The 57671-nt window shown below is 35.7% G+C and carries 56 protein-coding genes and 1 pseudogene (1 of these 57 running past the window's edge); 21 read left to right on the top strand and 36 right to left on the bottom strand.

The window, feature by feature from the left end:
• Both IPH52_05650 and IPH52_05645 read right to left on the bottom strand, forming a co-directional pair.
• On the bottom strand, window positions 1–227 hold the start of the coding sequence (locus IPH52_05650) for an HDOD domain-containing protein (GenBank protein ID MBK7054526.1). It extends 625 nt beyond the left edge of the window; 227 of the gene's 852 nt are visible here — the first part of the coding sequence; the start codon lies at window positions 225–227; its stop codon lies off the left edge, out of view.
• Between the two features lie 7 nt (window positions 228–234).
• Window positions 235–741: a chemotaxis protein CheD gene (locus IPH52_05645; GenBank protein MBK7054525.1), complete on the bottom strand. Its 507-nt coding sequence runs from the start codon at window positions 739–741 to the stop codon at window positions 235–237.
• Window positions 742–1248: 507 nt separating this feature from the next.
• Here IPH52_05645 and IPH52_05640 point away from each other — a divergent pair.
• Window positions 1249–2445: a TraB/GumN family protein gene (locus IPH52_05640; GenBank protein ID MBK7054524.1), complete on the top strand. Its 1197-nt coding sequence runs from the start codon at window positions 1249–1251 to the stop codon at window positions 2443–2445.
• Window positions 2446–2504: 59 nt separating this feature from the next.
• Here IPH52_05640 and IPH52_05635 read toward each other — a convergent pair whose 3' ends face one another.
• The 4 genes from IPH52_05635 to IPH52_05620 form a co-directional block, all read right to left on the bottom strand.
• A complete protein-coding gene (locus IPH52_05635; GenBank protein ID MBK7054523.1) occupies window positions 2505–2609 on the bottom strand; it encodes a hypothetical protein in 105 nt (34 codons plus the stop codon).
• 102 nt (window positions 2610–2711) lie between these two features.
• Window positions 2712–2990 carry a nucleotidyltransferase domain-containing protein gene (locus tag IPH52_05630; protein MBK7054522.1) on the bottom strand — a complete coding sequence of 93 codons (279 nt, stop codon included), beginning with the start codon at window positions 2988–2990 and terminating at the stop codon, window positions 2712–2714.
• Between the two features lie 9 nt (window positions 2991–2999).
• The gene (locus IPH52_05625) at window positions 3000–3203 is read right to left on the bottom strand and encodes a hypothetical protein (protein ID MBK7054521.1); all 204 of its coding nucleotides are present in this window, start codon (window positions 3201–3203) and stop codon (window positions 3000–3002) included.
• A 1-nt stretch (window position 3204) separates the two neighbouring features.
• A complete protein-coding gene (locus tag IPH52_05620; protein ID MBK7054520.1) occupies window positions 3205–3639 on the bottom strand; it encodes a hypothetical protein in 435 nt (144 codons plus the stop codon).
• 135 nt (window positions 3640–3774) lie between these two features.
• Between IPH52_05620 and IPH52_05615 the strand changes: the two genes are divergently transcribed.
• Window positions 3775–3987 carry a hypothetical protein gene (locus IPH52_05615; GenBank protein MBK7054519.1) on the top strand — a complete coding sequence of 71 codons (213 nt, stop codon included), beginning with the start codon at window positions 3775–3777 and terminating at the stop codon, window positions 3985–3987.
• Between the two features lie 295 nt (window positions 3988–4282).
• On the opposite strand, the gene IPH52_05610 is transcribed toward IPH52_05615, so the two are convergent.
• The 3 genes from IPH52_05610 to IPH52_05600 form a co-directional block, all read right to left on the bottom strand.
• Entirely contained in the window at window positions 4283–5695 is a 1413-nt protein-coding gene (locus tag IPH52_05610) for a UTP--glucose-1-phosphate uridylyltransferase (GenBank protein MBK7054518.1), read from the bottom strand.
• Entirely contained in the window at window positions 5683–5838 is a 156-nt protein-coding gene (locus IPH52_05605) for a hypothetical protein (GenBank protein MBK7054517.1), read from the bottom strand. The genes IPH52_05610 and IPH52_05605 overlap by 13 nt, the downstream gene beginning before the upstream one ends.
• Window positions 5839–6063: 225 nt before the next feature.
• Window positions 6064–7269, bottom strand: coding sequence for a PilZ domain-containing protein (locus IPH52_05600; GenBank protein ID MBK7054516.1), 1206 nt, complete (start codon window positions 7267–7269; stop codon window positions 6064–6066).
• Between the two features lie 134 nt (window positions 7270–7403).
• Here IPH52_05600 and IPH52_05595 point away from each other — a divergent pair, with 134 nt between their 5' ends.
• Window positions 7404–9134 (top strand): patatin-like phospholipase family protein, encoded by a 1731-nt coding sequence (locus IPH52_05595; GenBank protein ID MBK7054515.1) that lies wholly within the window; start codon window positions 7404–7406, stop codon window positions 9132–9134.
• Window positions 9135–9309: 175 nt separating this feature from the next.
• On the opposite strand, the gene IPH52_05590 is transcribed toward IPH52_05595, so the two are convergent.
• Together IPH52_05590 and IPH52_05585 are read right to left on the bottom strand one after the other, a co-directional pair.
• Entirely contained in the window at window positions 9310–11031 is a 1722-nt protein-coding gene (locus IPH52_05590; protein MBK7054514.1) for an AAA family ATPase, read from the bottom strand.
• Window position 11032: 1 nt separating this feature from the next.
• A complete protein-coding gene (locus tag IPH52_05585; protein ID MBK7054513.1) occupies window positions 11033–14515 on the bottom strand; it encodes a UvrD-helicase domain-containing protein in 3483 nt (1160 codons plus the stop codon).
• A gap of 82 nt (window positions 14516–14597) precedes the next feature.
• Here IPH52_05585 and IPH52_05580 point away from each other — a divergent pair, with 82 nt between their 5' ends.
• The 7 genes from IPH52_05580 to IPH52_05550 all read left to right on the top strand — a co-directional run bounded on the left by IPH52_05580 (window position 14598) and on the right by IPH52_05550 (window position 19981).
• The gene (locus IPH52_05580) at window positions 14598–15851 is read left to right on the top strand and encodes an NAD(P)-binding protein (GenBank protein MBK7054512.1); all 1254 of its coding nucleotides are present in this window, start codon (window positions 14598–14600) and stop codon (window positions 15849–15851) included.
• Window positions 15851–16624, top strand: a complete 774-nt coding sequence (locus tag IPH52_05575; GenBank protein ID MBK7054511.1) for a DUF1365 domain-containing protein — start codon at window positions 15851–15853, stop codon at window positions 16622–16624. The genes IPH52_05580 and IPH52_05575 overlap by 1 nt, the downstream gene beginning before the upstream one ends.
• Window positions 16530–17888 carry a class I SAM-dependent methyltransferase gene (locus IPH52_05570; GenBank protein MBK7054510.1) on the top strand — a complete coding sequence of 453 codons (1359 nt, stop codon included), beginning with the start codon at window positions 16530–16532 and terminating at the stop codon, window positions 17886–17888. The genes IPH52_05575 and IPH52_05570 overlap by 95 nt, the downstream gene beginning before the upstream one ends.
• A 9-nt stretch (window positions 17889–17897) precedes the next feature.
• A complete protein-coding gene (locus IPH52_05565; protein ID MBK7054509.1) occupies window positions 17898–18227 on the top strand; it encodes a DUF1475 family protein in 330 nt (109 codons plus the stop codon).
• Window positions 18224–18697: a DUF2062 domain-containing protein gene (locus IPH52_05560; protein ID MBK7054508.1), complete on the top strand. Its 474-nt coding sequence runs from the start codon at window positions 18224–18226 to the stop codon at window positions 18695–18697. The genes IPH52_05565 and IPH52_05560 overlap by 4 nt, the downstream gene beginning before the upstream one ends.
• 2 nt (window positions 18698–18699) lie before the next feature.
• Complete coding sequence (locus tag IPH52_05555; GenBank protein MBK7054507.1) at window positions 18700–19485, top strand: DUF1295 domain-containing protein; 786 nt, start codon at window positions 18700–18702, stop codon at window positions 19483–19485.
• A 190-nt stretch (window positions 19486–19675) separates the two neighbouring features.
• Window positions 19676–19981, top strand: coding sequence for a hypothetical protein (locus tag IPH52_05550; GenBank protein ID MBK7054506.1), 306 nt, complete (start codon window positions 19676–19678; stop codon window positions 19979–19981).
• An 18-nt stretch (window positions 19982–19999) separates the two neighbouring features.
• On the opposite strand, the gene IPH52_05545 is transcribed toward IPH52_05550, so the two are convergent.
• Entirely contained in the window at window positions 20000–20611 is a 612-nt protein-coding gene (locus IPH52_05545) for a PilZ domain-containing protein (GenBank protein MBK7054505.1), read from the bottom strand.
• Window positions 20612–20883: 272 nt separating this feature from the next.
• On the opposite strand from IPH52_05545, the gene IPH52_05540 reads away from it, so the two are divergent.
• The 9 genes from IPH52_05540 to IPH52_05500 all read left to right on the top strand — a co-directional run bounded on the left by IPH52_05540 (window position 20884) and on the right by IPH52_05500 (window position 30287).
• Entirely contained in the window at window positions 20884–21423 is a 540-nt protein-coding gene (locus IPH52_05540) for a ferritin family protein (protein ID MBK7054504.1), read from the top strand.
• 50 nt (window positions 21424–21473) lie between these two features.
• A complete protein-coding gene (locus IPH52_05535) occupies window positions 21474–22607 on the top strand; it encodes an aminotransferase class V-fold PLP-dependent enzyme (protein MBK7054503.1) in 1134 nt (377 codons plus the stop codon).
• Complete coding sequence (locus tag IPH52_05530; protein MBK7054502.1) at window positions 22604–24052, top strand: amino acid permease; 1449 nt, start codon at window positions 22604–22606, stop codon at window positions 24050–24052. Before IPH52_05535 ends, IPH52_05530 begins: the two co-directional genes overlap by 4 nt.
• Entirely contained in the window at window positions 24049–25725 is a 1677-nt protein-coding gene (locus tag IPH52_05525; GenBank protein ID MBK7054501.1) for a peptidase M14, read from the top strand. Before IPH52_05530 ends, IPH52_05525 begins: the two co-directional genes overlap by 4 nt.
• Window positions 25722–26984, top strand: a complete 1263-nt coding sequence (locus IPH52_05520) for a hypothetical protein (GenBank protein ID MBK7054500.1) — start codon at window positions 25722–25724, stop codon at window positions 26982–26984. Before IPH52_05525 ends, IPH52_05520 begins: the two co-directional genes overlap by 4 nt.
• Before the next feature lie 78 nt (window positions 26985–27062).
• Window positions 27063–27758 carry a hypothetical protein gene (locus IPH52_05515; protein MBK7054499.1) on the top strand — a complete coding sequence of 232 codons (696 nt, stop codon included), beginning with the start codon at window positions 27063–27065 and terminating at the stop codon, window positions 27756–27758.
• Window positions 27759–27872: 114 nt separating this feature from the next.
• Window positions 27873–28847 (top strand): class I SAM-dependent methyltransferase, encoded by a 975-nt coding sequence (locus IPH52_05510; GenBank protein MBK7054498.1) that lies wholly within the window; start codon window positions 27873–27875, stop codon window positions 28845–28847.
• Window positions 28844–29389 carry a hypothetical protein gene (locus tag IPH52_05505; GenBank protein MBK7054497.1) on the top strand — a complete coding sequence of 182 codons (546 nt, stop codon included), beginning with the start codon at window positions 28844–28846 and terminating at the stop codon, window positions 29387–29389. The genes IPH52_05510 and IPH52_05505 overlap by 4 nt, the downstream gene beginning before the upstream one ends.
• Before the next feature lie 190 nt (window positions 29390–29579).
• Window positions 29580–30287 carry a TPM domain-containing protein gene (locus IPH52_05500; GenBank protein MBK7054496.1) on the top strand — a complete coding sequence of 236 codons (708 nt, stop codon included), beginning with the start codon at window positions 29580–29582 and terminating at the stop codon, window positions 30285–30287.
• A 357-nt stretch (window positions 30288–30644) separates the two neighbouring features.
• Here IPH52_05500 and IPH52_05495 read toward each other — a convergent pair whose 3' ends face one another.
• The 12 genes from IPH52_05495 to IPH52_05440 form a co-directional block, all read right to left on the bottom strand.
• On the bottom strand, window positions 30645–31475 hold the full coding sequence (locus IPH52_05495) for a 1,4-dihydroxy-6-naphthoate synthase (protein MBK7054495.1): 831 nt from the start codon (window positions 31473–31475) through the stop codon (window positions 30645–30647).
• Entirely contained in the window at window positions 31472–33595 is a 2124-nt protein-coding gene (locus IPH52_05490; protein ID MBK7054494.1) for an adenylate/guanylate cyclase domain-containing protein, read from the bottom strand. Before IPH52_05490 ends, IPH52_05495 begins: the two co-directional genes overlap by 4 nt.
• A gap of 182 nt (window positions 33596–33777) precedes the next feature.
• Entirely contained in the window at window positions 33778–35367 is a 1590-nt protein-coding gene (locus IPH52_05485; protein ID MBK7054493.1) for a hypothetical protein, read from the bottom strand.
• 13 nt (window positions 35368–35380) lie between these two features.
• Window positions 35381–36334: a hypothetical protein gene (locus tag IPH52_05480; GenBank protein ID MBK7054492.1), complete on the bottom strand. Its 954-nt coding sequence runs from the start codon at window positions 36332–36334 to the stop codon at window positions 35381–35383.
• A gap of 350 nt (window positions 36335–36684) precedes the next feature.
• Window positions 36685–37278 carry a YceI family protein gene (locus IPH52_05475; protein ID MBK7054491.1) on the bottom strand — a complete coding sequence of 198 codons (594 nt, stop codon included), beginning with the start codon at window positions 37276–37278 and terminating at the stop codon, window positions 36685–36687.
• Between the two features lie 28 nt (window positions 37279–37306).
• Complete coding sequence (locus IPH52_05470; GenBank protein MBK7054490.1) at window positions 37307–37924, bottom strand: YceI family protein; 618 nt, start codon at window positions 37922–37924, stop codon at window positions 37307–37309.
• Window positions 37925–37956: 32 nt separating this feature from the next.
• A complete protein-coding gene (locus IPH52_05465; GenBank protein ID MBK7054489.1) occupies window positions 37957–38370 on the bottom strand; it encodes a hypothetical protein in 414 nt (137 codons plus the stop codon).
• A gap of 178 nt (window positions 38371–38548) precedes the next feature.
• Complete coding sequence (locus tag IPH52_05460; GenBank protein ID MBK7054488.1) at window positions 38549–39112, bottom strand: YceI family protein; 564 nt, start codon at window positions 39110–39112, stop codon at window positions 38549–38551.
• A gap of 137 nt (window positions 39113–39249) precedes the next feature.
• Window positions 39250–40125: a hypothetical protein gene (locus IPH52_05455; GenBank protein ID MBK7054487.1), complete on the bottom strand. Its 876-nt coding sequence runs from the start codon at window positions 40123–40125 to the stop codon at window positions 39250–39252.
• 62 nt (window positions 40126–40187) lie between these two features.
• Window positions 40188–41642, bottom strand: coding sequence for a hypothetical protein (locus IPH52_05450; GenBank protein MBK7054486.1), 1455 nt, complete (start codon window positions 41640–41642; stop codon window positions 40188–40190).
• A 99-nt stretch (window positions 41643–41741) separates the two neighbouring features.
• The gene (locus IPH52_05445) at window positions 41742–42230 is read right to left on the bottom strand and encodes a hypothetical protein (protein MBK7054485.1); all 489 of its coding nucleotides are present in this window, start codon (window positions 42228–42230) and stop codon (window positions 41742–41744) included.
• Window positions 42231–42430: 200 nt separating this feature from the next.
• Window positions 42431–43966, bottom strand: a complete 1536-nt coding sequence (locus IPH52_05440) for a peptidase M30 (protein ID MBK7054484.1) — start codon at window positions 43964–43966, stop codon at window positions 42431–42433.
• Between the two features lie 101 nt (window positions 43967–44067).
• Here IPH52_05440 and IPH52_05435 point away from each other — a divergent pair, with 101 nt between their 5' ends.
• Window positions 44068–44724, top strand: coding sequence for a hypothetical protein (locus IPH52_05435; GenBank protein MBK7054483.1), 657 nt, complete (start codon window positions 44068–44070; stop codon window positions 44722–44724).
• 5 nt (window positions 44725–44729) lie between these two features.
• Here the strand turns inward: IPH52_05435 and IPH52_05430 are convergent, their stop codons facing one another.
• From IPH52_05430 to IPH52_05385, 10 genes are all read right to left on the bottom strand, one after another.
• On the bottom strand, window positions 44730–45437 hold the full coding sequence (locus IPH52_05430; protein MBK7054482.1) for a hypothetical protein: 708 nt from the start codon (window positions 45435–45437) through the stop codon (window positions 44730–44732).
• 31 nt (window positions 45438–45468) lie between these two features.
• A complete protein-coding gene (locus tag IPH52_05425; protein ID MBK7054481.1) occupies window positions 45469–46197 on the bottom strand; it encodes an SOS response-associated peptidase in 729 nt (242 codons plus the stop codon).
• Window positions 46197–46889 (bottom strand): SDR family oxidoreductase, encoded by a 693-nt coding sequence (locus IPH52_05420; protein ID MBK7054480.1) that lies wholly within the window; start codon window positions 46887–46889, stop codon window positions 46197–46199. The genes IPH52_05425 and IPH52_05420 overlap by 1 nt, the downstream gene beginning before the upstream one ends.
• 10 nt (window positions 46890–46899) lie before the next feature.
• Window positions 46900–48099, bottom strand: coding sequence for a hypothetical protein (locus IPH52_05415; protein MBK7054479.1), 1200 nt, complete (start codon window positions 48097–48099; stop codon window positions 46900–46902).
• A 4-nt stretch (window positions 48100–48103) separates the two neighbouring features.
• The gene (locus tag IPH52_05410; GenBank protein ID MBK7054478.1) at window positions 48104–49648 is read right to left on the bottom strand and encodes a hypothetical protein; all 1545 of its coding nucleotides are present in this window, start codon (window positions 49646–49648) and stop codon (window positions 48104–48106) included.
• Between the two features lie 24 nt (window positions 49649–49672).
• Window positions 49673–50242, bottom strand: a complete 570-nt coding sequence (locus IPH52_05405; GenBank protein MBK7054477.1) for a Uma2 family endonuclease — start codon at window positions 50240–50242, stop codon at window positions 49673–49675.
• 198 nt (window positions 50243–50440) lie between these two features.
• Window positions 50441–50836, bottom strand: a complete 396-nt coding sequence (locus IPH52_05400; protein ID MBK7054476.1) for a hypothetical protein — start codon at window positions 50834–50836, stop codon at window positions 50441–50443.
• A gap of 404 nt (window positions 50837–51240) precedes the next feature.
• The gene (locus tag IPH52_05395; protein ID MBK7054475.1) at window positions 51241–51723 is read right to left on the bottom strand and encodes a hypothetical protein; all 483 of its coding nucleotides are present in this window, start codon (window positions 51721–51723) and stop codon (window positions 51241–51243) included.
• A 246-nt stretch (window positions 51724–51969) separates the two neighbouring features.
• Window positions 51970–52875: an SDR family NAD(P)-dependent oxidoreductase gene (locus tag IPH52_05390; protein MBK7054474.1), complete on the bottom strand. Its 906-nt coding sequence runs from the start codon at window positions 52873–52875 to the stop codon at window positions 51970–51972.
• A gap of 355 nt (window positions 52876–53230) precedes the next feature.
• Window positions 53231–54601 (bottom strand): PAS domain-containing protein, encoded by a 1371-nt coding sequence (locus tag IPH52_05385; protein MBK7054473.1) that lies wholly within the window; start codon window positions 54599–54601, stop codon window positions 53231–53233.
• A 1896-nt stretch (window positions 54602–56497) separates the two neighbouring features.
• Between IPH52_05385 and IPH52_05380 the strand changes: the two genes are divergently transcribed.
• On the top strand, window positions 56498–56806 hold the full coding sequence (locus IPH52_05380) for a hypothetical protein (protein ID MBK7054472.1): 309 nt from the start codon (window positions 56498–56500) through the stop codon (window positions 56804–56806).
• Window positions 56807–56954: 148 nt separating this feature from the next.
• On the opposite strand, the gene IPH52_05375 is transcribed toward IPH52_05380, so the two are convergent.
• Window positions 56955–57227 (bottom strand): TIGR04454 family lipoprotein, encoded by a 273-nt coding sequence (locus IPH52_05375; protein ID MBK7054471.1) that lies wholly within the window; start codon window positions 57225–57227, stop codon window positions 56955–56957.
• A gap of 135 nt (window positions 57228–57362) precedes the next feature.
• A pseudogene (locus IPH52_05370) lies at window positions 57363–57671 on the bottom strand (ATP-binding protein).

Genomic DNA, 57671 nt, shown 5'->3' with positions numbered 1-57671 from the left:
ATGAGAGATTCTTGGACTGTTCGAATTGGTTTACTAGCTCGGTAGTAGGCTGAGTTCGAGAGTTTTATAATAGACGCTGTGATGGCAGGGTCTTTCGAAATTTCAGTTGCAAGGTCATGAATGGAGACTGCAGGATCTTGTATAAGTGTCATCACTTTAATTACAACATTGGACATAGGTGGTAATTTGTGGATATCCTTTAATATTATGTCGATTTGATCTTTCATATTACAATTATCTTACCTTATAAAGATATTTTTCAATGCCTGACTTTTTAAGTAGTATACGACCATCATCTAAATACAAACTAATAGTCCTGCCTTCGTGCCCACCAATGTCTTCTGCGATGATTGGGATTTTTCTTTCTGCGAAAAACTCTCTAACAATTGTTATATTGCTTTCGCCTATGTTGTTTAGAAATGCTGAGGTGATATTTTTAAACATAGAAGCTGCTCCAAAAATACGAGCAAAATATGTTCCAGGCTTACAACCTTCGTCTTCCATCATCTTTATTAACTTGGGAAGAGCGGTTTCTCCGTATTTACCTGGATTCTTGAGTTTATCACGCCCTAATGTGTCTTTAGCTAGCATGATATGGGAAATAGCACCGATTTTCAAATCTGGTTGATACAAAACCACGCCAATGCAAGAGCCAAGCGTCGTTCTTAAAATATTTGGAGATTTGGCAGCGACAATTTCTGCAATCCCCACATTGATTATTTTAGATTCTCTACTCAACATCGTTTTAATGATTAAATAAACGGAAGCATATTTACTTGTCAAGTGAGTAATTCGATTTTACAGCAAAATACTTACTGAGGATATAAAGATTACCGCCGATGGACACAGATGGACACCGATAGGAAAGATTTCTTATGGATAAAAGTAGGAAAGTGGATGGAGTCGATAAGATAGAGATATACCAAGTTGCAGTTCATGTTGCGGTTCAAGTAGCAGTTCAACTATAGTCTTGCATTTTTTAAGACTATGTTTGAACTGCAAGATGGACTGCAATAGGAACTGCTAGAATGTGTAGGGATAACCATTTTTATTTAGAAATTAGCCTAGATACTTGCTTTACGCGAAACAAGCCTAAAAGACAATAGAAAGACATTAAAAGATTACCACCGATTTCACTGAGAACACCGATAAGAATTGGAAATGCAATAACTCCATCGGTGTTAATCAGTGTCCATCGGTGGTTAAAATCCTTGTTTATAACATTGGGATTAAAGCCGTAAGAGGAGCATTTTTTTGAATACAGTCATTGAGCAAGAATCACAAAGCAAAGAGCCAATTAGAAGAATTAAAATCAACAATTCCGAAATCACAATATTAGGAACTGCGCATATAAGTCATAAGAGCGTAGAAGCTGTGCGTGAAATCATAGGAACTGAAAAACCAGATACAGTTTGTGTAGAACTCTGTAAGTCAAGAATGACTTCGATACAAGATGCAGAGCATTGGAAAAAGTTGGACATATTCAAAGTATTTAAAGAAAGAAAAATGTATTTGCTACTTGCGAGCTTGATTCTTTCTTCTTTCCAAAAGAAATTAGGAAAAGGAGAAATCAAACCAGGCGACGAACTAAAAGCCGCCATCGACGAAGGAAATAAAATCGGTGCAAAGGTTGTTCCAGTAGATAGAGAAATTCAAATTACTCTCAAACGCTCTTGGGGTAATGTTGGTTTTTTTTCTAAGATGTATTTATTATCTGCTCTCATTACTTCTCTACTTGTAAAAGAAGAAGTAAGTCCAGAAAAAATCGAAGAACTAAAAAGTGATGACGCACTCAAAGATTTATTTTCCCAATTACCACCTAGATACAACTCCATCAAAGAAGTCATCATTGACGAAAGAGATAAATACCTAGCCGAAAATATTAGACGTCAAGCGAAAGACTCAAAGAAAATCTTTGCTGTAGTAGGGGCAGGGCATTTAGAAGGAATCATGAAGCATATACTAGAAGATCAAACAATAGATCATCTAGATGAGATTCCTAAGTCAGGCATCTGGGGGAAATTACAATTAGCCATACTTCCACTTTTCATTCTTGCACTGATGGGAGCTACTTTTTATTTCAGTGGTTTTGAAGCAGGCACTGAGTTGATTAAAGAATGGATTATCTTCAAAGGAACTTTAGCTGCGTTAGGTGCACTAATCGCTCTTGCTCATCCATTATCCATTATCCTCGCTTTCATCGCTGCCCCGATTGGAAATTTTAATCCTATCATTAAGCCAGGTTGGCTTGCTGCCCTCACAGAGATTTGGATGAAGAAGCCGCTTGTCGAAGATTTCGAGCATATAGCAGACGACTCAGAACATTTCACTGGCTTCTGGAAAAACCGCGTTCTAAAAATATTCCTCGTTTTACTCTTGCCGCAAATTGGAAGTAGCATTGGAACTTTCTTGGTTACATGGAAAGGAATCAAAGGATTATTTTGATTTGTTGCTGGTGTTGAAAGAGGTATTGGCGATGGAATAGAGGATATTAAATAATAAACTCAACTATTATTTAATATCCCCTGAACATCGCTTTTCAATGACGGCAATTCACTTTCGATTACAGTATAAACTTCATTATAATCTACACCAAAGTATTTATGAATTAAAACATTGCGGAAATTCTTCTCTGTTAATGGTTGTCACAAATGATTCAATGTCTTCCATTGCTTCTAAAATGTGCTGTAAACGTATTTTATCGTTTTCGTTCATAGATAAGCTTCCAGTCTTTTTGAATTAGTGGGAAGAATAAGCGGAGATATAGAAGCAGGCGTGACTAAATCGACGTTCCTATGCAACTGATCTTCTAAATCCAATTTGTATTGTATTAGTTTCATAAAGCCAATAGATTCACTTAATTCAACTAATATATCTATGTCGCTTGTGTCTTTTTCTAATCCTTTTGCGAATGAACCAAAGAGAAAAGCCTTGTTTACTTTTTTATCTCTAAAATAATCAGAAATAGTCTGAACAAGGATTGGATTCATATTTTATATCTAAGATGCAAAAACTTCTTTCAAGAAATTTTCGCGGTTAAGATTGGATTGCCACTGTTTGTGTCTTTTAACAGATTCGATTCTTTTACGATTGCTATTTAAAGATAAGAAGCGCTTAGTTTCAACCGGTCCAAGAGATTTCATTAATGCATTCACTGCTTTGTGAACTAGAACATCTTCATCTAAAAAGGTTTCTTCTTTCATTTTATAATATCCCTTCTCTTACAATAAAGTCTTCTGGCTTTATTGCAAGCATTTTTCCTGTTATCTTCTTATTGTATTTCTTTAGAAGATTTGAATCAACTGAAATAAAATAATCTGTATGATTTTCTGCGAAAGCTAAATGTGCTGAATCTCCTATTCCAAAGCCCATTTTTTCTAATTCAAATATTCTATGTTTAATCTGCTCTTGATTTATATTCTTTTCTTCATTTCCATATTTCACTAAAAATTGTAAAAGTTCTTCTCGCTCTTCTTTTTCCTCAATTTCTTTTATTTCAAGATTATGTATTTTTGAAAAAAGCATTTTATATTTTCCTGCTTTAATTTTTTCTAAAATTAAGAATATACTGTCTGTCTCTAACTTTATTTTCATTTGAGATTGATCATCAAAGGGACGACACAAAGCACAAACATCCAAATATAGAACTTTCTTGCGGGAAACCATATCTTATATCATTTGTATCTAAAGAGAAAAAACAATCTATTTTTGTGTTGGATGGATTCTATTTTGTCCGAGGTTTGCCGTATACTTATAGAAATAGGAGAAAAACAAATGTCACAATGGTCAGATGAATTAATTCAAACAACAAGAGAATACTTTGAAACAACAAAAGCAGGTTTAATGAAAGGCGGCAGTGGGCGATTTGGAATTGCTAATAAATTAAAGAATGGAGCGGTTTCTGTTATTAGCCAAAAGGACGTTTCTCAATCATGGAACTATGATAGCGTTGAAGCAATGATTGAAGATGGTTGGGTTGTGGATTAATGTTGAATTTTTAATGATGGATAATGAATGGAAGAGGGCATTATTGTGGTAACTCTGTATTAACCACGAAGTTGTTTATTAGTTGTCATCCCCGAAACCTGCCCAGCGATGAATCACAGTTCAGACATTTGCTCTAACAATTAGCGTCACGTTCGATACGATTCCGATTATAAATTAGCTACAATGCTTTCATATTATAATCGGAATCACTCGCTGTTACTAGTGACCGGCTCTTTTTCACTTCTCATTCAAAATTAAGAATTCAAAATAAACAAAACCCTATTCGTGGTAATCTTTAAATATTCACCGTTTCATCCTTCAATTCCGATTTCCCGATAGCGGATACTTTGCGTAACTCGCCGGTGGTGTTTTTAATCACTACATCCCCTTTTAGAACTAAGTGGGTGTCGAATTCGACTTCACCTTCTACTTTGAGAGAATTGCAGAGAACGAGAGATGGATAGACTTTAAATAGTTTTTCGAAGGACTTGATTTTTTTGTAATACTTGTCATCGAGGCTAACAAGGTTTTCACTTAAGCCCGCTTGTTTTCGAACTGGATTCATCGTGAGAGAAAAATCTTCATTTAATATATATGCATCGGAGCGGCGAATGAGATAGTCTTCGCATTTTTTTACAGGTGCGAAACGGTCTCTTGGGATGATTATTCCTTTTGTTTTGTGGAAACTTCCAATTGCGGAACCCATTGCGGTTTCTAGTTGTAATACATCTTTGCCGTCTACTACTTTTGGATTTACAATGAGTGAGAGGGAAGGAGGCTTCTTTTCTATGAGTGAGGCTAATGCGCGTAAGTTTACCCATAGATTGTTCGTAGAGAAAGTTCTAAATTTTCCCATTCCGGAGAATTCTGGTTCGTTTTCTTTTGGGACTTGCGCTGTTTCTAAAAGTTCTAATCCTACAAACTTACCATCTATGAGCTTACGGTAAATTGCCCCACCTTTTGTATCGGCGAGTGTCTTAGGAGTCATCTCCATCGCAAATTCTAATCCTGCATCTACTAAGTATTCTAAGATCGCAGGTTCAATCGTTGCACCTAGATTGTCTCCATTCGAAATAAATGCGTATTCAAATCCATCGCTTATGAGCTTATCTAAAATGCCTGTCTCTTTGAGTGAGAGGTAAATATCGCCATGCCCCGGCGGACACCATTCTTCTTTTTTGTCCGTGAGGGTAATCGGTGTTAAGTCTGCTTGAATAAGTCTTGGAACTTTATTTTGTAAAAAGGTAGTTGTAATTTTTTGTGTGAATCCAGCATTTTTTAGTTCTTCTAGTGAGTCTGTTTCTGTGTTATAAGAATTCATTAGAATCAGTGGAATCTCGACACCATATTTTTTTCTCATGAATGTAACTTGGCTTGCTACGATTTTTAAAAAAGACATTCCATCTTTGATTGGAATCAGAGACTTAGCTTTTTCTAGTCCCATAGAAGTTCCAAGTCCACCGTTGAGTTTAATCACGACTAGCTTCGAAAGAGTTTCTTTTTTGATTGTATATTTCTTTCGGAGGACTTCCAAATCAATTTCATCTTTATCGGGATCTAAGTCGCCTATCGTTTCCCATTTGACCTTACCCGTTTCTCCCGTTCTGACTTTTTCTACTTTTGTAAGAAAGTCTTGAATGAGTAATTCACTCAAACCTTCTTTTTTCATTTTCTCTGTAATTAATATTTCGTGTTTCATTTGATCCATTTTACTACATTCCCTTGATAATATTTTTCTGAAAATTCTCCAAGCTCTATTCGATATGGTTTTTCGTCATCACTTGGATTGTGAATTAATTTTACAATAATGTCTTTGCCTTCTTCGCTTTCTGTTTTCACTCCATCGACCATACTGACCCTAGGAATAAAAACTGGAAAGAATACATATATTCCAATTGTTTTTGCTTATTTTTTACAACCATAATTCCCTTGCCAAGTAAATCTTTTTTTACAATCTTTTTAAATTCAATCGGGTAGGTATCATCCCATGTTTTTTTAAATGTATCATCAATTTTCTTATAGGAAATGATTTCATTTGCAAAGGCAGACCCAAAGTAAAAAGGGGTTTAATTTAGATTATTCTTTAGAGGGTTCAGGCTTTTCTGAATCCTCTGGAGCTTCCGGATTATCTATCTTAGCCTCTACTGGTTCATCTGTAGTAGTTGGAACAGCATCCGTTTTAATCTTAGGCTGACTTTCGCTACCAACAGGACTTTCTGGCTCAAGACTACTAGGAAAAAATTTCTTCATTAAGTCATCCACTATCGTATGCTCATCTGCCATATGGAAGAATTGACATCCAATGCGAAAAAGTTTTTCTAGAGGCTTAATATTACGCACAACGGCTCTAAATGTTCCAAGGCTCTTGTCTTCTTCATACATATCAAAAAGAATCGTCCCGCCGATAGAAAACAATTTACCAAAATGCTTTGATTGAGGATGAGAAAAACTAAAACCACTTCCACTGATATCAAGAATGGCTGATTTTAATCTGGACTCATTGAAAATATCTGCTTCTTCAATTTCTTTACAGAATTTTTCAGCAGCTAAGAGAACTAATTTGTAGTCATTCAAATCAGTCTTTTCTAAATTTAAGATTTGCAAATATCCATAGACAACTATATTTCTATATTTTAAAGGCACGCAGATTTCGGACATGAATTTGCTCAACCCTTTGCCCTGTCGCATCAAATGAACATGCTCACTAAAAGGGATAAATTCATCCGTCACACTTTCCGGAGATTTAGTATCAGGGACAAATATATGTTTGCCGGTATCTACCAACATACGCGCTCTAGTATCCATCCTCTCATGCACAAAAAATTCTACCTCTGTAAATTTAGCTTTGAGTTTTTGAATATAGGGCTTCATAAAACTTTCTACTTTCATTGCGTCATCCGATAGATCATGCGGAACCATTGCTTGACTGATTACATTTGTAATGTAAATTGGAGCTTTAGAAGCTTGATAACGATTGGTAGTTCGTGTTGCCGGCTTGATTATGAGTGAGACTGGATTAAGAAGTTCAATTCCTCTTGGGTCTTTTGTATTGACTTTAAACGTGAAGCGCAAAAGATTTCCTGCATTAGTGAGTAGCAAAAATCGCTCTGTAGGATTCGGGTTGTTATCCGGAGATTGGATGAGCACGCCTAAATTCTTCATTGCAATGACTTTGACTTGCTTAGGCTTTCCATCTACAATTATGTAAACAGGGAATTGTTTAAAAAGAGTTTCAGTCATTTTAAAAATGGTAGCCGGATCTGTGATTTCTTTTATTTCCATAATTCTTTGCGCAAAATTTTTTTTTTGCCCTATTTCCACCATCTACTTAGGAAGGTATTTTTAAAACAAATTTTTTTCTACTGCTTACCAATATTCTTCCTTGCTGATTTAGGAATCTTTTCTAATCTGTAAGTATGGCTGATTTAAAAACACTTGGAAAATATTACCTCCTCTCCTCTTTACCTGTTCTTTATAGTCTATCTGATTCTGAAAAAAGCTACATCGCAGAGAAAGCTGTCATAAAAGACATTAAACGACATGAGTTTCTGTATCAACAAGGACATACCTGTGAATATTTTTATATTATCATCAATGGAAGTATTGAGTTACAGAAAACGATAAAAATTGGAGAAGAAGAAAAACAGATGTCGGTAGAGGTAATGCGTAAAGGAGATTTTCTTGGCATTGTTTCTCTCATGGGAAATAAACCTCATACTTTTTCTGCAGTTGCGTTAGGCGATGTAAGACTTTTTCTAATTTCACCGGATGACTTCAATGATATCATCGCAAAAATTCCTTCCCTCGGAGTTGTAATCAGTCGTGTTCTAACACGACGCGTTAAGGCAACCCCGGATGAACTTAACCGCAAAATCATTGAGTCAAATGTAATCGCTGTTTATTGCAAAACAAATCCACATCTTGGTGCACAATTTTCGTTGGAACTTTCGGAGCATATCATTGATCAGACTTCTAAAAAATCCATCGTATTAAGATTTAACAAAAAAAAAGAAATGCTCATACGCTCTGTCTCTAAAATTAAAAATTACGAATTCGATGATATAAGTGAAATTATAGAGCAGTATCGTAAATATATGTATTCGTATCATTTTATCATTTTAGATTTGCCTGAAGATAAACAAGAGTTATGCGAAGCATTGCTAAAAGAATCAGATCATTGCTATCTGATCACAGAAAAAGAGGTTAAAGACCCAAAAGATTTCTTAGAACAACATAATCTAGATAAAACAAATGATGCAAACTTCTTAACCAATATAGTTTTAAAAGAGCCAGTTAAAAGTTCTGAGCTAAATACTTTGACTCGAAAAATTGCGCGCAAAATAACAGGTATGCGCTTAGGCATTGCTCTCGGAGGAGGAGCCGCTTTTGGACTATCTCAGATAGGTGTTCTCAAAGTATTAGAAAGAGAAGGCATTACAGTGGATATGGTTTCTGGAACAAGTATTGGTTCCCTCGTAGGTGCTCTCTGGGCTAGTGGGGTTAGTGCGGCTAATATAGAGAAAGCGACAGAGGAGTTCGATTCTCTTTTTAATATGTTTAAACTATTTGATTTTTCTATGATGCCCTCCAAAGGTCTGATTACAGGAAATAATATCCGTAAATTTCTAGAAGGATTTTTAGATCACAAGACATTTAACGACTTGCCCATAGAGCTAAGAACAATTACCTGCGATATCAATACAAGAGAAGAAATTGTTTCAAAAGAAGGGTCAGTAGTCGATGCTGTTATGGCAAGCACTGCAATTCCAGGACTATTTAATCCTTTGATTACCGACAAGGGAGTATTTGTCGATGGCGGGGTAGTAAATCCTTTGCCGGTGAGTGCGCTTACCATTGAAGGAATTCAGCGGATAATCGCCGTTAATGCCATGCCTTCCCCCGAAGACGTTGTAAAGTCCAATAAGAAGGATCAATCTCTTATGGATATTTTCATCAATAGTTTTTATTCGCTTCAATATAGACTTTGCAAGTATTCATTCCAAAGTTCGGACGTTTATATGAGCCCAATACTACCGAATTCTTCCTGGTATGAATTCTATCGCGCAAAGGAATTCATTGCGTTAGGCGAAAAGGTATGCGAGGAAAATATAAAAGAAATTCGAAACCTGGCATTTAAGAGTATTTAAAGAAATTACCAACGATAACAAATATAAGTTTTAAATCAATAGAGTTGTTATTAAATTAAAAATGTCATGGTGAGCCTGTCGAATCCATACTAAATATAAATAGTATCCTTCGACCCTTCGATAAACTCAGGGCAGGCTCAGGATGACATTGAGCTAAATTTCTAATCGGTATTCATTAGCTCAATCTAGCGCCTATTCTAGAATGTCTTTCTTCTCCTCTGTTGATGAGTGCTTTTTGGAAGAGGGCTAGCGAGCCAATGAGAGTGACCGATTTTTTTGCGCGAGTAATGCCAGTGTATAGGATTCGAACATTCAAAAGAGAATCTGGATTTTCCATTTCAGCGGGAATTAATATACATACATGCTCGTATTCAGAGCCCTGGCTTTTGTGAATTGTGATGGCATAGGCAGAATCAAAGTATTGTCGATAGGAACCAGGAATTGGAACAGGTTTTTTTTCTGTAGACAGAAAAGAATAAGAGCCATTAGCCTCTACTAAGTATCCAGTTTCTCCGTTGAATAATTCCATACTGTATAGATTACTATTTACAATGACCGGCAATTTATAATTAGCCGAAGGAGTCTTCGCGATTTCCGTTTCCAAAAACGGGTTTAGGTTCTTTACTCCTATCTTTGTTTCGTTGTAAGGAGTAAGGATTTGACTCGAATCTCCAAGATTTGCAATTTGTTTATACCAGAGAAGGGCAAGATTGACAGTGTCCTCGTCCTTACTTGTTTCAAAGAAACTTACGCCGGAACTGATTTGAGTCAATTCTTTTCGGATTGAAATGTTCTTCAGAAGTAAACCTAGATTATCCTCTGAATTCAAACTTTGGATTTCTTTGGCTAGAGATTTAATTTCTTCGCCTTCGCTAGTTTGCCTAAAAGATTGGGTGAGTTTAAAAACATTTTTATTCAGCAAGATAAAATCGGAAAACACAGAGCCAGAGTTCACAGAGAGAAGTTGATCTGGATCTCCTACAAAAATAATCCGTTTGTCCTTATCCGCATTGGGAAAAGCTTCGAGCAGAGCCTTCAAAATAAATATGTCAATCATAGAGGATTCATCTATGATAATCAGCTTTTTTTGAATCGGATTCTCTGCGTTAAACTTATATTTGCCACTAGATGGGTTGTAGCCCAGAAAACGATGAATCGTGCTTGGCGCTTGTAGAGACTGCTCTTTAGTGAGTAGAGATTGACAACTTTCACGTAAACGCTTTGCCGCTTTCCCTGTCGGCGCAAGAATCGCAATCGACTCAGGGGTAATTCCATTTTCAATTCCAGATCGTAAGATCGCCTGGATAATCGTTGTTTTCCCCGTTCCCGGACCACCCGATAAAAAAGAAATTGAGTTTTGAAAAATACTATTTACAATCGTTACTTGCTCTTCGGAAAGATTTTTATCTTTATATACTTTGAATTTTTCCTTGAACTTAAAATCGAAGAATTCTAGTAGATGGTCACAGACAGCGACTTCTGTGTGATAGAGGTAGGTAAGGTAAATCATTTCCTCTTCTTCGAATAAGAGCGAATTGTCTCTATTGGCAGCAAAATAATTCGCCCAGGACTTTTCTATTTCAAGGCTTGGATTTTTTTCTAAGATGAATTTGATTAAATCTGCTTTGGGAACACATAGACCGCCGACTTCTTCTGCATTGATTAACTTTAACACAGTCCAAAAAAGAACTTCATCTATTTCTGGATCAGAAAAATGCTTTAATGTTTTAAAGAGAGCTGACCTAGAAAATTCTTTGTCTTTTAAATTTAATTTTTCGAGGAATAGAAATTTCTTTGCGTTGGCTTTCCCAATTTTTCTATTCTTATAAGCAAGATCAAATTTGATTCTAGCTCTTCCCAGCCCGCGAATTACTCCCGGTATAATTCCAGAGCTCATATTATTTCTCCAAATCCTTTTTGAATGCTAAAATTTCTTCGTAAGTTGGTTTGACTAGAAGCGAACCTTGCTTATCCTCTTTTACTCTCATAAAAACAAAGAGCATTCCCCCAAACTTTTTCTCCCAATACTCTTTTTTGTTTTCTTTCTTCGGAGTAATATTATCAATTAGATTCATGCTATAGATCATGTATTGATAGAAGTAAGAGTCTTTTACTTTTTTCTCCAGGATAGCGTCTATCGTTTCCTCTTCGTTTGGTTTAATTAAATTTGTCTTCCAATCGAGTAGATAGTATTTGTCATTCCAATAAAACATTCCATCCCCAATTCCAACTAGAAAATCAATCTTACTCGATTGCAATTTATAAAAGAATGATTTTTCTCGCGTTAAGTATTTCCAGTCTTGAATCTTAGCAAATTCTGTCTTTGCCGCATTCATTGGATAGGATTTTGTAAGAGTAGAATAACAAAATTCAATCGCGTCTTTGCTAGTATAATCAACAATTTCATTGAGCCCCGTTGTTGGATAATATGCATTAACCATTCGCTTTACTTCAGATTCTATCATTTTTTCATCTGACAAAATCTGTAGATCGAAATTTTCCATCACAGCGTGACAGAGAAGTCCGAAAGTCGTTCCCCTTTTGTCAGAGCTAATGGTAAATGGCGCATTATCGGCATTTTCCGGTGCGACTTTTTTTTCACTGCTTGTTTTTTCTTTTACAAATTCTTCTTCAGGCTCTAGGTGTCTTGCAATCGAAGAGTAAGATTGAACTTTGATTCCTGCCTTGCTATACATTTCAGCAGGAGATATATGAGTCATTTGAATTGGTTCAAACTGAATAGATGTAGGTTTTTTTTCTTTCACGGTTGAAATCTCTTTCTTTGCTTTCGGACGCTTTGCATTTATGAAATTTTCAGCTAGGTTTTCATTGATATATTTTTTAATATTATCAGGAGAGAAAGCTTTTTCGATTAACGCTCGCAAAGAACCAGAAGAATTTTTTTTAGGCATCGAATGAAGCGGCAAAACAAGATAATCCCTCGCGCGGGTAAAGGCAACATAGAGTAGTCGATCTTTTTCTTGAAGAAGTTCCTCGTCGTCCTTGCTTTTTAATTCCTCAAATTCAGGTGTCTTGACATCGCCTAATTCGCCTAACGTAAGTTTCATATCTACCGACAAGGGAGATTGCCTTAGTAAACTATCCCCGATATACAGAGTCTTTTTATTTTGACTTTTCCCTCCCGCCAAATTGAACAAAATGCAAACAGGAAATTCTAATCCCTTTGACACATGCATTGTCATCAACTGAACGGAATTAAACGAATCATCCTTCTTATCACTGTCTAATTTCATTTCTTGGTCAACAGAATTCTCTACATTCCGTTTGAGGTTACGCACGATTTCCCCGAAGCTTAAATTTTCTGTTAGTTGAGTATAGCTGAGCATTTCAGACAGATGATAAATATTAGCTAGGTTTCTCTTTCCGTCAAATCCAATCGAAAGAACTTCTAGAATTTGATTTTCGCGTAATATTTCATGCAGAGTATAAGCGATGTCTTTCGTATAACGGTTCTCGTGAGCTTTGCGAAGGGATTCGTAGATTGTATTGATTTCTGAAAACTTTGAATCAAACAAATACGAAAGTTCTCCTGCCTCAGATAGTTCATATAAAACGCTTTCCGAAATTAAAAATAAATCCGAAGCGAGTGTCTTATAAAGTGATGCGGAATCATTTGGATTTTCTACCGCATGGAGCAAATGAGAAATAGCCTGCACAATCTTATGGCTATAAAACAAAGTGCTCTTGTATATATTGGCTGAAATTGCATTCTTGGAAAATTCTCGAAGCAGTAGATTTAAGTTATCTTTGGTGTAGGCAAGAATTGCTATATCGGAATATTTAATTCTCCGATACTCTTTGGTTTCTTTTTCTAGTATCAGATATTCGTCATTATCCGTTATCGTATGAATAGTCTTAATGATTTCTTTTATGGAAGCATCGCGTAAACTGTCTGCACCAAAATCGTCGCCCGTATCCGTTTGAGTCAATGGTTGATTGTTCTCATCTAGCCCAAGAAGGATGAGAGGAGGTTTTGTTTTAGGTTCATTCGTTCGACTTGGATTTACGGGGCTATAAATTTTGGATAAATTCTCAAACTGAGGGAAAATACGATTAAGCACTTCCACTAGACGCGTAGAACTTCTAAAAGATATGTCTAATCTTAGATCTTGCTTGCCCACTAATCTATTGACTGCAGCGGCATATGAGCGTAAGTCGGCATCTCTAAATCGGTAAATGGATTGCTTGGGGTCACCCACCAAAATAATTCCTTTGGAAAGACCGGAAAAGAGTTCTGTCACTAGATCAATCTGAATTGGATTTGTATCCTGGCATTCATCTAGAATTAAATAATCTACACTGTTTTGAATTTGTTTTTTTACTTCGGGAAAATTTATTAGAAGTTTTCGAGTAAGTAAAATCAATCCATCGACAGTAACTGTATCTTGTGAAAATAAAAATTTTTCAAAATCTTCTATCAGTTCATTTGCATAAGTGAAAATTGGATTAAAGAGTTCAACTGAAGAGTTTTTTTCTAATGCCTCGATTATACGTTCAATTAGAGTAACTAATTCCCGTTCGGAAACTGAGCATGCTTTAATTAAAAATTCTCTCACGTCGTCAGTAAGTCTTAACTTCTTGGACTTTATATCTTTTGTTAAACAAGCCAGTTTTAATTCGAGGAATATTTCATTATCGCTTGTAAAGGTTTTAGCTTGAAAAGCTTGAAGCTTATTACTATAAGCAGTTTTTTTTGTCGGCAAATTCGCATTATCCAGCAAAGTCATCAAATAAGATAGATCTTTTTTTAAGCGTTCACCATCTGACTTATCGAGGAGCTTGATTTTATTGCCACCGGTTTTTGCTGTTAGCTCCACTAGAATGGATTTGAATTTTGGAAAATCAACTTTTCGCAAAAGAGCGATTAACTCCTCGGAATCGTCTTTTTCGATTTTCCACCAGAATTTTTTAAAATAGGTTTCAATTTCCTCAGACACATTTCGGATTTCTCCGAACTTAGCAGATAACCCGAGAACAAGAGAATGTTTTTTTAAAATAGATCTACAAAAATGATGAATCGTTCCAATGTTGGCATTTGGCAAAAGCTCTAAAGCTTCTTCCAATTGGTCTTTTTTTTCTTGGGCTAGGTTTGGAATTTCGATGGAGCGAATGAGTTCTTTGCGAATTCGGTCTTGTAATTCGGCGGCGGCTTTTTCTGTGAAGGTAAGAACTGCAACTTTTTCTATCGAGACTCCGCCTTCAATGAATTGGGGAATCATATGCTCGATCGTGTAAGTTTTTCCAGTTCCCGCCGAGGCTTCGATGACGACGTGGTTGTTTTTTTGCTCATCGAATCTGTATTCTTTGCTACTACTCAATTTTTTTACTATCCACTTCACAAAGATTCTATCGTTTAACATAAACTCAAACGTTTTTTTCTTCTAAAAATAATTCATATTAGGAAATGGTAAAATAAGTAGAGTCTAAACCTACAAAGAGGACATGTTGAAAAGAATTGCTATTATTGGAACAGGGATTGCAGGAATGGGGCTTGGTCATTTCATTCACAAGGAATTTGACATTAGCTATTTCGATAAGAATGATTATATTGGCGGTCACACAAACACTGTTGAGGTGGCAGAGCGTCATAAGCTTCATCCGGTGGATACTGGATTTATCGTCTACAATGAAGTAAATTATCCTAATTTAACCCGCTTATTCAAAGAACTTTCTGTAGAAACAAAAAAGTCCTCTATGTCTTTTAGTGTGCAACATTTGCCTAGCAGATTAGAGTTTTGTGGTTCAGGGGTTAATGGTCTTTTTGCGCAAAGAAGCAATCTTTTCAATATTCGTTATCTGCGACTACTTTATCAAATCAATCGCTTCAATTCGGAATCTATCGCCATCCTGGATGATCCAAAGTATAAAAATTATACTCTCAAAGAATACGTTCTAGAAAAAAATATGGGGACAGATATTTTATATCGCTACATTATTCCGATGAGTTCAGCAGTTTGGTCTACCGAAGAAAAAGAAATGCTCGACTTTCCAGCAGTTACTCTCGTGCGTTTTTTTTACAATCATGGATTCTTAGGATTAAATACGCAACACCAATGGAGAACAGTTATAAATGGTTCAAGAACGTATGCCAGAAAACTCATTGAACCTTTTAAGGATAAATTTCATCTGAAGAATGGAGCCAAGAAAGTAATTCGAGAAGCCAATCGTGTAAAATTGATTTTGCAAGACGGAACCTACGACTATTACGACAAACTCGTGTTTGCCTGTCATGCCGATACAGCTCTTTCTCTTTTAGAAAATCCTACTAAAGAAGAAAAGAGCTTACTTCAAAACTTTCGCTATCAACACAACTTGGCTACTCTTCATACGGATGACACTGTTATGCCGCACAAAAAGTTAGCTTGGTCTTCTTGGAATTATCGAGTCGAAAATAACGGCGAACCTTCTGTAATTTACTGGATGAATTCTTTACAGGGAGTTTCGGAAACGCAAAATTATTTTCTTTCCATCAATGATCCTGGAAAAGTCAATCCACAAAAAATCGTTCGCAAGATTGAATATGAGCATCCAGTATTCAGTGTCAATGCAATCGAAGCGCAGGAAAAACTTCCTTCTCTCAATGAAGGTTCTCTTATTAATTATTGTGGGAGTTATTTCAAATATGGGTTTCACGAAGACGCGCTTACATCAGGAATCAATCTGGCACGGACATTGCTAGGAAAGGATGTATGGTAATTAACTCATCCTTATTCGAATGTAAAGTAGTGCATAATCGCCTTTTGCCTAAAAAGCACGCATTTTCTTATGGACTCTTTACATTTGCACTCGATTTGGATGATCTAGAAAATTTAGATAAAAAATATTTCTTCTTTGGAAATCAAAAATGGAATTTATTTTCTTATTATCCAAAGGATCACTTCGAATACGGAGACAATGGTTTTAAAAACGGAATCATTTCTTATGCAAAAGAAAATGGCTGTAATGCGGAGATTACAAAAGTGGTTCTAGTGAGCCATCTTAGAATACTTGGATATACCTTCAACCCGGTTTGCTTTTATTTTTTGTATGATAAGGATAACACAGCAGTATGCGCTCTTATCGAAGTGCACAACACATTCGGCGAGATGAAACCATTTGTAGCTACGAATTCACAGGGCGAATATCGTTTCTATCTGAAAACAATTAAGCATTTCTATGTATCTCCTTTTTTTGAACTAGACACTGAATTTGAATTTAGGTTAAATCCTCCCGATGAGAAATTAAACATCCACATCGACGATTACCAAAATGGAGACAAAGTATTCTTATCCGCTTACCTTGGCAAAAGAAAAGAGCTTACTGATTGGAATATGCTATTTCTATTTTTAAAATATCCTCTTTTGACTTTAAGAGTAATTTTTCTAATTCACTGGCATGCAATGCTTTTATATTTTAAGAAAATCCCATTCATTAAAAAAATGGAAAACCCAGATTTACAAAAAGGAGTCTATCTTGGAAAAAACAGTTGAAAATGAAATCGAGAGCAAATCGGAATTATCCGTTGGTTTACATACTCGCATCTATAAGAAACTTTTCGCAAAAGCACTTTCAAAAATGAAATTGGGCTCAATGAAAATTTTTGATCCAGATGGAACTTCTATTCTCTACGGTGATACGTCTAAGGAATACCAGGCATTTAACAGCGCACATATTCATGTGAAATCGTATAATTTCTATAAGAAGACAGTTCACTTTGGTGATATCGGATTTGCAGAAAGTTATTTAGAAGGTGACTGGGAAACAGAAAATATTTCCGAAGTAATCTCCTGGTTTATTCTAAATGTTGAGGATAGTCCCAATTTGTCCGGTGCAAAAAAAAGCAGTCGACGGCTAAAGTTGTTTAACTTCTTCAATCGTCTTTACCACAACAGAAGAGCTAATACTGTCACAGGAAGTAAGAAAAATATAGTAGATCATTATGATTTAGGAAACGATTTTTACAAATTGTTTTTAGATTCCACAATGACTTATTCCTCTGCGTATTTCAAATCGAATCAGGAAAGTTTAGAAGAGGCGCAGATTCAAAAGTATGATGCACTCTGCCAAAAGATTAAGCTAGATAGTTCTCATCACCTACTTGAAATTGGAAGTGGGTGGGGCGGATTCAGCACATATGCCGCTGCTAAGTATGGTTGTAAAATTACTACGATTACAATTTCAGATGAACAGTATAAATACGCAAAAGAATTAATTGAGAAAAAAGGTCTCTCGGATAAAATTGAAATCAAACTTTGCGACTATCGTCATGTTACAGGCTCGTATGATCGAATCGTTTCGATTGAGATGTTAGAAGCAGTGGGACACAAATACTTTGAAACCTATTTTGCTAAATGTAATGAGGTATTAAAAAAAGATGGCGTCATGGGGCTACAGGTGATTACCTGCCCGGATTCTCGCTATGATGAGTTTAGAACTGGAATTGACTTCATTCAAAAATATATTTTCCCCGGTTCTCTTCTTCCTTCGGTAGGTAGATTAAACGAGGCAATCAATCGAACGAGCAATCTATTCCTTTTTAACTTAGAAGACTTAGGGTTAAATTACGCGAAAACGCTAAAACTTTGGCTAGATCAGTTTGATAAAAACATAGGAAAAGTGCGTGAGTTCGGGTTTGGAGAAAAATTTATTCGCACATGGAGATATTATCTTTCCTATTGCAACGCTGCTTTTAAAATGAGAAATATTTCTGTCGTGCAAGCCATTTACACAAGACCGAATAATACAACTATCTAGGAGAAATTTATGATAACAGTTTTAAAAATTATTTTTAGTTTTATATTAGTTTCCATGCTCTATGTAACTACTTGGGCTTCGCTTGAGCTAAATCTATTTACGCATTTGCCAACTCTTATAAAAGATCCCTGGGTGATTGCGACTCTTTTTGATGCCTATTACGGGTTTATTACGTTTTACCTCTGGGTGTGTTACAAGGAGAATTCTATGATTGCAAGACTTCTCTGGCTAATCGGCATTATGCTTTTGGGAAATATTGCTATGGCGATTTATGTGCTCATCGAACTTTTCAAACTAGACAAAGACGCGACTGTGACTGATCTTGTAATTAAAAAATGATAAAAGATTTTTTTAAGACAAAGATAGTCACTCCGATTATAAATCTTCTCAAGCAAGGAATTACTCCTGAGAAGATTTCCCTCTGCATTGCACTCGGTGTGATGCTTGGAGTATTTCCAGTCATAGGCTCAACGATGATTCTATGCACAATAGCAAGTCTAAGTCTAAAACTAAACTTGCCTCTCATTCAAGTCATCAGCTACTTAGTGTATCCGCTTCAATTTATATTTTTAATTCCATTCATTCGTTTCGGCGAATGGGTGTTAAGCGTTCCGCCATTTCCGATTTCGATTGAAGCGTTAGTCGATATGATTAAGACTGATATTATTCAGACCATCATCACTTTTTGGGATGCTACGATGCATGGAATTTTAGGTTGGATCATTGTATCTTGTATGATGATTCCATTGATTTACTTTTTATTTTTACCTATTCTAAGAAGAGTTCCAATTAAAGGGCTCAAGGATTAAACATGGAAAATACTTGGCAGATTGTTTTTATCGCGTGGGTTGTGGTTTTTATTATCATGACAAAGCTTTGGTATCTAGGAAAGAAGATTCATAATTATGCGATAGTAGACGTAGGCTGGGCGTTTTCCCTTGTGGCAATTGCTTTTGTTTACTATGTTTTAGGAGAAGGCTTTATCGCGAGAAAAGCAATCATCATGTTCATGGTTTTCTTCTGGGGATTTAGATTAAGCTCTTATCTGGCAATTCGCGTTTTAAGTCATGGGGAAGATGCGCGTTATACGGCATTTCGCAAAGACTATGGTGAGGCAGTAGACAGAAAATTTTTCACAAATATTTTTCAATTTCAGGGTTTACTTGATATTATTCTCTCTATTCCATTTCTAATCATCTGCTCAAATCCGGCAATCGACATTCATCCGCTTGAATACGTTGGACTAGGCTTATTCTTGTTTGCCGTAATAGGGGAAACGACTGCCGATTTTCAGCTCAGTCAATTCAAGTCTGACTCAGCTAACAAAGGAAAGACCTGTAAAGTTGGGCTCTGGAATTATTCCCGTCATCCCAATTATTTTTTTGAATGGATGATTTGGGTTTCTTACTTTTTAGTTGCCCTTCCTTCGCCAAATGGCTATTATGCGGTAATCCCAGCAATACTCATGTTGATTTTCCTTTTAAAATTTACAGGCATTCCTATGACAGAAGCAAATGCCATTAAAACGCGCGGCGAAGAATACAAAGAATATCAAAGAACGACCTCAGCCTTCGTGCCCTGGTTTAAAAAGAAATAGCAGATTTAGCGTAACTACTGAGTGTGTTTTGCCACAGAGACACGGAGGGCTTTGGGATTATTCATGCGCGTCAATTTAAAGAGTGTTTGTATTCAGGTTCTAGGTAAAAAACTTGAAATAAAATAAAATATAAAAAAAAACTCCGTGACTCTGTGCCTCTGTGGCAAATAGTCTGACTTAGAACAACACCATGTCAGAAATTGAAACTAAAACAAAACAAGAACTTTGTGAGAGTTTGGGAAAATTTCTCTCTATCTATCACAAAACTAAAATCATAGAGCCAAAAGATGACACATTGAAAATGTATATTCTTCTCTCTAAAAATAAAAACACAACTCCGAAAGAGAAGTTAATCAATTACAAATTGCTTAGAGTGGACGAGAGAATGTTTAACGGCGAGCAACCGGAATTATCCGCTAAGGATGCTATCATCTGTGAATTTCTAATTGAGGAGTTATTAAAATACGTCGCAAACTATCACAAGCACGGCAAATAGCTATTTCCCACTGGGAGACTATCGGTGGTTATCCGTTATAACTTTTTTTAGTTCGAGTGCTCGCTTGAGTCTTTCTTTGAAAAATTTATCTACACCACGAAAGGCAATTCCGACTCCGAGTCCAGGAACGATAGTCGCAATACCAGCTTTTATCATAAAGCCTTCTTTGTGTAGTTCAAAATATACTGTTACCTCTGCGTTGATTTTTAAATTACAATCAGGCCATTTCACGAAAGCGCCGCCGAGGCTAATATTTTCTGTCTTGTAAATCTTATCGTCTATGTTGATGCCGGTGCATATCGGATAACGCTTTAAAAATCGCCAACCCCGTTTATACAGTTTCATGTAAGGATTAAAAATATCTTTTCGCAAAAAATAAGAAAGAGCTGAGACTATGAGTAAGGTTTGAATGAGCGGACCTTTAGTTGCTGAGTTGGGGATTGTAAGAAACATGTAGGAATTATAAGAAATGAAAGTGAAGGAAGAAAGAACAAAGAGCCACCATCCCCAACGTTTAACAAATAGTAACCCCAAACCGGACAAGAGAGCACTAATGAGTAAAATCCATTCCGGTAGATTTGCATTTTTAATCAGAAAATTAGGCTCATACCAGTTGAAATTATATTTCATACTCATTCCAATATAATTTGAAATCGGTAACAATAATATTAGAATAGAAAAACCAAGCAGTAGTACAGGCTTCCTGAAACGTCTCCGTCTTTCTTTGTGTAATAGACTCATTCTTTTGTCAGAATGAAATCGAGTAGAATCTAATCAAAGATTTTTTTTAAATGCAAATAAATACAGAGAGAAAGGGATAAAAACAAAATCCTGCTTTTCAAAAAAACATTTGCAATAAAAACTCTATCTCAACTAAACTAAAAAACACTAGGGAGAGATTTATGAATTCAATTAAAAATACTACGCTATTGGAAGCTGTCGCCTCTGCGATTCAATACGAAAAAGACTGTTTTGATTTTTATCTAAAGACATACGATAAAGTCAAAGAAGGCTCTGTGAAAGAATTTTTCCGCGAACTCGCAGAAGATGTAGAAGAGCATATCAAATTAATCCAAGAAATGTATAATGATTTGAGTGGTGGAGTTGATTTTCCCAATCTCAAGCAATTATCCGCAATTCATAAATTTGATAAAACTCATCTTTCAAAGCTAATGCGCAAAGTCGAAAGAAATACAGCCGAAGTTTACAAAGACGATATTGACGCAGTCCAACATGCGATGCGAGTCTCCGAAGATGCACGAGATTTTTCCAACAAAATGAAAGACAAATTTAAAGATCCAACCATCAAACGTTTCTTTAATACACTTGCATTTATCAAAGAAGAAGATCGAATCTTAGTAGAATCACAATATTTATTTCTACAACAAACAGATCGAACAAAATACTACTGGGAAGACGAAGCCCTCATCAGCGGAAAATAATGATTATCCCGTAGGTAACGCATATATGCGTTACCTACAAAACACAAACTATGACAAACTGGAAAACATATTACGAAAATTATCCTGTCAATCAGGAACTCATCTGGCTCAATAATTGCGGAACAACTCCTGTTGGAAGAAGAACAATTACGGACGTTACCCGCTACTTAGAAGCCTATTCAAAACAAGGGGTATTTAACGAATTAGAAAAATATTCTACAGTCAAGAAGCGCATAACAGAGATTCTCTCCCAACTACTGAATTGTCACTCGGAGGAAATCGGAATTATCCACAACACTTCGGAAGGAATTAATTTCATTTCACAGGGTCTTGACTTGCATCGAGGGGAAGAGATTTTACTTCTGGAAAATGAATATCCAAGCAATGTGTATCCATTTCAGCATTGGGAAGCAAAAGGAATTCATCTAAAGTTTATTCCAATGGCAGATTCTCCTGCAAAATTTTTAGAAAATGTAAAGTCTTCCATTTCACCAAATACAAAAGCAATCTCGCTTTCTCTTGTGCATTGGTGCACTGGTATGCCATTACCCACAACTGAAATTGGACAATTATGCAAGGAAAAAGGGATTGATTTTATTTTGGACGGTGCGCAAGGAGTAGGACTACTTGATGTAGATGTTCAGAAAATGAATGTTTCCTATATGGCTTTTCCGGCTTGGAAATGGTTGCTCGGTCCTCTTGGTCTTGGTGGCATCTACGTCGCAAAAGACAAATTAGCCACAATGAAAACAATTTTCAAAGGACAGAGTTCTGTTGTCAATGCAGACGAATACTTACCGTATAAAACAGAAATCAAACCGGGGGCAGACCGATTTGAATACTCAACTGGGAATTTCACAGATTGGGTTTACTGGAAATCAACCTTGGAAATGCTGTCCGAAATAGGATTTCCAATTGTGCGTGAAAGAATTTATACTCTAACAGAATACTTAGCTGATGGACTCCGTAAAAATGGGTTCCAAATTTATTCAGACAATTTCCCTGAACACAAAACTGGAATTTTAGCTTGCGACAAATCAGGAGTAGACTCTTCTGAATTAGTAAAAATCCTCCGCGATAATAAAGTCATCTCTGCCGTGAGGCTAGGTCGTGTTAGACTCGCTCCTCATATTTATAACTCATTTGAGCAATTAGATAGAGTAATTGAACTGTTAAAAAATTGAAACATCACACATTTAATCGAACCATCGGACTTACCAATGCAATCATACTCATGATGGGAAATATGATCGGCATTGGAATTTTCGTTTATCCTTCCCTCATATCGTCTCTGCTCCCACACTCGATATGGTTTTTACTTTTCTGGCTCTTTGGTGGAATCATTGCCATCAGTGGTGCTTTGAGTTCTGCCGAGCTTGCAAGCGTCTACCCGGAGTTAGGCGGTGACTATGCCTATTTACGAAATTCCTACGGACGACGCTGGGCTTTTTTATACGGGTTCTTTACTTTCTTTATAACATTCCCCGGCTCGATTGCACTTGGGCTTTCTCTTTCTGTTCATTATCAGGGTGCGATTATTCTGGGAGATTGGGTGAATACCGTCTGTTATTCGCTTCCAGTTTTTGGATTTGAACTGCATTATTATCAGGTAATAGCCATTACACTCTTGTTAATTCTCACCATTGTAAATCATTTCGGGATAGAATCCTCCATTCGTTTTCAAAAGCTTGTTACCTTTTTGCCGGTAGTTTTTTTGGTAGGAGTAGGGCTATTGACTATAACGTCTATTTTATATTATCTCTTCTTTGGCTCGGGAACAAAACTACTTCTCGCGGATAATATGAGTAAGCCTTTTACTCTTCCTGACTTACTTCCTTCGGGCACGGCACTTGTTGCGATTTATTGGACCTATGCCGGTTGGAATTCGCCTCTTGCCATGGGAGAAGAAATTAAGAACCCAGAAAAAGTAATTCCGCGCACGATGATTTTCGGTCCGCTGGTTGTGATGTTTATCTATTTACTTCTTGCGTTCATCTTTGTTGCACTCCTTCCCTTTGAAAGCATTCAAACAGGTAAAGATCCTTTCTTTATTGTGGGACAATATTTTCTAAAGAATCTTTTGCAATTGGATTCGCCTGTATTCATTGAATGGATTCCTCGCATCATGACTTATATAATTTTTTTCATCATACTTGGAAATACAAATTCTACAATCATTACCGGTAGCCGCATTCAAGTAGCAATGTCACGAGATAGACTCTTCATCGAAAAATTAGGACATTTAGATCCGAAGACAAATACTCCTGTGCTTGGAATTTGGATGCAAAGTATGTGGGCGCTTTGCATGATTTTATTTGTGAGTAAGGAAAGTAATCTGCTTAATTTTTCCTTCATCTGTATCATTGCACTTTCCATTCTTACAATTTATTCTGTGTTCAGAGTAAAGAAACATCATAATAAGCCTCATTTAATACCTTATCTAAGTTATCCTCTGGCACCTATCGTTTATATTGTCACGACTAGTTTGATTTTAGTTTTGATCTTAGGAAATTATTTTAGAGAAGGAAATTATATAATTCCTTTCTTTGCATTTCTTTCTGCGCTTGCGGGATTTATTCTGTATGAAATTTGGAAACGAATTAAGATTACCACCGATGGACACGGATGAACACGGATTATCACAATAGAGCATTACCCCTGTCACCTCGAACTGCTATTGACGGTAATGGCGAAGCGACTCGGACTTCAGGTGTGAGAGGTCTATTTTACATAAAACGGAATCGCTTTAAGCAAAATGGATTTCTCACTTTCGCAAACTTGGAAGCCGCTGTTCGAAATGACTGTATACTAATCTTAATAAGCATTCACTTTTTTTTCTCTTGCAGTCTATTGTCGCAAGAAGTGCGATATCCGAATGTTCCAATCTATGATAACAAAGAATTAATTCCGTATAAAATTCAAAACAAACATCATAAGAAATTCAAGAAAGTAATTAAGAAATTCTTTTCTTCCATGCCAGACTCTACTTATAAAGGAAAAAATTATACTGTTTATCTGCTGAACAAATCAGAAATGAAAACATTAGAAAAATCTAATATTCCTTACGAAAGTTTTTCGAAATCGGCTCCTTTTAAGTATTATGATATTAACTATGAGTCACGCTTGAAAAGAAAATTCAAAGACTTAGATGATTTGCGCTCTGGCTATAAAGATCAGAGACTAAATAAAATATACCTCAAGGCTGTCTCTGAAAAATTCCCAGAAATAGTAACCTATTTTGAGCTAGGAAAAACAAGGCTCGGTAGAGTCATTCCCGCAATCCGAATTACTTCTCCTAAAAGATCGGAATACAAAATTCCAATTCTTTTCACAGGGGCGCATCATGCGAATGAATTAATTTCTACCGAGCATTGTTATGATATTATATACCACTTGCTAAATGATTATGATAAGTATGAGCCTTATCTCGAAAATATTTCTGTCTGGATTGTGCCGATGGTAAATCCAGATGGGAGCAATTTTTTTTGGAATTGGTCAGTTGATATGGGAAGGAAGAATGGCTATTTGCCGGAGGATATGCGGGAAACAAATCGTAGCCGCGGAGTAGACTTAAATCGCAATTATCCGTTCCGTTGGAATTCAGGAAATAAAACTGCTTCGTCTGGAAATACGGGTCATGTTTTTTATCGAGGTTCAAGTCCTGCGTCTGAGCCAGAGACACAGGCGATGATGAGTCTTGCGAATCAGGAAAGATTTTTATTTGCGATGAGTTTTCATTCTTACGCGGCGGCAATCTTATTTCCCTATACAATTGAAAATGTTTTTAATCCAGAGCCGGACTACGCGAAGAATTTAGGAAATCGAATTGTAAAATTCGCAAAATCAGTGCGCATTGGAAAAGAGTTCAGTCTTCGAAAGAATCTTTATCCTGTAGATGGAACTGACCAAGACTATTACTACTATAAGCATGGAACTAACGCATTTATTGCAGAGTCAACGCACCAGAATGTTGACTATGAAATTGTGCGCTCCATTCTAAAAGGATTTAAAGGAGTGTGGGAAAATCTTTTGTATGAATTCTTTCATGGAAATAAAATTATTCTACGCATCGAAGACGAAGTAGGAAATCCAATAGAGGCAAAAGTAGAGACAGAAGAAATTAAACACTATGAAGAAGAAAATTTTACAAGTCATCCTGAAACAGGCATCTATGTTAGAATGCTTTTGGAAGAAAAAGAATACAACTATCTAATTTCAAAAGAAGGCTATGAAAAACAAAGAGTAATTTTAAAAGCAGGAAAATCTTTGCAACCAAACAGAGTGAGACTTCACAAACTATGAAAAAGATTTTAATACTCGGATTTTTAAGCTTAATCGGATACTATTTTACTTTGTTCTTTCGGTTTTGCCATCCTTTTCCAAAGTCAGAATTTTATATCACACTTGGAATTCAATTTGCAATGCCGTTTGTGTTTTACATCATTAGTCCGCGGCTCGGGCGGATTATGACTGTTACCTGTGCTCTATTACTCGTTAGAGTTGCGCCAATTTTCGGAATACAAAGTCCTTTCATTACTCTCATGGGAGTTTTTTTAGGAGGAGTATTTGGAAATTTTATAAGGGAAATTATTACTTACTTCCGAATCAGAAAATCAAACTTACAGAATACGTATACTGGATATTTGCCTCTGCTGAAAAATCCATTGTTCTTACTAATTAGTTTTTTACTGATTCTAACTTTAGATAGATTTCTAATACTATTCAACGCTCCCTACCTAAAAAGTTTTGGAATTTTAGAAACTATGTATGTAAAAGGAGTTTCGTCCAAAGAAGCATTTGCGATCAGTATGGAAACAATCACACATTTACTATTTCCTTTGCTTTATTTTTATTCAGAAGAATTGCGCGAAGAAGATAAAACAAAATTTCGCAACGATTGGAAACTCGGAGCGCTTATCGGGCTTGGAATTCATTTTGGAATTATGCTCTTACAAATCTTCTGGAATCGAAATTTCCTAGCGACTAATACGAATTTATCGCTAGAAGCAAATCGCGTCATGGGACTTTTTCGTGATTCAGGAAGTTCGACATGGATAGTTCCTGTTCTTTGTTTTATTTTTTATAAGAGCCTGCCTGAAAAGGATATTACAGGCTCTTGGAGCTTGACTTTTATTAATAGAAAAATTTCATCTAAGACGCGCTCTAAAGATTTACTTGCGAAGAAAAAGTATTTTCTTCTCCTGCCAATCATTGCAATTCAGTTTATTTTGGCTCCGTATCAAGGTAGAGGATTCTGGTTGTTACTTCTTGTCGGAATTGTGTTCCTTCTATATTCCATTTGGAAAGAAAATCGAGAGAGGATACCGAATATTAACCGTTTCTGGGTATTAGCAACTTTCGGTCTATTCCTGATTATCCTCTATCAGATTCCTAGAACAACGGGTTCTACTTTCGACAAACTATTGCTGATACCTATTAAATTCACTTCAATGGTTCAAGCAAAAGAAAATCCATTCCTTGCAGTGGATTCACAGCGTTATTATTTTAATTTGGCTGCATGGAAAGTGTTTTTGCAGAATCCTTTTTTGGAGATGGAGTAGGAGTTTTGTTGTGAATCTAAAGATCCAACGCTTGGTCTTTTTATTCCCGAAAACAAAATAGACAATCCTTCCTTTTTTATGGGAATTCTAAGTGAAATCGGGATAGTGGGGCTAACTCTCATTACACTTTACGTATTAATTGCAGTGTCGATTCGAGAGAATATTTTACTCTTAATTCTACTTATCCTTTCTTTGAGTTTTGGTTATCATGTTGTGCAACCTGACAGTGGATTTGTAATTCTTTTAGTCTTGTTCATTGGATTCAAAGAAAAAATAAAAGCAGACGTAGATTATAGGTTACGGATTACAATGATTATCCTAATATCATTTATAGTTTTTCACTCTGTCTTTCAAGTAATCCGACAAGACAGGCTACCCGAATTCAGACAAGCGAAGCTAAACGCGTATCAACTACTTGCCTACGAGCAAAACCGAGGAGAGGCAAACAATCCCTATCATATCTTCAAAGGAAAAACGATTTGGGTTTTAGCAGGCGCTGACGGAATTGAACTAGATGCATTTCTAGACAGCTCTACTTCTAAGAAAACACTTCGACAAAAATGGACAGTGCTGGGTAAAAATCAAAAGCCTATTACCGATTTAGAAATCACAATCGAAAAAAACAAATCCAATCTAAATCTATTTCGTATACCGGATAATGGCTATTATTTACAAGTCGAAGAGCTTGACGAGAATGGAAAGCCTCAGCATTATGGCGATGTTCCTTTTTGTATTCCGGTGATTCATTTTACTGAGAAGAATGAATTTTTGTAAACGCAGAAAGTTTTTCGTTGCCAAATTATAAAGCTATGCAGTCTTATAATAGAGGAGTAAACATTGATATTTAATTTATTAGAGAAAGATATAGTTCCAGATTTTTTAATTAGAATGGGAATTCGGAAATTACTCGAGCAGAGGCTAACAGAAGAAAACAAAGGAAGTAAAGAAGCGCAACAACTTCATCTGAATACCTACATAGAAAAATTAAAGGCAAGTCCGATTGCAGTAAATACTTCGGATGCAAATGAGCAGCACTACGAAGTCCCTACCGAATTTTACAAATATGTTTTAGGCAAGAGAATGAAATACAGTGGTGGCTACTGGCCGTCAGGCGCTGATACGTTAGACGCTTCCGAAGAGGCAATGTTAAAACTCTCCTGCGAGAGAGCACAACTCAAAGATGGTCAAACCGTTTTAGATTTAGGTTGCGGCTGGGGCTCCGTGTCCCTTTATGTGGCTGAGAAATTTCCAAATTGTAAAATCACTGGCGTGTCAAATTCTAAAACACAGAAAGAATACATTGACTCTGTAGCCAAGGAAAAAGGATTCAAGAACCTAACAATCATTACCCAGGACATGAACGATTTTCAAATCAATGAAAAGTTTGATCGGATAATTTCTGTTGAAATGCTGGAGCATATGAAGAACTATCAAAAGTTATTTGCGAAGCTTTCAGGATTTTTAAAACCAGAAGGACTTTTCTTTATACATATTTTTACTCATAAAGAATTTGCTTATCCATTTGAAGTAAAGGATGAGACAGATTGGATGGCAAAGTATTTTTTCACGGGTGGAATGATGCCTTCTCATAATTTGTTTTTGTATTTTCAAGAGCATTTGACAATTCGTAATCACTGGGTTGTAAATGGAGTCCATTACGGCAAAACAAGTGAAGCCTGGCTTGAGAATATGGACAAGAATAAAACACAAATTCTTCCTATATTAGAAAAAGCTTATGGAAAGGAAAATGTAACCAAGTGGTGGTCTTACTGGAGAATATTTTTTCTCTCCTGCGCAGAATTATTTGCCTATCGTAACGGCGAAGAGTGGTTAGTCTCTCATTACCTATTTCAAAAGAAATGAAGCTTCTTAAACTCATTCCTGTATTTCTCCTCTTTCAATGTAGCATGAACAGTGCCGATATTCGAAGAGGGGAATATCTCGATAAGGCGAAAGAAACTACGGTAGAAGATTTCTTTGAGAAAAGAATGAAAAATCGAATTAAAAAAGTGCAGGGAGCAAATTGGGAAATTCTTTTTGAATCGAATGAGTTTATTTATTTTGGTTTTCCAGTCATTGCTATCTTTCGAGAAGGGACATTTCTGGAGGAATTTTTCAAAGTGAATCGAGAAAATTTAGAAACAGAATTTCCTTCTTACAAAAAGTTTGATGGAATTGAAATGAAGGAGAGGTGTTTCGAACTGTTAGGTGCAAAACGTAAATCACTCAGTGGTGGATTACCTTATTCTTTTGAATGCACTGCAACCCTAGAAGAGAAATCATTTTTGGTTACTGGAAATATTATTTTTAGACAACAGGATGGCAAAGTTAAAACCGAAAAATATTTAATCCGATTTGACAAGAGAACTCTGAATAAGGAAAGTATAATTCAGTTAGAGGAATAGGTAATACTGTCACCTCGAACAGTTTTACCGTGAGAGGTCTATCTTGCTTAACCCTGTTCTTTCTTTGTCAGATAGATTTCTCCATCACCACTTGGTTTAGTCGCAATTCGGTCGCCAAGGGATGTTCGAAATGACAGTATAACAAACCTACAAATTCAGTCTAATTAATAGTATAGGAGATTTTATATTTATGAAAAATTTACTGGCAATCTGTTTTGCAACGTTTTCTCTTAGTATTGCGCTTAACGCTGAGGTTGTGGATACTGCGGGTATGTTTTCCCAGTCTGCACTAAATGAAGCAAATCAAAGGCTAGAAGAAGTCAAACGCAAATCTGGAAAAGAATTGGTAATTGAAACAATCGAAGAAGTAGGGCAAGCAGATGCAAATGCATTAGCGCTTGAAAAAGCAAAAGCTCGTAGAGTCAATGGAGTCTATGTCTTAATTTCCAAAAAAGATCGCAAATTAAAAGTCGAAATTGGAAATAAAACAAAAGAAGTCTTCGGAGATTCAGAACGAAATATTCTCAAAGCAAAATTTACCGAGGAATTTAAAAATAAAAATTTCGACCGAGGACTGAGTTCTTCCGTTGAATACTTTGCAGGTGTAATGAACTCCGCTGTGGCAAACACAGGAAATAACAGAAATTACCCGCAAAGAAGCGAAATGCCAATTAGATCAAATCAAACTACTGGAGGTTTTCCCTGGATGACAATTATAATTTTTGCAGTGCTTGGTTTTATTGCATTTAAAGTTATTACTTCTCTCATGTCAACAAATCGTGGCGGAGCGGGTAATATGAATCAGCCGTATGGAGCAAATAGCGGTTACGGAAGTTCAGGTCCCGGCTTCATGGGAACATTCTTAACTGGTATGCTCGGCGCAGCAGCAGGGAGTTGACTCTATGACAAATTCACAGGTCATGACAGTGGACTTTATGGAAACGATCATTCGAGTGATAGCTATCGCAATAGCGGAAATAATTCTTCCTGGTCACAGTCTGATTCTGATTATTCTAGTGATTCATCTGATTCCGGTTCTGACTGGGGCGGTGGAGATTCAGGTGGAAGTGATTGGTAGGATAAGGAATATTAGCCACTGAGGAATTGGGGCATTACCCCTGTCACCTCGAACTGCTTTTTCGTGAGAGGTCTATTTTGCAAATATAGCTATAGATTAATTCAATACTAAATTTGCAAAATAGATTTCTCACACTCGCATTTACTGATATGCTCGGTTCGAAATGACCGAGCAGTCTCAAACAAACATTCCCAATTTACTTTCCTTTACTAAACCTAAACTTTTTGCTTTTTCTAATAGAGCATATACTGCGTCTTTGCCTTCATCGCCGATGTCGGCTGTAAATTCATTCACATAAAGTTCAATATGACTCTTGACTACTGCTTCGTCTTTGACTTGGGAATTTTCTAAAATATATTTTCTGGTTTTTTCTGGAAATTGATAGGCGAGTTCAAGGCTTTTACGTAGAGACTTATCAAATTCTTTTTGTAAGTCAATATCTGTTGTGCGTTTAACGGCGATTGCCCCCAGTGGAATTGGTTTACCCGTTAGGCTTTCCCAGTAGTCGCCTAGATCTACAACTTTTTCAAGTCCTCTTTCTTCATAGGTAAATCTTTCTTCGTGAATGATTACGCCAAGATCAAACTCCTCGCTAAGAATTTTATCCATAATCAAATCGTATCGAAGTGGGGTAGGGAGAAAGTCTTTTTGTAGATATACGTTTAACAACAAGTTAGCCGTAGTCTTTAGCCCTGGAACAAGAATCTTTTCCCCTTTTACTTTTTGTAAGTCTTTGCCTTTCTTTTTTACTAAAAGAGGTCCACATCCACGACCGAGTGCAGATCCAGAGTTTAACAACGAGTAGCCCTCTATTACATGAAAGTAAGCGAAAAAAGAAAGCTTTGTTACATCAAATTTTCCTAACTCTGAATATTGATTTAGCTTTTCCACATCATGCAATTCTTCTTTCACGGAAAATTTTCCAGAAATATCTCCGTGAATCAAATGGTAAAACAAGAAAGTATCATTGGGGCAGGGCGAGTAGGCGAGTGTAAGTTCTGGTTTCATGAAGCCACTTTGGCTCGCTTTTTCATAGAGTCTATCATTTCTTGGCATCGAATGATATGAAAACTAAGAATTACATCACCACTCAAAATGTCTTTTAATTTTAAAAATTTTTCTAAGGCAGTTTCATAATCTTCTGATTCTAAAAAGGAAACAGCTTCCGTAAATTCTTTTCTCGAATGAATCTTTTTCTCTATTAAATCATCAGAATCAACTTGAAAGCATTCAAATATTTTAACCGAATTCGTTTTTCCTTTTACTACTACTGTATCAATTTCTCTCAGATACTCTTTGTTATCCTCTGTTAGCTTTGAGACGGTAAATTCAGAAACAAGAATGGGAGTGAAATATTCTTTTGTCAATGATTCCAATCTCGCCGACAAATTAACAGTATCCCCAATTACAGTTGTGCTGAGTCTATCTTCATGTCCAATTGTTCCCATCATGAGCATACCAGTGTTTAACCCTATTCCTATTCTGAGAGCACGATAGCCCGCATTACTCCTCCCTTCGTTTAATTTTTGTAATTCTTCAATCATTTCAACAGATGCTTTTAAACCCTCTTCGGGCAAATGGAAAATAGCCATGATGGCATCCCCAATGAATTTATCAATGAAGCCATTGTTCTTTTCTATAACGGGGCTCATCTTTTTTAAATAGGAATTGATGAATTTAAAATTTTCTTCTGGACTCATTGATTCAGAAAGAGAAGTAAAATCACGAATATCTGCAAATAAAATTGTCATCTCTTGCAATTTACATTCGCCTAGAGAAATATCTTTTGCTGAACTTTTTCCGAGCATATCCAAAAATTGAGTAGGCACAAATTTGGAAAAAGAATCTCGTTCGTGCGTTAGTTCAATATTAAGTCTTCTTGTTTCCCAATTGATTTCAATGAAACGGTTTGCAAGAATGATCACCATGGATAGAATAAATCCAAAATAAGCAAATTGTAAAAAGCGAATTCCAGTTTGAAAAACAATTGTATCTATTATTTCCCAGATGACAACGAAGAGTATGACAAGTATACTCGATGCCATTGGAACTGAATCCTTGAGACCTTTTCTTGTTGCATTGATGATGAAGTAAAAAATATAACCGATTTGGGGGATAATCAAAATATACCACGAAAATAAAAATGTATGAAAGAAATTGATTTTAAAAATGCAAAAAGCCAAAACTATTATTAGATTTGATAAGATTGTATATTTTATGAAAAGCGAAAACTTTCGAGAGGGATAAAAATAATCATACAGGAACAAGATAAACGACATGACAGCTATGGGCTGTGACACGTATGCAAAAAATAATAAAGAACGAGTATCCTCAAATTTAGCAAAGGCAATGTTGGAAAATGACAAGAAATAGATTGAGATTGAAATTGAAAAAATAGCAAAGTAAAGATTATATTTTTTTTCTGTCCAGCGAATGAAAAAGAAAAGGTGATAGAGACCAAAGAAAATATAGACAGCATTGAATAAAAGTAGGGTAGTCTGTTGGATACTTTCCTGTAGCCGCTTTTCATAATCGAGAATATATCCATCTTTAAATCGCATACCAGAAAGGGAATTGGGAGCAAGAAAAGAGGAAGGCGCAGACCCTGCAATATGAATTGTTAGATTATTATTTTCTCTAAGTAAATCGTATGGAATAGTGATGATAGAATTCCTAGTAGTTTTGTATTTTACTATTTGATTGTTTTCTAAGCCAAATTCATCTTTGATTTTTTCTCCATTCAAATAAATTTCCCACGTTTCTCCAATTCCAGAAAACAAAAAAGCAAGCTCTTTACCTTTATCAATTCTTTCTAGATTTAACTGAAAATTACATTGCAAGGTAAATTCTTTTACTGAATCATTTGAAATTGGAATTTTATAGATTGAGTTTAATATAATAGGGAAATTTGCAATTTTTTTATATTCTGTTTGATCCGTAATCTGATCTTTAGAGAGGTCACTTGCGGCAAATCCCTGTTTAACATACCAATTTAGTTTAGTTAAATCTACAGGTAAAATTAATTTTTCATTTGAATCGGCAGAAAGACTCGTGAAAAAAAATGGAACTAAATTCAAGAAAAGAATTAAGTTTAGAATAGTAAAAAGCCGATTAAAAAAAATACTCATTTATGTTGCTACCTTTTGTGCCAAAGGCTACTTATACTAATGGAAAAAGCAATTAAAAAAAGTTTAATGCTATGTTTTTGGAAAAACTGACAATCACATTAAGAGAAACTCTGAATTGTTAGAGGAGATAAAAAGGAAAACAGATGCGGTAAATTTCATTATACCACATCTGTTTAAAAGTATTATAAACCGTGCTTACTGATTACATCAGAAACAGTATGGCATCCTGCACATTTGCTATCGTCAGTTTGCTTTCCACCGCCGTGGGTAACGTCTTTATTAGATGTCTTTAAACTCTTAAACATCAAACCATTAGCAAAATTAACTCCATCGTGGCAGCTTCCGCAAGCAGCGATAGAAGGTTTTGTTTTCCAGTTATCTTCATTTACAGCAGATTTATTTGTTGTGTGGCAATTGTAGCAAAGTTTTGCATCTGCCAGAGAAATGAATGCAGCGGCCTTTGTTTTAAAATTATAGCCAGAATCAATAGCATAATAATTTCCACCTTTTGTCAACCCTGTGCTCATATGAAATTTGTGAACCATTACTGGAAAGTCAACAACATTGTATCCATCTAGCACATAATACTCTGCTGGCGTTGGAGCCGAGTAGAGCCCTGTAGTAGTATCTGCAATCACATTGACATCACTTCCTGCCCTCAACTGATCAGTATGGCACATAACGCAATGTTTAACATCATTTCGTCCACCAGAGCCATGAAAAATTAAACCACGAGCAGTAATACCTGTAGTTGTCGTAGCGGATGCTTTTTGATGGCAACGATTACAGGTTTCCGTGTTTGTAATATCTCTTTGCAATGCTTTAATTGCCTTTGTTTCAGGAATGAAATCATAGGCTAATGTTTCGCCATCATCAAAGTTTACGGTGGTAACTCCAGTAGCAGTATCTGTTCCGTTTGTATTATTTGTGCTAGTTCCTCTGACATTTCCGGTGCCTAAATACACTATTACTCTATGAGGAAGACTTGCATTGTAGGTTAGATCACCAAGATTTGCTTGTTTCGTTGAAGATACCGCAGACAAAGTTTTTGTCTTAGTATATGCAGTTGTTCTTGTTTCTCCATAGGTAGACTTTATAAAGTCCTTAGAGGTAATGATATTTCTAGAAAATTTATAAGTGTAAGAACCTTCTACTTTGTCCTCAGTAATGGAGCCTTCATTGTCATTTGTTGGCAGTGAAAAAGCACGACTTCTAGTATAGGTGGTTGTTCCATCACTTCCTGCCGTTACTTCGGGAGTAGTGACTATATAATTCACCCATTTTCCAGGACTGCCATTTGTGCCTTCCACATACTTTGCAATTGTAAAGTTTATATTACTTACAGTTGTTAAGTTTGAAGCAAATCTTGTTGTTCCACTAGGAACTGTTGTTGCTTTTGTTGTCCAACCGAATCCCACCAACCTGCTAGCTGGCAGTGAACTTGTTGCCTTTGTTGCAACGTAAAACTTTATAGATGGTTTCCCATCAGTAGGAACTTCAGCACTCTCCACAATTCCATCTAAGCTTAATACTTTTAATTCTGCTGCGGTTTTGGCTGAAACGTCATATAGAGGCAATGACTTTATATAAGCCAATTTAGTCGCATGATTTGCCGCTGCTGTTGCATCATCACTTGGTGTTGAGGTTGTTCTAAAAAAATTAGCCGTTGGCACGAGGATATTTGCCATTACCCCCTTTTCTTTGTCTTTCTCCAATGGAGTTTGACCACAACCAATACTTAAAAATAAAAATATGAGTAATAAATTTTTCATAATGTCTCCTTGTTTAAAAATTATCCTCTGAAACTTCTTTGGCAAATGAAAAGAATCGATTGATATTAAAACCAATTGTCCATTCTCTATTTCGATAATCATAATCAGCACCGCGGAGTAACTGAGTATGCGCTAAGGCTCTACTGTTTGTCACAAACACATTGTAGATGTGACCACCTGACTCATAACTTAGACCTAAGCTCAAAGGAATAGAGTAGTGCTGAACTGGTTTATCAAAATACACGTTTCTCAAATATACATACGCTAAATCACTACTCTTATTGTAACTTGAATTAATCTGTGTTGCTGTTAAATTCGTAGTGCTGCCATAGCCCGCTAAATCAACGGCTGCATAATTCTCACCAATATAATCTCTTTTATTTGACAGCATTGTTTCAAATAAAAAAGAAATGGATTTGTTGATTTGAATTTTTCCACCAATATCTAGACCATATCGATCATTAGAAAGACCTGGCTTCACAAAATTTCTGTGAACAAACATAGGTGATACCTGCAAGGAAAATCTTTCTCCAAAACGTCTTGAGATTAAAACTGAGCCCAAGTAACTAGTCCTATCAGAATAAGTCAGCTCATAGGAGTTCAATTTCTTTTTTAAAGCTTCGTCTACTACCGGATAACCACTGCTAGGCGGTAAAATATAAGGTCCCATGTTTGCAGTTTGTTTTTCAGTTTCAACTCCAACAGATCCGAATATTGCAATTGAAACTGGGAATGAATTCGTTTGAGGCATAATAAAATACTTCGATCTAGCTTCATACGTTTTAAACGCATTCACTCTTGAAAATCCTAAAGAGAGTTTGTCAGTTAAGCCATAGTCAAGAGATAACTGTGTGTTAGCCCCTTTATCCAATCCAAAAAAATCATACTGAGTAGCTTTTGCATCTCCAAATCTATGATTAAAACTAAAATTCAAAATATCTTTCTGCAATGGTTGTGCAGTTGGCATATGAATTAAGTTAGGACCTTTGAAAGCGGGGGGAGCAGCAACAGTCTTTCCTGTAGGCGGTGCAACTTCTGGCTCTGGAGTTTGCTCTGGAACCTTGACTTCCTCTTTTGCTGATTTGGTTGGCTCAACAGGTAAACTCTCTTTAGCCGCTTCCGTAGTCTTTACATCTGAAGGTGCAATAGTCTCAGTGGTATTCTCTACCGGCGCAGGCTCTTTTGCGGATGCATCTTTTGCTTCTTTAGGGGACTTAGCTTCTTTCGCAGTCTTCTTAGCATCAACAGGTTTCTTTTTGTTATCCTGTGCAGTCACAAAAGTGAATGATATTAAAATTAATAACAGGATTATCTTTTTCATTTTGCGCTCTTTAGCTCCAGTTTAATTTTAAGCTCTACGATTTCGCTAACTTTAGCAAGCTTAATATCTGGAACTGCAATTTTATAGTCATTTAGATTTACTTTAAATCCAGCGGTTAATAGGTATCCACTTCCTGATTCTGATGGAGTAACAACGCCTTCAATTTCAACACTGTCTTTAGTTGTTCCGTGAATTGTCATTTTACCGGTTACTTTCGCTTTACCGCTAGCAGGATCATAGGAAACGATTGTACCTTTATAATTTGCTGTTGCAAACTTTACAGATTCGAGATATGTTTCATGCATTCTATCATTGGCAAATTTGTATTGCCCATCTAAAGCAAAACTATCAAGAGTAATGTCCATTGTAAAATCAAAAGTCTTTGCTTTCATATCAACACTACCGGAAACTTGTTTCGCAAGTCCGACCATTTTCGAATCAGATCCAGCCATTGTTTTGATCAATGTAAAAAGCATTTTGCCTGATTCTACTTTTAGTTTATTTTCTGTGATAGGTTCTGCGGATAACGAGCTAAATGCCAAAAATACTACTAAACCGACTATTCTAAAAAATTTTATTTTTTTTCCCATTATAATTCTCCTCATGAATTCAACGTTCTTATTTTTCTGTTCTCAATTCAATTTTAATTTTCAATTTTACTATCTCGCTGACATTTGTAAGCTTTGTCTTTGGAACTTCGATACCAAAGTCTTTCAAATTAACTTTAAAGTCTGCGGTTAATGAAAAGTTGCCTTTTGTGATTTTAGAAGGAACTACTTTGCCTTCTATAGAAAAATTATCCTTTGTAACTCCATGAGAAGTCATTTTTCCGTTCACTTTTGCAATACCGGTTGCAGGATCGTAGGAAACGATTTTACCTTTGTAATTCGCTGTAGCAAATTTAAAAGATTCGAGATGAGTTTCATGCATTCTATTGTTAGCAAATTTGAATTTACCGCTAAGGCTGAAACTTTCTAGATTAACATCCATCGTCATATCGAATGTTTTTTCTTTCAAGTCTACAGAACCGGATAGTTGATTGGCAAGTCCTGTCATGCTTGAAAATTCAGTCATATCAGGATCGTAGCCAGATGAACTGGTCTTGACTAATGTAAAATGCATTTTGCCTGATTCAACTTTTAGCTTTCCTTCGGGTAGTGCTGTAGCGGATAATCCACTATACGCGACCAAAAGAATTATACCGATTGTATGTAAAAGTATTTTATATTTCTTCAATGTATCCTCCTTTGAGAAATAAAATTTATTTCTCACTCTAAAGCTCCTGCTTTTATCCAACAATACACTGCTTTTGTAAGAGCCGTGTTTGTGTAGGTAGACATAGACCCGCTGTTAATTGAAGTATAAAATACGCTAGCAGTTGGAATACCTGCCGTAACCTTCGTCTTCACAGAGGTATAACTACTCGTATCAACAATAGACTTCTGAGCACCTGTAGCATGGCAACTACCGCATTGCGTATTGAGTCCTGCGGCGCCTAACGCTGAAAAAGAAGTGGCGGCACTCGAACAGTCAACTCCAGGTGTATTGTTATTTGTAGCGATTTGCAGGAGAATCCCCTTTGTAGCAATGTCCTTTTCAATGTCAGAGTATTTCTTGTCAGTGCAAGTGATGACTCCTGTGAAAAGTATGATGAATAGAATTGGTAAATGGTTTAGTTTCACTATTATCCTTCTTGTTTTATTTGCTCAATTTATTTTTAACCAACAATTTGCTTTCTATTTAGGGATGTCAATTTGAAAAAATAAATCCGATGACTATCATTTATGATATATGTCATCCACATTAATTCGAACCCGTATTCGCTAGCCTATATCATACGGGTTTATATAGTGGTAAGTATTAATTTGCGGTTAATTCGAATTTAACGCTTACATCGACTTCTTTGATTTTTGGGGGATCCATTTTGTAATCTTTAGGATTTATCTTAAAACTAGATGTGAATAAATAACCTTTGCCACTCTTCTTTAATTTTCCTATAATTTCTACACTGTCTTTAGTAACTCCATGGATTTGCATCTTACCAACGACCTTTATATCGCCTGACGTCTTATCATGCTCAGTTATCATACCGTCGAAATTAGCAGTATGATAAGTCTCCGACTCTAGATAACCTTCATGCATTAGATCATTTGCATACTTGTATGCACCAGTAAGATAAAAGTTGTCATGCTTTATAGAAGCAAAAATACTGACTTTCTTTGATGCAACGTCTACAGAGCCGTAAAACTCGTCTGCTACACCAGACATTTTTGCTGCAACATCCCATTCTGTTTTTACAAGAACAAACAGAATTTTGCCTGAAGTCAATTTGAGTTTACTCTCAGAAACCTCTACTGCCTGAATTAGGCTCATTGCAGAAAATAGTAGAACTACAAGCAATGAGATTATTTTAAATTTCTTCATATGATTACTTCTCCTCTAGTCATCATCGTCGAAATAACAATATGTAATTTTATTTTGATGTTTTAAAATTTAAATCGTTTTCTAAGTAGCGATGATGTATAGGTCAGATAGAAATTTCTAATTTGAATCGTCAAGCGTTATTTTGTAGCTTCGAAAATATTAGTGTCTTCCAATTTTCTTTTCACTATTACTGCGGCTTGGGTAATCAAGTGTTTGCGACGAGAATATTTATTTTTGAGATTGATATCATAGCTAACAACAAATGCAATGATGATAAGCGAAAACGGATAAGCAGAACCGAGGATAATGATTGGTATCCCTATTTGATAAATCGAAAAGCTTTGCAATACAAATAAAATTTCATGAACAACAAAAGAGAGTGCGATATTAAAAATTAATCCCCCGATTAAAAAAACTACAGAGATAAAAAGTAGGCTGAAAGTTTTAAATGTCTTCCCGCTTGTCAATAGAAAAGAAGCCTTCATCGCCTGCCTCGCATTATAATCAGCATCGATCACAAAAAAAGGAGCAAAAATCAATCTGGCTATTGTCCAAAAGAATAAAACAACGCCTAGCAGAATTCGAATTTGCATAATCTTGTCGTAGTCTTTTATGAAAAATGCAATTTTGAAAAGTAAAATATAAAGAGAGTAGTAGGCGGCGAGTAAAATTAGAATTTGAAAATAACGTTTATGACCTAGAAATAAAATCTTAAGACTTACTGTGAGCCCCCGAACGAGTCGGAGGTAAAACCGTATAAACCCACAAACAAAAAAAGAAACAATCGGCAGGGAAAGATATCCGAGCAGCATATTTTGTGTTTCTCTTTCATAAGCAATCATAAACACAAGAAAAATCATCGAAAAGTAAGTAACAGAAAGAAGGAGTGTAAATAAAAGACTTACTAGCGTAGTCAATAGAAAATTTTTATGAGCAATTGCCATGCTCTCCTTTACATAGTTAATTACGATCTGTGGCGGAGTAAAAAGTTTTACTAATACTTTCGGATTCATATTGATTCAAGCGTCTTACTGAATGGCAATTCAAATCAACAAAAAAATAAATGAACTTGGAATTAATCGTCAAGCGCAATAGGGTTAAATTTCGGGCTAGATATTTTTGGATTTGAAATTTTGGGAATCGTTGGATTTGTCTTTGTCTTAACAGCTTCCGTAGTTTCTGTATCAACTTTGACTAGATTGGAGACTGGAATTTTTCCTTTTGAGTCTTCGTTTAAAACTTCCTTTCGAATTACATCATTAATTCTCTTTGCCATAAAAGTTTGACTCGGATCAACTGGTTCATCCTGCGGGCCTGATTTTTCGTGATCTAACTCCATCTCTTCATCTAGAAGGTCTTCTAAGTCTTGTAAAGGAGGGGGGAACGACAAATCAACTGTAGCCCCTAGCTCAGCAGGATCTAGCCGAATGGAAGTATCATCGTGCATAGAAAACTCATCTTTTTTTTCTTCCGAGATGATATCATTAAAATCTAATGCGAAGTCTGCATCCATTCCTCCATCTAAAATTTCCTGTTCAATTTCTTCATTTATAATTGCATCGAAGTCTAGATATTCTTTTACTTTATAATCAATAGTCGGAGAAGTTGTTTTGGGCAAATCAGGAATATCCAATGGAATTGTATCAATATTGACAACAGGAATTTTGTCAACGCTCGGAACCGCTAGACTTTCTAGTGAGCTAATATAATCAATTTCTTCAGAAAGATCTACATCTAAAGAAAGACTATCGTCTACTTCTCTTTTCTCTGTTTCCTTTATGTTCTCGTAATGCTCTTCGGGAGATTCTTCTTTTTTAAAATCAGCCTCAACTAGTGAATCCAGATTGAAATTCATTGCTTCACTCTCAGTGAGTAGGGGCTGATCGTCCAATGATGGAATTTTTAAAGAACTAAGGTTTAACGTAAATGCCGTAATAGAAGCTGGCTCTTCAGCGGATAATGCCGATTTGGTTTCAATTGGAAGTAATAATTTTGGGGAAAGTCTTTTGAACTCGGAACGATCGGGTTTGGTGATTAAATATGGATCTGTTTCCAAGAAGTCTTGAAAGTTTTTTAGCTCTGTCAAGGCAAAACTATTTGGCTCTTCATTCGTAAGGTAGAAATAAATCTCTTCCGGCGAAGCAGTATTATCCACATATAAAAGAAGTTTCATCGTCAAATCAATGAGGGCAGGAGAAATCCCGTAAAACAAAATCCCAACATTCCCTTTTGTATTTGAATCAATGAGTCGCTCAAATAATTCTATTTGTCTTTTGAGTTCTAAATTAGATGAGTAGGTGGAAATTGAAAAGCCACTAGATGTTAGAGTGCTAGCAATGGAATCATATTCCATTTTTTTAGTAAGAGATTTAAGTAAAATAAGCCGGTTCATTTTCTTTGACTTAAATTCCTTGAGTCTCGCTTCAATAAGATTAGCATCTTTGGAATCAAAGTCTTTGAGGCAGTCTAATAAGTAACAAATACTTCCTGTGTCCCCTATAGGTATAAAATTTTGTAAGAATTGATTCATGATTGTGTATTATATTTCTAGGAAAACGAACCTGTTAGCAATATCTATCTATGTGTTTAAAAACAGTATATTTTGCAAGCATAAACTAAGCAAAGAAATTCATTTGGGTAGTTCTTGGGATAAGTCTTGGTTGAATTTATAATCTGCGAAATTTGCCTCGATTTGCACTTCAGTGATTCGATTATTTACCTGAAAAACCGCCGCCAAAAGAGTCTGAGTAGGCATTTGATAGGTAAATTCTTTTTCAAAGCTCAATTCCAAAGAATATTTCATCATCTCTCTCTTTTTGATGATTGGCTCTTTTAAAATTTTAACAATCCGAGCTGTCTGTGAACTCAACCAAAGCTGACCCCTGAAATAGCCGGACTGAATTTTAGAAGGACTCACAAGATACTTTACAGTCTTTGAATCGGAGGAAATAGTTTGAAAAGAATGAGAAGCCATTCCTTCGCGAGTAAGCCAGTCGATTTCTTTTTTGCTTGAGCGCTCAATTAGCGGCTTAGTTAATATCTGTTTTATCCCATTGACTTCAATTTCTTTGCACACAAAAATAAATTCCTCCGGTGCAAGAAAATACCCTGCTTGCATTCTTTTTTCTATTACTGTTCCTGATGGTTCTTTTATTTTTGAAATTACTTCTTGGCGAACCCTATAATTTTTATCTCTCTTTTTTCTCTCTGATAAATTTCCGCCGCGCGGTTGAGAATAGTATAGTTCTCTTGCGCGGAAAGAGCGATTGTTGCCAGCAAGACAAGGTTACAAAGAGTAATTCTGATTATCCACAAGGGTTAATTGTTATCCTTATAGTTATAAAGCTTTAAATTCATTTTAGATTTTTCTATTTGGTGAACTTGATTTAAGTGAGCATTCGGACAAATGATATTTGCCCCTGTATTCAATTCGAGCTCGGGATATTCTAATAAGTCTTGCACGGAGGCTGTGCCGGAAGAAACGTTTGACTTAGAGCCTATATTGTCACCATTAAATATCACAAATTCCGTATTAGCCCCACTTGCTCCATTGCTAACAATTACAAAATCATTTGCCGCAGAAGTTAAACCGGTAGTAGACTTAGTAACACGAGTAACCTGAGAAGGCATTAGATTGAATGAAGTAGTATTAATCCCCGTAAAAGGAGAAGTCGCCAGTGCTTTTAGAGTAGAAGAAAACTCATATGTAGTTAGCACAGAATTAATATTAACAGCACTCGTATTTCCAAAGTATACATTTTGCAGATTATAACCGACTGATTGTCCTAAAAAAGATGCAAACAATCGTTTAAATGCAGTTTTATTATCTGAAGTTAGAATGCTAGAGTCATAATTACTCGAACTCATAAAAATTGTCATGAGATTATACGCATTATTCGCTCTAGTTCCATTTATCCCCTGCATTGTCTGCTGAAAGAATTGATTGCGGGTAGCCGTTGTTTTCCCCGAACTTTCATAAACATATTTCATAAAGCTATAAGCAAATGCATAATTTTTTAGGCTACTCGTCCAATTAAATAAAGATGGAGTTCCATAGCTTGTGCTACCTATGCCACCACTACAAGAACTAGAACTAGCAGCGTCACCCTTGAAACAACTGAGCCTTGCTGTTTGAGGACCATATCCAGTCAAATCACTAGTAACCTCACTTGTCCCTTCATCAATCCAAGTATCGTCTGTCCCGGCTTGTGTATATTGAAATCGAATTAAATGTTGAAATTCATGTGCGAGAGTGGAGAGAAATGTATCGGGTTTGCCGCTAGCCAAATCCTTATCACGCAAACGCAAAAGCTCCACTCCATCCATAAAAAGAATTTCTCTTTGGTTTGACCGAATTAGACTAGAAGGGTCATCCGCATAAAAATTAATTGGATCTACATAACCTGCAATGAATCCTGAAGTAGTCGTTGCCCCTTCTTTAATATCTAAAATAAGGACAGTGACTTTTTTGTCTCCGTTTACATCAGAGGAGACTCCATAGGCATCCTTTTCTATTGGTAAAATATTTGTCTCGAACGCCGACACTACACTCGCATAATTTAGATTAGTCGCTAAAGAATTTTCAACATATAAATCCATATTAGCCGACGATGCAACTAGTCTAGAATAAATACAATATGTTGTTTGGGATTTGACAAGCAGGTTGCGAACCCAAAAACCTCCATTGTTTGCGGTGCATCCAGAGTTCTGTGAATCTAGAACATATTTCAGTGACATCAAACTCAATGCATTCTTCTGGGACTTTGATTGTCCGTTTGATTGATAACAAGAAATTAAACTTAAAAAAAGTAGGGGTAGGGTAAAGAATCTAGAGTAACGGCTTACTGAGTTCATAGGTTGAAGTAATTCCTTGGATTTTGTTTGTCAAATGATTTACAAATTGTTGCTTATATTCACTCTTAAACTTAGACAAATGAAAACAATGGAATTACCAAATGCAATTTAAAAAAGCGGCTATCATCTTTTTACTCGCCATTCACAATATAATGCCAGAAGAATCTTTTTTGCCCAATGGAACTTGGTTCTCAGAGAAAAAGGATTTTCGTAAAGGGTATGAATTTCTGCAATTGCTTGTTCAGGATAAGAAATTTATTTTTGCAAAGCTATCTTACAACGAAGAAAGAAAATGGGAAGAGACAAGAGTCTTAGGTGTATTAGAAGACAAAGATGGAAAAGTGTTTTTCTTTCCGGAGATGTGCACAGTTTTTGCGGCAAAGCACCTCGGACAAAGATGGATTTTATTGCAAGGATTTGATTGCGATCACCTGAAATTCCAACTAACCAAAAATGAGCAGGGAATCATTATTAGCCCATCCATTGGCATTTCTGAATCAGTCAGCTTAAGACAAGGAAAAAGTCGCTCCGAAAATACGATAGACGCAATTATCGTCTCCGAAGAAAAAAAAATAGTTCAAGCTTGGAGCCTAAGAATGAAGTATGCAAAGAAAGGAGCAACTGCTTCTCTAAATGGTAAACCGGTCGGCGTTTTGGAGACTGTGGATTCGACAGGAAGCCTTGATTCGAGCGAATTCATTCGGATAGGGGACATGATTTCTATCCAGAATCCGAAGGCTTCCGATTTTTTTGAGTGAAGCCCCTATCGTCCTCGTCTGACAATTTTGAGATAGGGCAATGCTTTCCTTAAATCAGAAATTTCTTGCTCCTCAATAGACGTATCGTCGATTTCTAAGAAAGTTAGATCTTTTAGCGTTGCGAGTGGCTTAAGTGTTTGAATCTTTGTGCCACCAATGTATAAGTCGATTAATTTCTTTGCACTGCTGATTTCATTTAGCTCGGTTACAAACGTATTTCGAATATCCAAATGTCTTAATTCTGAGAATTGTTTCGCAAATGTTATGTCACGAATGGCAGATCGCGCGAGGGATAGTCTTCTGATTTTTTTTAAATTATAAATTAGCGTTAAATCAGAAATAGCCACATCATTCAAAATTAAAGAATGCAAATTTGATAACTCTGCAATCGGCTGCAAAGAAGAAACGGAAGTTCCACTTAGATTTAGAAATTGAAGGCTTTTCAATTTTGCTATCTCAGAAATATCTTTGCATTCAGGCGAAGATATTTCGAGAGATTCTAAATTTGTAAATTGTGATAACTGACTTAGATTCGGTGAAAAATTTTCTTTGAAACCAAGATACTTGGCTTTTTCTGGAAAGTATTCAACCTGGTTTCCTGAAATATCTTTAATCGGAACAAATCCTGGTTGCTCCTTATAAATTCTAGGAGCACAGAATGTCAGGCACAATACAAGGAATTGAATGATGCTCTTTGTTGTTTCTGTTTTCATTTTTATCAATTAATTTTTCGTTCAAAATATTTCATTTAGAACCAAAGAGAGAAGGTTGGTTATCTTCAAACTTGGATTCATTAGAAATTTTGATTTTATCTACTTGCGATAAACTTTGCTTATCCGCTCTTGCGACTTTTTCTGATTTCATCTTATTCGAATCAAATGGATTCATTAGATCTCTCCAGTTTGAAAATTTAATTTGAGGGTCTAACCAATCCATATAAGAATCTCTCTCTAGCACAACCGGCATTCGATTGTTTTCGTGAATTGGTCGAACGACTTCATTTGCAACTGTGGTAATGATTGTGCAAGAGAAAATTTCTTCTTTTGTTTTTGGATTTTTCCATTTATCCCATAATCCTGCCATGGCAAATGTGGACTCGGGGTGTAGGGTAAATGCGTATTTGTCTTTAACTTTTCCTTCTGCCTTAAATTCATAGAAAATATCAACAGGAATAAGACATCGGTTTGAATCAAGTAAAGTTCTAAACGCTGGCTTCTCTTCAAGAGTTTCCGAGCGCGCATTAAAGAGAGAATACTTTTTAATCTGTTCAAAATCTTTTACAAAATTTGGAATCAATCCCCATCGCATAAGCTTCATTTCATTCTGATCAATCTCAGTATTCCGCCAAATCACAAGTATCCGGTCAGTTGGGAGAAATTCATCTTTAAAGTCCATGTCTTCAATTATATTATGAGTTTGGAACTGTTCTTGTAATTCTTGCATTTTAGATTTTAGACTAAATCGACTACACATTATAAGATTCCCTTCATTGGTAGAATATAAGATTCTTCCACGTTGATAGATGCAGGTATAGATAAAAAAGATTTCAAATACTCAGCAAAGTCTTTCGGAGAAATCATATCCTTTGTATCAAATCCGTCTCGACCATCCCAAATCGGAGTGCTAATTGCCCCGGGGTAAACAGTGAATACCCGTATTTGGTCTTTTTTCCATTCTTCTCGAAGTGATTTTGCAAGTCCGGCTACAGCATGTTTAGATGCACAGTAAGCTGTCGATTCAGGAAAACCAATCTTACCCGCTGTGGAAGATAGAAAACAGACAAATGGATTCTTATCGGAACGTTTTAATAGAGAGAAAAAGTTTTGTAAAATCAGAAAAGAAGAAGTTATATTCAAGGAAAAATGTGATTCAATTTTGTCTTTTGTTAAAGAAGAAAGCTCTCCGAATAAACCATCCCCCTGACAAAGGTAGATGGCGTCTATCGCATCAAAAGAATTCTTATAAAACTCAGCAAAAGAAATAATTTCAGTCTCATTCGTAACATCACATTTATAATTGAAACCAGATTTTATTTTCGCCCAGGTAGATATTCCTCTTCTAGAAATTCCAAACACATCTTGCTCTGAATTTTTATTTAATGTGGCGAATAACGCTTCTCCAATTCCAGAGCCTGCTCCAACGACCAATACTTTTTTTGCGGTCATGCGAAAACCTTTACATGCCCCAGATTGTATAACCCTGCGCTTTTTGAATTGCAATTACTTTTACTAGAAACAAAATCAATATGATAATTGTTAGAAAAAAATAAGAGCCTGTCTTTGTGTCTTCCTCTTCGTTTTTCAATAAAATAAAAAGAGGAATGCTTAGTGTAAACATCCTCGAAACATTTTCATAGACTGACCAGAAATGATAAAAACTAGCCGTCGATACCATGAAAAATACAAGCGCAATCCCTAAACGAAATTCAATTCCTCGCTTAATATTTCCTGTAAATAAAATTGCAATTCCTGTAACAAGCAAAACCAATAGCGGAAATCTGGAAAGCAATCGCGCCAACTCTTTGTAATCCGTTGTAGTTCCAACGGAGGCAAGGATGGATTTTGAGTAAGTAATAATTCCTTCTAACGGGAGGATAAAATCTATTAGCCTTGTTGCTTTCCAATTTGGAAAAGTCACTTTCAAATATACATGCCACATAATCGGGATGGCTAACACGGAGACTATTAGAAGTGCTTTCGGAACTCTTTTTTCTAATATTGCCTTTACTCCAAGCGGGAAAAATAAAAATAGAGCTGGCTCCTTGCAAAGAATAGCAAGACTTGCCACTAGCACAAAATATAGATTTTCCTCTTCCAAGTAAAAATAATAAGCAATGATTACAAGAGAAACCATCACAGAATCACTTACTAATACAGCGTAACTGCCAAGAGAAAAAGGAGAAAGCAAGTAAAATAAAGAGAATATCTTTTTATCTTCATCTAAAATTCTTCGAAGAAGTATATAAGAAAGAAGAAACAAGGAAAGATTTACAAAATACATTCCATAGACTGACGCGGTCTTGCCCAAAAATCCAATGATTCCGACTAACAATGGATAGCCAATGCGAGGAGCGCGATAGCTTTCATCAAAGCCTTTAGGCCAGTTCATGTTTAATTCAGAAATGGTTCTGGAATAAAAATAAAATATCTGTCCATCATAGCCTGCTCCGAGATCGTCTTTGCTTCCCATAATCACCACTGCTCCATCTGGCATCTTCTCTTTGTTTTGAATAGCAAATTCCATTCCGAAATTAATCATAGAAGTTGGATTGTAATTGTATTTTTTCCAGAGAGATGTTGTCACTACTATATAGACTAAGGCAAACAGCGAGTATCTGATGTAAGACTTTTCAAGAATGGAAATAATTTTGCTCATAGGATTACCTTGTTGTATTTTCCTTTATGATAGTTGAATAGATTGGAATCATCTGCTCGGAGCCTCTATAGGTCAAGTGGTGTGAGTCAATAAAATCTTGCACTTCCGGCACTGATTCTTTGTGATCGTAAAATTTTACTGAATGATTGGAAAGCTCTGAATAAAAATGCAAATAGTCTTTATACCACTCACTTTCTTTGTATAGATTTAATTCGAGCGGATTCTCAGGATTATTCACAATGACAAAAGGGATATTCGCTTGTTTAAATTTTGCAGCAGCTTTTTCTAGCATCGCAAATTCCGACCAACGATAGCGACCTTTCTTATTTAGAAATTCTTTTACTAGATGAAGATGATAGAGACGTTGCACTTCGGGGCGAACGGGTATTTTCCGCTGACTATCCGCATATTTATCTGCGTCTTTATACATTTTCTCAAAGTAATCTTGTGCGTATTCCGAGTCGGTCATTTCTTGCAATACTTGATCGTCCTTGCTATCAATGCGGGTAAAAGAAATATCCCTCTCGATAGTTTGCTTACAAAAATTTTGCGGAAGACGAATCCCGTAGAAGTATTCTCTACCGTAAAGTTTTTTGTCTATAGTCTTTGCACTTATAGTTTTTCCAATTTGAAACGCTAAGTCAATCTTATCCGCTTGCAACTTTTCTGGAATCTGAAATTGAATTTTCTGCCAACCTGTTTTGGAAAAGGAATTTTTATACAATTCTTTTGCGCCATTTGAAATAATAACCTCTGTATCTTTTTCAGGAATAAATACAGTTTCACTAAATTGGGACTTTGCTTTTAGTTCACAGGAGACTTGGAATTTTTGATCTGTCCAGCCCTTTCTCCATTGGATTGGAGTTAGAGTCGCACCTGTATAATTATGATAACTAGTTCCACTTCGCGTATGACGTTCCAAATAAGCATCAATCGGATCAAATAGAAAACTACGATACCGATTTACATAGAGCATAGTTTTAGTTAGAAGGGGAAGAATTTCTGCTTTTTTCAGAGAAGAGAAATGATCGAATAGAAATTGGAGCGGATAATAAAACTTAACCGGATGACGAGCGGCATAGGCATGAATCCTAACCTCTTCTGAATACTCGCCAAAGCTGTCCCCTACTTTCGGAAAATGATCCATTTGCAAATCACCCGGATTGATAAGATATAAAATCAAGTCCGGTTTTTTAGAAATCATTTCGTCTGCATAATAATACAAATCTGTTGGCGACATGGCGACATGACCAAAAAAATCAGAATGAATTTTTACACCTGACTTTTCCAACTCTTCATCTACCCTCTGCGGCAAATAGGAATATAACGCGACAGAACTCCCTGTAACAAGCACTCCCTTTTTGTCCTTTGTGAAATTTAGATTTTCTTTTTTCTGTAAGAAATTATACCAGGGCGAAGTATCCCATTCTAGTTCGTTTGGAACTTTTAGAAACAGGAAGGAGAATACAAACCAATCTAGAAAAATTAGTAAGGAGCAAAATGCTACGATTGAAAGAATAATTTTTGATTTTAAATTTTGCGGTGCCAAGATGTTAAAACATTTCCAATTGAATCATGAATTTGAAGAAAGAAAATCATTTAAAGAAAAAGAAATATTCGAAACGTTAGTCGAAATAAATCTTTCGTCCGTCTGTAAAATTTTAGTAAAAGAATACTTTCCATCTACAGGATTTGAGTAAACTTCCAGAATTTTATTTTGTAAATTAGCGATGATGTATTCGGGAATATTCGCTTTTGCGTAAATGGATGCTTTGGCTCTATCAAGCGCAATAGAGGAATTAGCCACTTCAATTACAAGCAAGGCTTCTGTTGGATGAGCGTTGGAGTAATCTCCTTTCGGAACAATTGCGATATCAGGCTCTGGCTCTGAGAAGCCTGTATTGATAGGATTCTCTTGTCTGAGTTGGTATTCATTCTTAATTGCTTCATAAAGAAACGAAGCCAGTAGAGTCACAAGATTTGCATGAATCGGATCCTTATGTCTTTTTTCTATCACTACTCCTTCTAAGAGTTCTGTCTTTTCCGAAATAAGACCCTGCTTATACAAAAAATGATAAGCCTCAACACTAATAGGGACTGCTTTCTCGAAGAATGCCTGACGTTCTTGTATTGCGAAACTCATGGCTTTACCTTGAAATTTCAAGGCGTAAAGTCAAGAAAGAAATTTTTAAAGATTACCACATATTTGCTTGGGCGGCTTGATACTCAGAAGTATCAAACGGGCTCTCCTTCTTGTCCCGATGAAAATTGGGACACCAGTCGATCCCTGCCGCTAGTATAGAGATACTTTGAAGGTCATTGTAGAGTTATTTTCTTTTTTTTAAATTCCACTTCGATTCAATTCTTCTTTGAGAGGAAATCTTAATTTGCCTATGTAAACGTAATGAATTTTTCCCTCGTTCATTAGTTTGTGAATGTATTGTTTAGTCTTCTTCCATTTACGGGCGAGGTCTTCTACTAAAATCAAATCAGATGCTTTGACTTTGTCCGCATCTTTTCTTGCTTGCAATTCTGCGAGATGAGCTTCGATTGTATTTTCTGATTTGATAGAAAAGAAGCCGTCATCGCATTTCTTACAGAAATATCCGCTTAATTTATTTAGCTTGATTTCTCCTAACTCTTTATGCTTTACTTCGAACGTTCTCTTATTGGTAAATTTCATAGTTCCAACAGCCCCACACGAAGGACAATCTACCCATTTTTTATCTTTTGCCATAATTGCCTTTCCTAATATCGTCTTTGACTAAATTCAAATCATAATGAGGAGTTTTCTTTTCCATCTATAGAAGATTATTTAATTTAGTTTAATAAGTCAACTAAATAATTAACTTTCTAGGAATTTGTCTTTCTAGTGAATTGCATCCAACTTCTCGATAAATCTATCTCCTTCTATCCCACAAAGTTAAAAGCTTAAATACCACTGTAGACATTTAAAAGTGACAGATCAGAGTAACTTTATAGAAACGGAAAATATTTAAACGTCGTTGGCATAGATCATGCTCGCTTTTTTCTTTCGGATGATCCTTTTGAAATGAATCTCCTGTGCAGGAAAAAAAATAGTATTATAAGCATTTTATAATATCTTCTTCCTTTAATCCTTCCTGATTGCGATTGATTGCTCTATTGATTGCAGTCTGAAAGGAACAATCTATCCAAAATTGTCAATGAAAACATAGGAAATAATAATTCTTGAAATAGAAATATTCCTTCTAAAATAAAAAAATCTACCGGATGAATAGAAATCTCTTTTTTTTCAAAATGAGTCCATGTTTCCTCCAAATAATTCATTGTAAAATTTAAAGGCTGATTCTTTAAGTATGGCTCTAGAATCTCTTCTTTTAATTCATTCCACCTAAATCCATTTTGATAAAAAACGGAAGCTGGCTCAATTTTAGAAAATCGAATTTCAGGCAATTGCAACCATCCGTCTAAGTTTTCCAAATGCACCGAATGACCCAGTCGAATCAATTCTTTTTGAATCAATTTACTGATATAACCTTTTCCGGAGGCATCTATCCCGCTGATCCCAAGGATAAAAGGACGATGTTGAACATTTGATTTTGCGATTAGAATTTGCTCTATTAGATTTTGGAATTGATTCATACTTTAAACTCAACAATCAGGAAATAAAAATTCCATGATTCCTCTCTTTGAATTAATAGGTAATTTATTACCTATATATGTCAAGTTTTTTGAAATATCTATTTTCTATATTACTGGATAGGCTTGGAATTAATTTTAGGTAATCGCATAGAATCCCAATCTTCTGACTCCTGCTCAGATTTATATAAAATAGCTCAATGCCCCGACTGCGGACATGAAATGAAACTCATGATTGTAAACGAATACTTAAATCCTATCCAATACATTCAGTAATTCCTTTTTCAAATCTTCATTGTGGCAATAGTTAGGATAGTGTTTATCGGTGAATAAATTTGTATAATGCTCTCCTATTGAGTTTGCATAATCAACAGGTTTCACAATCTCTTTTTTCGAGTTGATAAGAATTTTGTTAAGATTGGATTCTGAAAGAAAAAAGTAGCAATCTGCGATAATTTCTTGTGGGATCGAAAAGGGAGATTGTAATACAGCAAGCACTCTAAAAAAAAGAGAAAGTTTCTTCCGACTTTTGGGATCAATTTTTACAGCAGGAATAAGTACAGAATTCATTTGGATGTTTGGATGTTTTTCAGATTCCGAAAACATCATCGCAAGCTGGCAAATCTTTGAATCTCCATACATTTTGTAAGAATTGTAAGGCTCATTGTGTGGAGTCATATCTTTCAGATTTACTTTTCTTTTTGGGATCAAAAAATATTTAATATTCGTTGTGGATGCATAGATGATCTGTGGTTTGGGAGATTTTTCTAATACTTCATAAAGTTCCCGGTTTAGTAAATATGGGCTAAGAACATTTACCTGATAAGTAAGTTCAAAACCATCTTGAGTCTTCTGGAAAGATTTTATTCCATGATTGAATGCACCTGCATTATGTATTAAAAGATCGATTTGGGAAAATTTTTCTCTAATTATTCTAGCAAAATTGCGGACAGACGCAAAGCTTTCTAAATCTAGATGTATGGAGGTAACTCTTCCTTCCAAACCAGGAATTTCCTTAGATGCCTCTGATATAACAAATTGTGCTGATTCTTGATTGCGACAACCTAGAATTACATGATGTCCATCTAAGATAAACTTTAGAAAAGTTTTTTTCCCGATTCCAGAATTGGCTCCTGTGATGATGATGGTTTTCATTGCTTTTAAAATGATCCTTTTCTAGTGTTAAATTGGTTTAAACCCTAAAATAATTGCAACTACATATTTAAAATTTCTCTTTCTAGTAATCTTCACTCAACTTCTCGATAATTCTATCTCCTCCTATCCCACAAAGTTAAAAGCCTAAAGCAAAATCGGATTGCGTCTCTTTCATAATAAGGTGTTATGAAGTAAGAGGGGGAAATTTCTTTCCTAATTAAAATTATAGTTTAATCTTAATTAGCCACAAAAACCCAATTTAACTGCAAGCTTTTTTTGGATGAAATATTTTTTTGATTGGAAATTTTTATATTTGCTTGAACAATTCCCCCGGGAACTTCGTGGAATTTATAAATTAGAATATTATATTCTTTAATACCTGAAGCGAAAGAGGTTTTGACAAAAAGCCTTTAATGTTTTCATAGGTTTCCGCTTTTTTCTTATCATACGGATCAACAGAAGAAGTTAAAATATACACATCAATATTCAATCGGTCTTTTTTCATAGCATCCAAAAAATCCCAGCCGTTCATTTCTGGCATATTTAAATCTAAAAAGATTAGTTCAGGATAGTGCGCATGAATAGAAGTAAACGCATCTTTTGGATCTTCAAATGTCAAAAGTTGAATCTCTGAATTTAATAAATTAAATATTCTTCTATTTACCATTAATTGTAATGTATCATCATCAATACAAAAAATTGTTTGAATTTTTTTATTCGTAGGAATTGGATTAATAAAAATATTGTCTTCTGATTCAGGTAAAAAATCAAGAGAGCTTCTAATTACTTGATCCAATTCTTCTCCAGATTTTTTAATTTTTAAAATTATACTTTCTAAATCTGCACCTTCTTGAAGAAGTTCCAATCCAGCTAAGATAGAAACTAAAGGACCTCGTAGTTTATGAGAATTAATGTATGCGATCTCTCTTAAAAATGCATTTTGCTTAATTGCTTTTTCGGAAAGTTCTCTTATCTGTTCTAAATTATTTTTCTCTTCGGTAATATCTCGACTTATTCCATCTATGCGAATTATTTCAGATTTCAGATTGTCTCTTACTAACCAAGCCTTGTCTTTCACCCATTTAATTTTTTTATCCTTAGTTATAATTCGATATTCCTCTTCAAAAAAACCAATTTCTTTTATTTTAGTAAAAGCATCCATTACCTTCTGCCTATCTTCTTCAAAAATACATTCATTCCAAAGATTTGGATTTTTATAAAAATCTTCTGCATCATATCCATATAAATCAAAAACATTTTTGTTCACAAAAAAAATCTCATAGCTATTTGGGTCACTAGACCAAATAATATCTCTAATCGAATTTAAAATGCTATTGAGTTTGCTTTCATTTAAACTTGATTGCTTAAAAACATTTACTCTCTCTGTTTGGTCGATAGATAAAATAAGTTCTGACTTTCTTCCTTGAAATTCGATAACTTGACCTGAGATATTGACATACAGTAACTCTCCATTTTTCTTTAGATGTCTCCAAACTCCTGTGTCAGCATAACCTTCATTATCCACATTCGCAACCTTCAGTAGAGCTGGTAAATCTTCGGAAGGACGAATATCTTTGATAGTCATAGATAAAAATTCTTCCCTGCTGTAACCGTATACAATAGTTGCCGCTTCATTGACTTCTAAAAATTGTAATGTAGCTAAATCATATACCCACATCGGGATAGGATTTTTTGTGAAAAAGGATTCGTTGAAAATATTTTTCATGGGCTTAGACTATATGCATGATAGCATATTTCTTTCCTTTGTCTAGTTTAATATAAAAATATACAAATGATACTTTTTTAATCTAAGTTCATCCACTATTTTTCTACAAAGGGGTATTCCCCATTCTCAAAAGCAGAGTATCCAAATTTTAATTCGGAATTTACTTTTGAGAATGGGTATAGCAAAATCGGATTGTGTCTCTTTCATAAAAAGATGTCATGAACTAAACGGGGTAAAATTTCTGGGTAACTACGATTATTCGTTCTATTTCCCATTAGCCTTTTGGTTTGCAGTTTCTTGCTATCTTCCATTCATCATTGTTCATTAACAATTAACCATTACTTACCTTGCTCCGCGTCTTTATCATATAAAATAAATTCCTTCTTCACTTGTTCATACGTCTTACCAACATCATCCTTTCCATCGAACGCAAACTTAGTATTAGGCGGTAGTTCTTTGAGTGATGGTGAAGCCGGGGACGGTGTTCATTCTTTCAGATGCAACCCTCGCCCATGCGGAATATGATTTACTAGAAATACCTGAAATTGGATTAGATTTAATTTCTATTTGATAGATTCCCCCCGGTTTAAAGTTGACTTCTGTTTTTAAGCCCCGGTGCATGAATTCGTCAAAAGCGTTTTCTTCTTGACCAGGACAATAATGAGACCCTTTATCTTGGAGCGAAATTCTTTATAAAATATTAAATCAATTACATAGTCAAATACAATATAACTTTAACCCTTTTAAAGGCCAGTGCAAAGAATAAATTCTCTGAGGAAAAACACTAAATAACCCTTTTTCGGTAATTGTGCTATTAAATACTCTGCAATAATTTGTTCTTTGCAATTTTGGAGCTATCGATATTTTCTCTCTCGTTTTTCTTAATTTAGCAAATTAGCGTTAAGCTCAATATAGATTGGTATAGCTCTTTCTTTTCTTTTATCAGGCTCTAAATTATACTCTAGATCTTTATTATCATATTCCAAATACTCATCGCCTAACATAGGTATTTTCAGATAGATGTATGCATTTTTACTTTTCAGTAACTAGGAGTCTTTCTACTTTCTTGCATATTTGCTTTGATTTTCTTGGCGATACATTTGTCAAATCTTTCATAAGAAGGATCACAACCTACAGCATTCCATTGAATGTAATCACGTTACCATAGGTGAAAAAAAAGTAGAAGCTATAGTGTTACGATAATAAAATTAGTTTCATTAATAGCTACTAAAGTTATGAGGCTGTGTGTTGAATTTCTTATTTGCATCCAACTTCTCCCATCATTCTCTCCCATTCAAATTCTACAAGCTTTAACGCTTCAAAGGAATATCGATTGCGTCTCTTTCCTAATAAGGTTTATTTAAACGGGATAAATTTGTCCACTCTCAAAGTAAAGATCCGACGTAGCGCCAATATCCCTCAAAGTAAGCAGAAAACCTAGTTTTAAAACTTGTCAATCTCATTCAACAGCAACGATAAAGTCATGCAAATCTACTACAGCCAGAGCGTGACGCAATACTCTTCGCATGGGTATCCATGCAAAAATAAAGTCCCCTGCCCTGCGAAGCGAATTAGGGAAGGGGATACTTCTGAGTATTCCACAAGAGCAGCAGAATCCGGGGTTAGGTCACACCTTATTGCAGTCCATCTTGCAGTCCATCTTGCAGTTCATGTATCAGTTCATCTATACTCTAAAAATTCCGTAACTAAAGATGAACTGCAATTTAAACCGCAATAGGAACTGCAACGAGGGGATAAGCAATACAAACTAAATCGTTCATCAACCTGTGACAATTATAATCTGGCTTGAGTATATAGTATTGATCTTGAAAAAGTGATTTGTGAAAATGGGGATATATTTTTTTTATAATTATGCGCAATAATAATCAAAATCGTATTTGTAAGTCGTCCGCGAATCCATATCCCTGTGGCAAAAGAATCGGCATTTCGATTTTTCTAATCCTCTTCGGATTCTCTCTTTTTGGGCAGGAATTTTCTAGCGAAGAAGAATCTAAGCCCCTACTTAGAGTGTTTCCAATTTTTCGACCAGAAGAATGTGAATGGGCAATTCGCTTTGATGTGTGTTTACGATGTATGAAAAAAAGAGAGCGTTATGCGCAAAGAATTCTATTTATGAAAGAAGGCGGACCTTACCGCGAACACGGTTGCTACACGGATGAGAAAGGGTTTTATGTGTTGAAGTGAATTCTGTCACCTCGAACAGCTTCATCGTGAGAGGTCTATTTTGCTTAATCCTATCGTTCTATTGCAAAATAGATTTCTCACACCGCCTGTTTCTTAACTGCAAATTCTGCCGACAGGCGGTGTTCGAAATGATACTTAAAATTTATTTTTACAAGTTTGTAAAGCAGCGATGTTGGTTGCAGCTTTCAAGCAATCCTAGATTGTATTTTCCGGAGGTGCATTCTTTTATAACGCCAGCTTTGAGAGTTCCTTCCATAGCTTTTACTTTTTCTGCTTCTTCAGGCTTTAGCTCTTTTGCTAAATTGGTAAACATTTGGTTGACGATTGCCTCGCATTCAGCAGCGCTTACAGCTTCTTTGCCGCAATTAGAAAACACGATAGATGCTCCGAGTAACATAGCGATAACTAATATTTTTTTCATTCGATTTGATTCCTTCAATGGTTTTTTTACTCAAAATATCTTTGCTAGGCTCAATGAAAACCGTTTGTTCTTTTTTTTAACCTTCTTCGGGGTTGTCGGCGGGATTTTGGGAAATTCGAACTCGTATTTCATTGCCTAAAAGTTCCAATTGACCTGAAATAATTTTTCATGATATGAATTCCTCGACCGGTTGGAACATGAATGCGATCCGGTCTAGCGGGATCAGGAATTAATTCTGGCTCAAAACCTTTGCCACTATCAATCACATAGACATCTAAAAATTTACTGGTTTCAAATACTTGCACAGTCACTTCGTCGTCAAAACGTCTACCTCCATGCTCGACTGCATTGTCTAAAGTTTCATCTATGATAATGCTAAACCAAAATTCGTTTAGGAACTTCTTCCAATTTTCTAGCTCGTAAATTTTCCAGAGTTCTTCTTTA

It is taken from the genome of Leptospiraceae bacterium, from assembly GCA_016708435.1.
Classification (GTDB): Bacteria; Spirochaetota; Leptospiria; order Leptospirales; family Leptospiraceae; genus UBA2033.
Note: the sequence above shows the minus strand (reverse complement) of the source record. Positions and strands in the feature narration are given on the sequence as shown.

Coding starts and splice junctions, on each gene's coding strand:
- IPH52_05435 (MBK7054483.1), top strand. CDS start 44,068: ATGCAATTTAAAAAAGCGGCTATCATCTTTTTACTCGCCATTCACAAT.
- IPH52_05590 (MBK7054514.1), bottom strand. CDS start 11,031: ATGAGCTCTGGAATTATACCGGGAGTAATTCGCGGGCTGGGAAGAGCT.
- IPH52_05545 (MBK7054505.1), bottom strand. CDS start 20,611: ATGAAATATAATTTCAACTGGTATGAGCCTAATTTTCTGATTAAAAAT.
- IPH52_05630 (MBK7054522.1), bottom strand. CDS start 2,990: ATGAATCCAATCCTTGTTCAGACTATTTCTGATTATTTTAGAGATAAA.
- IPH52_05440 (MBK7054484.1), bottom strand. CDS start 43,966: ATGAACTCAGTAAGCCGTTACTCTAGATTCTTTACCCTACCCCTACTT.
- IPH52_05425 (MBK7054481.1), bottom strand. CDS start 46,197: ATGTGTAGTCGATTTAGTCTAAAATCTAAAATGCAAGAATTACAAGAA.
- IPH52_05645 (MBK7054525.1), bottom strand. CDS start 741: ATGTTGAGTAGAGAATCTAAAATAATCAATGTGGGGATTGCAGAAATT.
- IPH52_05385 (MBK7054473.1), bottom strand. CDS start 54,601: ATGAAAAATATTTTCAACGAATCCTTTTTCACAAAAAATCCTATCCCG.
- IPH52_05490 (MBK7054494.1), bottom strand. CDS start 33,595: ATGAGTATTTTTTTTAATCGGCTTTTTACTATTCTAAACTTAATTCTT.
- IPH52_05580 (MBK7054512.1), top strand. CDS start 14,598: ATGTTGAAAAGAATTGCTATTATTGGAACAGGGATTGCAGGAATGGGG.
- IPH52_05505 (MBK7054497.1), top strand. CDS start 28,844: ATGAAGCTTCTTAAACTCATTCCTGTATTTCTCCTCTTTCAATGTAGC.
- IPH52_05485 (MBK7054493.1), bottom strand. CDS start 35,367: ATGAAAAATTTATTACTCATATTTTTATTTTTAAGTATTGGTTGTGGT.
- IPH52_05560 (MBK7054508.1), top strand. CDS start 18,224: ATGATAAAAGATTTTTTTAAGACAAAGATAGTCACTCCGATTATAAAT.
- IPH52_05455 (MBK7054487.1), bottom strand. CDS start 40,125: ATGAATCCGAAAGTATTAGTAAAACTTTTTACTCCGCCACAGATCGTA.
- IPH52_05495 (MBK7054495.1), bottom strand. CDS start 31,475: ATGAAACCAGAACTTACACTCGCCTACTCGCCCTGCCCCAATGATACT.
- IPH52_05605 (MBK7054517.1), bottom strand. CDS start 5,838: ATGGTCGATGGAGTGAAAACAGAAAGCGAAGAAGGCAAAGACATTATT.
- IPH52_05525 (MBK7054501.1), top strand. CDS start 24,049: ATGAACACGGATTATCACAATAGAGCATTACCCCTGTCACCTCGAACT.
- IPH52_05475 (MBK7054491.1), bottom strand. CDS start 37,278: ATGGGAAAAAAAATAAAATTTTTTAGAATAGTCGGTTTAGTAGTATTT.
- IPH52_05535 (MBK7054503.1), top strand. CDS start 21,474: ATGACAAACTGGAAAACATATTACGAAAATTATCCTGTCAATCAGGAA.
- IPH52_05615 (MBK7054519.1), top strand. CDS start 3,775: ATGTCACAATGGTCAGATGAATTAATTCAAACAACAAGAGAATACTTT.
- IPH52_05500 (MBK7054496.1), top strand. CDS start 29,580: ATGAAAAATTTACTGGCAATCTGTTTTGCAACGTTTTCTCTTAGTATT.
- IPH52_05405 (MBK7054477.1), bottom strand. CDS start 50,242: ATGAGTTTCGCAATACAAGAACGTCAGGCATTCTTCGAGAAAGCAGTC.
- IPH52_05460 (MBK7054488.1), bottom strand. CDS start 39,112: ATGAAGAAATTTAAAATAATCTCATTGCTTGTAGTTCTACTATTTTCT.
- IPH52_05565 (MBK7054509.1), top strand. CDS start 17,898: ATGATAACAGTTTTAAAAATTATTTTTAGTTTTATATTAGTTTCCATG.
- IPH52_05400 (MBK7054476.1), bottom strand. CDS start 50,836: ATGGCAAAAGATAAAAAATGGGTAGATTGTCCTTCGTGTGGGGCTGTT.
- IPH52_05395 (MBK7054475.1), bottom strand. CDS start 51,723: ATGAATCAATTCCAAAATCTAATAGAGCAAATTCTAATCGCAAAATCA.
- IPH52_05555 (MBK7054507.1), top strand. CDS start 18,700: ATGGAAAATACTTGGCAGATTGTTTTTATCGCGTGGGTTGTGGTTTTT.
- IPH52_05585 (MBK7054513.1), bottom strand. CDS start 14,515: ATGTTAAACGATAGAATCTTTGTGAAGTGGATAGTAAAAAAATTGAGT.
- IPH52_05420 (MBK7054480.1), bottom strand. CDS start 46,889: ATGACCGCAAAAAAAGTATTGGTCGTTGGAGCAGGCTCTGGAATTGGA.
- IPH52_05510 (MBK7054498.1), top strand. CDS start 27,873: ATGGGAATTCGGAAATTACTCGAGCAGAGGCTAACAGAAGAAAACAAA.
- IPH52_05570 (MBK7054510.1), top strand. CDS start 16,530: ATGCAATGCTTTTATATTTTAAGAAAATCCCATTCATTAAAAAAATGG.
- IPH52_05625 (MBK7054521.1), bottom strand. CDS start 3,203: ATGAAAGAAGAAACCTTTTTAGATGAAGATGTTCTAGTTCACAAAGCA.
- IPH52_05430 (MBK7054482.1), bottom strand. CDS start 45,437: ATGAAAACAGAAACAACAAAGAGCATCATTCAATTCCTTGTATTGTGC.
- IPH52_05445 (MBK7054485.1), bottom strand. CDS start 42,230: ATGCAAGCAGGGTATTTTCTTGCACCGGAGGAATTTATTTTTGTGTGC.
- IPH52_05540 (MBK7054504.1), top strand. CDS start 20,884: ATGAATTCAATTAAAAATACTACGCTATTGGAAGCTGTCGCCTCTGCG.
- IPH52_05600 (MBK7054516.1), bottom strand. CDS start 7,269: ATGGAAATAAAAGAAATCACAGATCCGGCTACCATTTTTAAAATGACT.
- IPH52_05520 (MBK7054500.1), top strand. CDS start 25,722: ATGAAAAAGATTTTAATACTCGGATTTTTAAGCTTAATCGGATACTAT.
- IPH52_05515 (MBK7054499.1), top strand. CDS start 27,063: ATGGGAATTCTAAGTGAAATCGGGATAGTGGGGCTAACTCTCATTACA.
- IPH52_05375 (MBK7054471.1), bottom strand. CDS start 57,227: ATGAAAAAAATATTAGTTATCGCTATGTTACTCGGAGCATCTATCGTG.
- IPH52_05610 (MBK7054518.1), bottom strand. CDS start 5,695: ATGGATCAAATGAAACACGAAATATTAATTACAGAGAAAATGAAAAAA.
- IPH52_05415 (MBK7054479.1), bottom strand. CDS start 48,099: ATGAGCAAAATTATTTCCATTCTTGAAAAGTCTTACATCAGATACTCG.
- IPH52_05480 (MBK7054492.1), bottom strand. CDS start 36,334: ATGCCAACTGCACAACCATTGCAGAAAGATATTTTGAATTTTAGTTTT.
- IPH52_05550 (MBK7054506.1), top strand. CDS start 19,676: ATGTCAGAAATTGAAACTAAAACAAAACAAGAACTTTGTGAGAGTTTG.
- IPH52_05390 (MBK7054474.1), bottom strand. CDS start 52,875: ATGAAAACCATCATCATCACAGGAGCCAATTCTGGAATCGGGAAAAAA.
- IPH52_05450 (MBK7054486.1), bottom strand. CDS start 41,642: ATGAATCAATTCTTACAAAATTTTATACCTATAGGGGACACAGGAAGT.
- IPH52_05595 (MBK7054515.1), top strand. CDS start 7,404: ATGGCTGATTTAAAAACACTTGGAAAATATTACCTCCTCTCCTCTTTA.